This window comes from Mycobacterium sp. NGS18 (assembly GCF_059813185.1).
In genome coordinates this window covers 341,194-398,615 of sequence record NZ_JCALEC010000004.1, presented here as the reverse complement: position 1 = coordinate 398,615, position 57,422 = coordinate 341,194, and the positions used below count along the sequence as shown (strand labels likewise).

The window sequence follows — 57,422 nt, the reverse complement described above, 5'->3', positions numbered from 1 at the left end:
CGCGGCGCAGACGACGCGCTGCGCCGCGGCGACCGCAACAGTGCCGTTGTCGAGATCCGTGCGGCGCTGGCCGCGCTGGGTCTGGTGGACAGCCCCGACGCCGATCTGACCACCGGCAAACACGTCGCGCTGGATGTGTTCGACGACGACCTCGACCAGGCGGTGCGCGCCTTTCAGCAGCAGCGCGGACTGCTCGTCGACGGCATCATCGGCGAGGCCACCTACCGCGCACTCAAAGAGGCGTCCTACCGGCTGGGCGCGCGCATCCTCAATCACCAGTTCGGCGCACCGATGTACGGCGACGACGTGGCCACTTTGCAAGCGCGCCTGCAGGATCTGGGCTTCTACACCGGAATGGTCGACGGCTACTTCGGCATTCAGACCCACAATGCGCTGATGTCCTATCAGCGGGAGTACGGCCTGTACGCCGACGGTATCTGCGGCCCGGAAACGTTGCGCTCGTTGAACTTCCTGGCCTCGCGGGTGACCGGCGGCTCACCGCATGCGATCCGCGAAGAAGAGTTGGTGCGCCGCTCGGGACCGCGGTTGTCCGGCAAGCGCATCGTCATCGATCCGGGCCGTGGCGGCAGTGACCACGGGCTGATCACCCAGACACCGTCGGGCCCAATCAGCGAAGCAGACATCTTGTGGGACTTGGCAAGTCGTCTCGAGGGCCGGATGACGGCTATCGGGATGGAGACCTTTCTGTCCCGGCCGAACGGCCGCAGCCCGTCGGATGCCGAACGCGCGGCCACCGCGAACGCCGTCGGCGCCGACTTGATGATCAGCCTGCGCTGCGCGACCCACACCAGTCCGGCGGCCAACGGGGTGGCGTCATTTCACTTCGGGAACTCCCACGGGTCGGTGTCCACCATCGGCCGCAACCTCGCCGACTTCATTCAACGAGAAATCGTGGCGCGCAGCGGTTTACAGGACTGCCGCGCCCACGGCCGGACGTGGGACCTGCTGCGCCTGACCCGGATGCCCACCGTCGAGGTCGACGTCGGCTACATCACCAGCCCGCGTGATCGCGGCATGCTGGTCTCCCCGGCCACGCGCGACGCCATCGCCGAGGGGATGCTGGCCGCGGTCAAGCGGCTGTACCTGCTCGGCAAGAACGACCGGCCCACCGGCACATTCACGTTCGCGGAATTGCTGGCCCACGAGCTGTCGGTTGAGCGGACCGGCCGGCTCGGCGGCGGTTAGCGAGGCTCGACGAAGGAGAGCCGAAGCTGAACCGCCGCATCAAACCCGCCGGTTAGCGAGGCTCGACGAAGGAGAGCCGAAGCTGGACCGCCGCATGAAACCCGGTTCCGGACCCTAAATCGCAGACGCTGAGCCCGACGCCGCCGGGAAACCCGCCCCCACCGGCTGCTCCAGCTGCGAGGTTTCCAGCAGCCGCTCCAGCGCCGCCTCCACCTCCGCCTTCCAGCCCAGCCCCTTGTCGAGCTCCAGGCGCAGCCGGGGGAAGTACCGGTGCGGTGCCACCACGGTGAACCCGGCGTCGGTCAAGAAGTCCGCCCCGATGATGCAGTGCTCCACCGAGCAGTCACCGAGGGCGTCGAGTACCGGTGCGACATCGGGCTGCACGTTGACCGGATCCAGCAGCTCCCCGATCGCCGGGGTCCGCCCGAATGCCTCCAGGGCCCGGACGCCGCGGCGGACCAACTCGTCGACCGCACTGGCGATCAGTTCTCGCGGCAGGCCGTCGGCCAGCGGCGCCGGTTCGACACCCATGGAGGTCAGCAGCACCGCGTCGGCCGATACCGGTGCCGTCGGGAACCGGTGCGCCCGCGGCACCGCTCGGGGTGGGGCGTACAGCACGTAGCCGACACAGGGCGGATCCCCCGCGACAGGGGACGTTGGTGTGGCGACCTGGCCGCAGCACCCCCACTCCAGCATCACCATCGACAGCCAAGCTTCTTTCTCGAACTCCGGATCCGAGAGGTGATCGTCGCGGCCGAGGGTCGCCGGATCGACTTCCCAGAAGACGCACCGGCGCGCGTGCTTGGGAAGCTGCTCGAATCCCTCGAGCTTCAGCGGTGCGATTCGGACAGACACTGAACTCCCGGTCTCAACCCGTGCTGCCACCGGCGACAGCCCTTTAAGGATAGGAGGGTTGAGCCGCCGGATGCCACCATCGGCGCCGGCCGGCGTCCTCGTCGTCCGGAAATCCGAAAAGCGTTGCCGGTCAGCACGTTTCGCACCGATCCTGGCCGCAGGCAGGCCCTAGCGTCACAGTGACGTAATTGCCGCTTGTCATAGGTCGTGGCTGAACGCCGGTGTCAGGTGGCCGTGGAGTCCATCAGCGCGATGATGCGCTGCAGGTCGTCGACGGACCCGAACTCGACCACGATCTTGCCCTTACGCTTGCCGAGACTGACCGTCACGCGGGTGTCGAAGGCCGTCGACAGCCGCTCCGCGACGTCCTGGAGACCGGGCATCTGGATCGGCTTGCGCCGGGGCGCCACGGGAGTCGAGGTGCCCTCGCGGTTGGCCAGCGTGACCGCCTCCTCGGTCGCCCGCACCGACAGCCCCTCCGCGACGATGCGCGCCGCCAGCTCCTCCTGCGCCTCGGAGCCGCCCTCCAGGGACAGCAGCGCGCGAGCATGGCCGGCGGACAAGACCCCGGCGGCCACTCGGCGTTGGACCGCGATCGGCAGCCGCAGCAACCGGATCATGTTGGTCACCAGCGGCCGGGACCGACCGAGCCGGGTAGCCAGCTCGTCGTGGGTGACGCCGAACTCGTCGAGCAGCTGTTGGTAGGCCGCCGCCTCTTCCAGCGGGTTCAGCTGCACCCGGTGGATGTTTTCCAGCAGCGCATCGCGCAGCAGATTGTCGTCCTCGGTCTCCCGCACGATCGCCGGGATCGTCTCCAGGCCGGCCTGTTGGGAGGCCCGCCAGCGCCGCTCCCCCATCACCAACTGGTAGCGCGGCGCCCCGGGTGCGGCCCCCGGAAGCTCCCGGACCACGATCGGCTGCATCAGCCCGAACTCGCGGATCGAGTGCACCAGCTCGGCCAGCGCCTCATCATCGAAGACCTGACGGGGCTGGCGCGGGTTCGGCTCGATGGCGGCCGGACTGATCTCCCGGTAGACCGCGCCCACATCGGCGGCGGAATCCACCGGCGGGACACTGCCCCGGCTTCCGCCGAGCACCACGTCTGCCGCGGCATCGCCCATCCGCGGCCCGATGCCGGCTCCACGCTCAGCGGTGGACCCCGAGCCCTCGCCGGGCCCGGTCGGGATGAGCGATGCCAGGCCGCGGCCCAAGCCGCCCTTCTTACGCGACGGTCCGGTCATGTGCGTCGTTCCTTCTCACTCACGGCGGTCATCAACGCCGCCCCTCCTGGGCGCTGGCCGCGTCCCGCTCGACGAGTTCGCGGCTAGCGTCCAAGTAGCTCATCGCGCCGCGCGAACCCGGGTCGTAGTCGATGATCGTCATGCTGTAGCCCGGGGCCTCCGACACCTTGACGCTGCGCGGGATCACCGTCCGCAGCACGCGGTCACCGAAGTACCGCCGGACTTCGTCGGCGACTTGGTCGGCGAGCTTGGTGCGCCCGTCGTACATCGTCAGCAGCACCGTCGTCACCTCCAGGCGCGGGTTGAGGTGAGCCTTCACCATCTCGATGTTGCGCATCAGCTGGGACACGCCCTCCAGCGCGTAGTACTCGCACTGGATCGGGATCATCACCTCCGGCGCGGCGACCAACGCGTTCACGGTGAGCAAGCCGAGCGACGGCGGACAGTCGATGAAGACGTAATCGAAGTCGGAGTCGTCGAGCTCGGCCAGCGCGTTGCGCAGCCGGTTCTCCCGCGCGACCATGCTCACCAATTCGATCTCGGCGCCGGCCAGGTCGATGGTGGCCGGGATGCAGAACAGACGCTCATTGTGCGGGCTCTGTTGGAGCGCGGCGTGCACCGGCATCTCCCCGATCAACACTTCGTACGACGATGGGGTGCCGGATTGGCGATCGGCGATCCCCAGCGCGGTGCTGGCGTTGCCTTGGGGGTCGAGGTCGATCACCAAGGTCTTGATGCCCTGGACCGCGAGCGCCGCCGCGAGGTTGACCGCGGTGGTGGTCTTGCCGACACCGCCCTTCTGGTTGGCGACAGTGAACACCCGGCGTCGCTTCGGGCGCGGCAGGCGGTTGTGGGTGTGCAGGACCTGCATGGCGCGTTCGGCCGCTGCACCGATCGGGGTGTCGAACTCCGAGGATGTTTCACGTGAAACCGAACGGGTCGATGTTTCACGTGAAACTGCGCCGCGGGACCGGTCGGCATGCTTCGCCGACGCCGGTGGGGAGGCGGCCGGGCCGGCTGGTCTGCTCATGTTGGCCTCCTGGTGGTCCGTCGCGCCGGGCCTGCCGCGCGACGCGGGCGCGCCGTCTTGGGCTCTGCCCGCAGTGCCAGCACCACGGTCGCGGGCGGGGTTAAATAGTTCACGCCACATCTCACCACCCTTACGTCGGTCGCGCCTAGTCGGATCATCACACGCCGGTGCTCATCGACCTCGGCCTGTGCCCGCTCACCCTTCATCGCCACCATTCGGCCGCCCGCCCGCAGCAGCGGCAGGCTCCATCGGCTGATCTTGTCGAGGCTGGCGACCGCCCGGGAGACGACGACATCGCGCTCCCCTGCCTCGGCGAGCACCGACGGATCTTCGGCGCGCCCGCGGATCACCGTCACATCGTCAAGGCCCAACTCTTCGACAGCCTCGCGAAGAAACTCGCTGCGGCGAAGCAGCGGCTCCACGAGCACCAGGTGCAGATCCGGCCGAGCGAGGGCCAGCGGTATCCCGGGTAGGCCGGCGCCGCTGCCGATATCGGCAACCCGCTCGGCCGGGTCCAGCAGTTCGCCGACTGCCGCGCAGTTGAGCAGATGCCGCTCCCAGAGCCGGTCGACCTCCCGTGGCCCCAGCAGGCCGCGCTCCACGCCGGGACCCGCCAAGAGTTCCGCGTAGCGCCGAGTGGTCGGGAGCCGATCGCCGAAGACGTCGGCTGCCGCCTGTGGCGGCGCGGGCGCCGGTGCTCCCTCGACATGTTTCACGTGAAACATTCCTCCGGCTGTAGAACGGGCCGCCGTGAGGAATTACCTTGATGTAATTCCGCGCGGTGAATCCGGTTAGTCCCGCCGAACCACGACGCGGCGCGACGGCTCGACGCCCTGGCTCTCGCTGTGCACGCCGGCGACGGCGGCCACCGCATCGTGGACGATCTTACGTTCGAAGGGGCTCATCGGGGCCAGTTCCTCATCGGCACCGCTCTCCAGTACCCGGCGGGCCACCTCGTCGCCCAGCGCGGTGAGATCGTCCCTACGCCGGCGCCGCCAGCCAGCGATGTCCAGCATCAGGCGGCTGCGCTCACCGGTCTTCTGGTGCACCGCCAACCGCGTCAGCTCCTGCAGGGCGTCGAGCACCTCGCCCTTGCGGCCGACCAGCTTGGTGAGGTCGTTGCCGCCGTCAATGCTGACGACCGCGCGCCGGCCTTCGACGTCCAGGTCGATGTCACCGTCGAAGTCCAACAGGTCGAGCAACTCCTCCAGATAGTCGCCTGCGATCTCCCCCTCGGCGACCAGTCGCTCTTCGAGGTCGGCCGCCGGCGTAGTAGCGCCCTGGCCCTCCGGCTGCTCCGCAGCTTCCCGCTCGCTGGTCTCTGCGTCGTTCATCTCAGTCATGTCGGTCATGTTGTCTCCCTCTGTGCCCGGCAGCTGACGCGCCGGTTGGCTTGGTGGCGGTGGGTCACCGCTTGCGTTTCTTCGGCTTCGCCCCGGCGCCGGAACGGCCTCCTCGGGGCGCGGGCCGGCCCGGGTTCCGCTTGGCCGACTCGGCCTTCGGGGGCTGGTCCGCTTCGGGCGCAGATGCGTCGGTCACCGGCGCCTCGGTTTCGTCGGTCTCGGAGACGTCGGCGTCCGCGGTCGCCGTGCGGCTGGCTCGCTTGGGCTTGGCGCCGGGCGCCGGTGCGTTGGCCGATCGCCGGCGCAGCGCCTCCTCCTTCTTCGCCTCCTCCTCCTTGGCGATCAGGCCGAAGACGTAGTGCTGCTGGGCGAAGGTCCAGATGTTGTTGGAGAACCAGTACAAGATGATCGCCAGCGGCAGGAACGGTCCGCCGACGACCACGCCGAGCGGGAACACATACAGCGCCAGCTTGTTCATCATCGCGGTCTGCGGGTTGGCCGCCGCCTCCGGGCTCTGGCGTGCCACTGACGCCCGGCTGTTGAAGTAGGTCGCGATACCGGCCGCGATCATGATCGGTACGCCGACCGCGATCACCGAGAACCGGTTGAATTCGGCGAAGGCGTCCAGCCCGGTCCGCTGGATCATCGTCGCGCCCAGCGGCGCACCGAACAGGTTGGCGTCCAGGAAGTTACCCACATCGGCGGCGCTGAAGAAGTAGTTGCCCAGTTGCCGGTTCAGGTCCGGCGACAGCCCCAGTTGACCGATCCCGGAGCTGGTGCGGTTGAACGAACGCAACACATGGAACAGGCCCAGGAACACCGGGATCTGCGCCAGCATCGGCAGGCAGCCCAGGATCGGGTTGAAGCCGTGCTCACGCTGCAGCTTCTGCATCTCCAGGGCCATCCGCTGACGGTCCTTGCCGTACTTCTTCTGCAGCGCCTTGATCTGGGGCTGCAGCTCCTGCATCTGCCGGGTGGTCCGGATCTGCTTGACGAACGGCTTGTAGAGCAGGGCCCGCAGCGTGAAGACCAGGAACGTCACCGACAACGCCCAGGTGAAGAAGCTCGCCGGGCCGAGTAGAAGGCCAAATGCCTTGTACCACAACCACATAATGCCCGACACCGGGTAGTACACGTAGTCCAGACTCCGGGGATCAAAGGACACGTCGTTTACCCTCCGCTCGGTTGTCCGAGGCGTTCCCGGACGGACAATCGCATCCAGCGCCACCCTGGGACCGCTCGGGTATCGGGTCCCAGCCGCCCTGATGCCACGGCCCACACTTTGCCAGGCGCACCGCTGCCAGCCAGGCGCCCCGGATCAGTCCATATTCACTTAAGGCATCCACCGCGTACTGGCTGCAGGTCGGCATGAAGCGGCAACTGGGCAGACGCAACGGCGAGATCATGTGCCGGTAGAGCTGGATGACGAAGATCAGCCCGCGAACCGGAGCCGCCGCGACAGCGTGGGTCACCGCGCCGCACCTCCGGGTCTCTGGACCGCGCGCAGCCCGGCCCGCAACTGGGCGCGCAGGGTCTCCGACTTCGCGCGGTTACTGCCGGGCAGCGCCCGGATCACCACCTGCTGGCCGGCACACAGATCTCCGAGCACCTCGCGGGCCACGTGACGCAGCCGACGAGCCACCCGGTGCCGATCGACCGCCGAGCCTACCGACTTGGCGATGATCAGGCCGACTTGTGGCGGCGTCGCCGCGGAAACAGCTGGGGTGTCGGTTCGCCGGTCACAGATCACCCGGCTGTACACGATGACGTCGGGCTGTACCGCCCTTCGGCCTTGTTTGACCGTCGCACCGAAATCCGCCGACCGTCTCATCCGGAACTGAGCCGGGAGCACCGCGGTGCTGCCTGTGCTCAAGCAGTCAGCGAGCGCCGGCCCTTGCGACGCCGGCCCGTGACGATCGCGCGACCAGCGCGCGTACGCATCCGCAGCCGAAACCCATGCACCCGGGCCCGACGGCGGTTGTTGGGCTGGAAGGTCCGCTTGCCCTTGGCCACGGCACACTCTCCTTGTTGCGTCTTGCGCCGCGTCCGCGGGAGACACACCGGAAGCCCGTTGTGCCTGCCGCACGCGACGCACTCGGTAAGCTCGGTGAACTTCTGCGTCTTGCTCGTAACCGGCGCGGTCTCCGGCCAGGAGCCGGTCGCTGCCGTATCGCCGACGTTCGGGCGACTGTTCGAGGGTACTGATGCAGGTTCGCCGGGTCAAACCCCGGCTCCCGAACCCCGCACGCCGCGCTGCAGGCGCCCTCAGACCCGGCCCACCATTCACACTGGTCACACCCGCCACGGACGTTCCGGCGATGCTCGTTTTTGCCGGATTCATCTCCCAGAAAGGAGTAGTCGCCCGAGCGGAAACCTGTTAACTTGCTTGCCAGCGCCGTTTCTCGACTGGAGCGCATCTCGGCCGTAATCGAAGAGGACGAAGCGGCCTGCGCCTCGGGTATCGCCTGACTGTCTGGAGTGGCCGTTGCCGAGCAACTGGCCCGGAGGGCCTCGACGGGGTACACGCACCTCATCCACACCTGTGGATAACTGTGTGGATAGCATGTCACCGCACGAGATCCGTGCAGCACGACTTCGAGCCAGGGGGATGAGTCATTGACCGATGACCCCGGGTCGGCGTTCCTGACCTTGTGGGACGAGGTGGTCGCGGAACTCAACGGCGAAGCCCCCGCGCCCGACGTCTCTGCCCCGGTCTTGACGCCCCAGCAGAAGGCCTGGCTCAATCTGGTACACCCGTTGGCGATCGTCGAGGGCTTCGCGCTGCTCGCGGTTCCGAGCAGCTTCGTGCAGAACGAGATCGAACGGCACCTGCGCACCCAGATCACCGCTGCCCTGAGCCGTCGGCTCGGGCATGACATCGAACTCGGTGTGCGCATCGCCCCGGCACCGGCCGACGGGGCCTCCCCCTCCCTCGATGGCGCGGCCCCGGCCCGCGCCGGCGAGGACGAAGACGACGACACCACCGACGTCGAATACGACTGGCCCAACTACTTCACCGAGCGGCCCAGTGACGATTCGGCGACCGCCGACGGCGCGAGCCTAAACCGGCGCTACACCTTTGACACGTTCGTCATCGGCACGTCCAACCGGTTCGCCCACGCCGCCGCACTGGCCATCGCCGAGGCTCCGGCCCGCGCGTACAACCCGTTGTTCATCTGGGGTGAATCCGGTCTGGGCAAAACCCACCTGTTGCACGCGGCCGGCAACTACACCCAGCGACTCTTTCCCGGGATGCGCGTCAAGTACGTCTCCACCGAAGAGTTCACCAACGACTTCATCAACTCGCTGCGCGACGACCGCAAGGTCGCCTTCAAACGCAGCTACCGCGACATCGATGTCCTGCTCGTTGACGACATCCAGTTCATCGAAGGCAAAGAAGGTATCCAGGAGGAGTTCTTCCATACCTTCAACACCCTGCACAACGCCAACAAGCAGATCGTGATCACCTCCGATCGGGCGCCCAAACAACTTGCCACGCTGGAAGACCGACTCCGGACCCGGTTCGAGTGGGGTCTGATCACCGACGTGCAGCCGCCCGACTTGGAGACCCGCATCGCGATTCTGCGCAAGAAGGCGCAGATGGAACGTCTCGACGTGCCCGGTGACGTACTGGAGTTGATCGCTACCAGCATCGAGCGCAACATCCGCGAACTCGAGGGCGCGCTGATCCGGGTCACCGCGTTCGCCTCGCTCAACAAGACCCCGATCGATCGGGCGCTGGCCGAGATCGTGCTGCGCGATTTGATCGCCGACGCCAGCACCATGCAGATCAGCGCCGCGATCATCATGGCGGTGATCGCCGAGTACTTCGACACCTCCATCGAGGAACTACGCGGGCCCGGCAAGACCCGCCCGCTGGCTCAGTCCCGCCAGATCGCCATGTATCTGTGTCGCGAGCTGACGGACCTGTCCCTGCCCAAGATCGGGCAGGCATTCGGGCGCGACCACACCACGGTGATGTACGCCGAACGCAAGATCCGCGGCGAGATGGCCGAGCGTCGCGAGGTCTTCGATCAGGTTAAAGAGCTCACCACCCGGATCCGGCAGCGCGCGAAGCGCTGATTCCGCCGTCCGGCAGCGGGCGTGTTGCAAAAAACTTCCGGCCCACTCGTATCACCCGTTACGCCCGTCGGCTGTGGATACCACTGCGGACAACCTGTCGATGATCCGATGACGAACCGGCCGGGAATACACAGCTGCGGTTCCATCCACAGCCGCCCCGGCCGGCCCCGGCGTGTTATGCACGGTTGCTCCCCAGCCTCATCGCCGTGTTCAGCAGCGACGATGCGTCGCTGTGCCCAGCATGCACAGGCCTTACTACTAATACTGGGATCTCTTCGTCGTTTCTCTTTCAAAACAGGCCGTTGGGGATTTGCGTCGCGCGGGGCTGTTCACAACCGCTCGGCGTCAGCCACGCGCAGGCCTCTTCCCGGCCCACCGGTGTCATCGATTAACTTTCACGAAGGGCTTCGAGGCTCTACGGTTGGTGACCTACCGCCCTTGCGCTGTGCGAGGGCGTTGCACGGCCGCAGGTGGGGATGTTCACCGGTCGCCGCGGGGTAGAGCTCGATATCGGGGTGACGAGAGGACGCTATGGACGCGGCGACCACGAACGCGGGTCTGACCGACTTGAGATTTCGCCTTGACCGGGACGACTTCGCCGACGCGGTGGCGTGGGTCGCGAAATCCTTGCCGGCTCGGCCCACCGTGCCGTTGCTGGCCGGGGTGCTGCTGACCGGATCCGACAACGGGTTGACCGTCTCCGGGTTCGACTACGAAGTTTCTTCGGAGGTCCAGCTGGCGGCTGAAATCGCTTCTCCCGGAAGTGTTTTGGTCTCCGGCCGGCTGCTGTCGGATATCACTCGGGCACTTCCCGCCAAGCCGGTTGAGGTGCAGGTGGAGGCCACCCGGGCGTCATTGACGTGCGGTAATGCCCGGTTCTCGCTGCCGACGATGACCGTTGAGGACTACCCCACGCTGCCGACGTTGCCCGACGAGACCGGGGTGTTGCCCGCCGACCTGTTCGCCGAGGCGATCGGCCAGGTGGCGGTAGCCGCCGGCCGGGATGACACCTTGCCGATGTTGACCGGCATTCGCGTCGAAATCTCCGGCAATACAGTGGTTTTGGCTGCCACCGACCGCTTCCGGCTGGCAGTGCGCGAATTGACCTGGTCATCGGCGCCGGGCACCGAAGCCGCCGTGCTGGTGCCGGCCAAGACCCTCGCCGAAGCCGCCAAAGCCAGCAGCGATGGCACCGAAGTGCATCTGTCGTTGGGTGCAGGACCGGCGGTCGGCAGCGAAGGCCTGCTGGGTATCACCAGCGGCGGCAAGCGCAGCACCACCCGGCTGTTGGACGCAGAATTCCCGAAATTCCGCCAACTGCTGCCCAGCGAGCACCTTGCGGTCGCCACCATCGGTGTGGCCGAGCTGACCGAGGCGATCAAACGTGTTGCGCTGGTCGCCGATCGCGGTGCGCAGGTCCGCATGGAGCTGTCCGAAGGCACCCTGCGGTTGTCCGCCGGCGCCGAGGATGTCGGCCGGGCCGAGGAGGACCTCCCGGTGGACTTCGTCGGTGAGCCGCTGACCATCGCGTTCAACCCGACATATCTGACCGACGGTCTGGGATCGCTGCACAGCGAGAAGGTCTCGATGGGATTCACCGATCCCAAGAAGCCCGCCGTGCTGCGACCGGCCGGTGATGGCGATCCGGTGCACAGCGGTACCGGCCCGTTCCCGGCCGTGGTGTCGGATTACGTCTATCTGTTGATGCCGGTTCGCCTGCCCGGCTGACCGGCGCGGCCGCCACAACGGGAGGGGTGGTTTCGCGGTGTATGTCCGCCACCTGGGCCTGCGCGAGTTCCGGTCCTGGGCGCACGTTGACCTCGAACTGGAACCGGGTGCGACGGTACTGGTCGGACCCAACGGTTATGGTAAAACCAATCTCGTTGAGGCCCTGTGGTATTCGTCGACTTTGGGCTCGCACCGAGTGGCCACCGACGCCCCGCTGATCCGATCGGGCGCCGATCGAGCGGTGGTGTCGACGATCGTCGTCAACGAAGGCCGCGAACTGGCCGTCGATGTGGAGATCGCCGCCGGACGCGCCAACAAGGTCCGGCTGAACCGGGCTCCGGTGCGTCACGCCCGGGAGGTTGTCGGCGTGCTGCGTGCGGTGTTGTTCGCCCCGGAGGACCTGGCGCTGGTCCGCGGCGACCCCGGTGAGCGTCGCCGCTACCTCGACGAACTGGCCAGTGTGCGCCGCCCGCGGGTCGCGGCGGTGCGTGCCGATTACGACAAGGTGCTGCGGCAGCGCACGGCGCTGCTCAAAAGTGCACCCGGCGCGCTGCACCGCGGTGACCGGTCGGTATTGGACACTCTCGACGTCTGGGACGCTCAACTTGCCGCGCACGGCGCAGATCTCATGGCCGCCCGGATCGACCTGGTCAATCAGCTCGCACCCGAGGTTGAGAAGGCCTATCAACTACTTGCGCCCGGAACCCGCAACGCGGCGGTGGCCTACCGGCCCAAAGTGGAGATTTCCGCTGAGGATGCCGACGAAGGCCCGGTCCAGCTCCAGGAAGTGCTGCTGGCGGAATTGGCGCGCCGCAGGCGCGCAGAGCTGGAACGCGGCGTGTGTCTGGTCGGTCCGCACCGCGACGAGCTGGAGCTGCGGCTGGGTGACCGGCCGGTGAAAGGCTTTGCCAGCCATGGTGAATCGTGGTCGATGGCGCTGGCGCTGCGGTTGGCGGCGTATCAACTGTTGCGCAGCGAGGGCGCCGAACCGGTGTTGCTGCTCGACGACGTGTTCGCCGAGTTGGACGCTGCTCGCCGCCGCGCGCTCGCCGACGTGGCCGCATCAGCCGAACAGGTGCTGATCACCGCCGCCGTGGCCGAGGACGTGCCGGCGGATTGGCAGGCCCGCCAGATCCACATCGCGGTCACCGAGGGCGATCACGGCAGGGTGTCGGAGCTGATCGGGGGTGGCTCGTGAGCGATTCGGACATCGAACCGCCGGCGCACCTGGCCGGGATGGCCGGCATGGATCTGGTCCGGCGGACCTTGGCCGAGGCCCGCGAGGCCGCGCGCAGCCAGGGCAAAGACGTCGGGCAGGGGCGCCGGGCGCCGCTGCGCCGGCGAACTCCCGGTAGCGGCGGCGGCCGCCGTAGCTGGTCGGGGCCGGGACCCGACCGCCGCGACCCGCAGACGCTGGGCGCCGCCACCCGCGACCTCGCGCAGGCACGGGGCTGGTCGGCGCAGGTCGCCGAGGGCACCGTCCTGGGCCGCTGGCGTGCGGTGGTCGGCGAGGACATCGCCTCGCATGCCACACCGACCCGGCTCTCCGAGGGGGTGCTGAGCGTGTCGGCGGAATCGACGGCCTGGGCCACCCAGCTGCGGCTGGTGCAGGCACAATTGCTGGCGAAAATCGCCGCCGCGGTCGGCGATGGGGTGGTGACGACGCTGAAGATCACCGGCCCGACCGCTCCGTCGTGGCGCAAAGGTCCCCTGCACGTCTCGGGGCGCGGGCCGCGCGACACCTACGGCTAGCCCGGGCGGAGCCGCCGGGTGATCAGCGGCTCAGCGGCGCTACGAGCCCGAAAATTGCTCCGGCCAGCGGCCGGACACGCCATTGAGTGCGATATCCGCGTCACGGCGCAATCAGATGGGTGGAAACGCCACAAGAAAATGCCCGCCGTCGGCTCGTCACGGTAGACTGTTGCGGTATCCCCCGCGCATCCTGTGCTGTGGTGCGCCGACTGCTTGCTCGCGACTCTGAGGAGAGCTCCCCGACCGTGGCTGCCCAAAACAAATATGGTGCCGATTCGATCAAGGTTCTCGAAGGCCTCGAAGCCGTCCGTAAACGACCCGGGATGTACATCGGTTCCACCGGTGAACGCGGGCTCCACCACCTGATCTGGGAGGTCGTCGACAACGCCGTCGATGAGGCGATGGCCGGCTTCGCCAGCAAGGTGGCGGTGCGCATCCTCGAGGACGGCGGCGTGGAGGTCACCGACGACGGCCGCGGGATCCCGGTGGCCATGCATTCCACCGGCGTGCCCACCGTGGACGTCGTGATGACCGTGCTGCACGCCGGCGGCAAATTCGAGGAAGGCGCCTACAGCGTCTCCGGCGGTCTGCACGGCGTCGGCGTCTCAGTGGTCAACGCGCTGTCCACCAGGCTGGAAGCCGACATCCGCCGCGACGGCTACGAGTGGTTCCAGACCTACGACAAATCCGAGCCCGGCACCCTGAAAAAGGGTGACAAGACGAAGGCTTCCGGCACCACCATCCGATTCTGGGCCGACCCGGACGTGTTCGAGACCACCAACTACGACTTCGAGACCGTCGCGCGGCGGCTGCAGGAGATGGCTTTCCTCAACAAGGGCCTGACCATCGAGCTCACCGACGAGCGGGTGCGCACCGAAGAGGTCGTCGACGAGGTGGTCAGCGACACCGCCGAGGCGCCGAAGTCCGCCGAGGACCAGGCGGCCGAAGCCCAGGCGCCGCACAAGGTCAAGCACCGCGTCTTCCACTACCCGGGCGGCTTGCGCGATTTCGTGAAGCACATCAACCGGACCAAGACGCCGATCCACCCGACCATCATCGACTTCGACGGCAAGGGAACCGGTCACGAGGTCGAGATCGCGATGCAGTGGAACGGCGGCTATTCCGAATCGGTGCACACCTTCGCCAACACCATCAACACCGCCGAGGGCGGCACCCATGAAGAGGGCTTCCGCTCGGCGCTGACCAGCGTGGTGAACAAGTACGCCAAAGACAAGAAGTTGCTCAAGGACAAGGACCCCAACCTCACCGGCGACGACATCCGCGAGGGGCTGGCGGCGGTCATCTCGGTCAAGGTGGCCCAACCGCAGTTCGAGGGCCAGACCAAGACGAAACTGGGCAACACGGAGGTGAAGTCGTTCGTGCAGAAGGTCTGCAACGAACAGCTCAGCCACTGGTTTGAAGCCAACCCGGCCGAAGCCAAGACGATCATCAACAAGGCGGTGTCGTCGGCGCAGGCCCGGATGGCGGCGCGCAAGGCGCGAGAACTGGTGCGGCGCAAGAGCGCCACCGATCTGGGCGGGTTGCCCGGCAAGCTGGCCGACTGCCGCTCCAATGACCCGACCAAGTGCGAACTGTATGTGGTGGAAGGGGATTCGGCCGGCGGCTCGGCCAAGAGCGGCCGCGACTCGATGTTCCAGGCCATCCTGCCGCTGCGCGGCAAGATCATCAACGTCGAAAAGGCCCGCATCGACCGGGTGCTGAAGAACAACGAGGTCCAGGCGATCATCACCGCGCTGGGCACCGGCATCCACGACGAGTTCGACATCAGCAAGCTGCGCTATCACAAGATCGTGTTGATGGCCGACGCCGACGTCGACGGCCAGCACATCGCGACCCTGCTACTGACGTTGCTGTTCCGCTTCATGCGGCCGCTGGTCGAGCACGGCCACGTCTTTTTGGCCCAGCCGCCGCTGTACAAACTCAAGTGGCAGCGGGGTTCTGAGGCCGAGTTCGCCTACTCGGACCGGGAACGCGACGGTCTGCTGGAGGCAGGCAGAGCAGCCGGCAAGAAGATCAACGTCGATGACGGTATCCAGCGGTACAAGGGTCTCGGCGAGATGAACGCCAAGGAGTTGTGGGAGACCACAATGGACCCAACGGTGCGAGTGCTGCGCCAGATCACCCTCGATGACGCCGCGGCGGCCGACGAACTCTTCTCGATCCTGATGGGCGAGGACGTCGAGGCCCGGCGCAGCTTCATCACGCGCAACGCCAAAGACGTTCGTTTCTTGGACGTTTAGCGATCTTGACCTTTCCGACAGCGGACTGAACGAGGAATAGATGACAGACACCACGCTGCCACCCGGAGACGACTCGGTGGACCGGATCGAGCCGGTCGACATCCAGCAGGAGATGCAGCGCAGCTACATCGACTACGCGATGAGCGTGATCGTGGGCCGGGCACTGCCCGAGGTGCGCGACGGCCTCAAGCCGGTGCACCGCCGGGTGCTCTACGCGATGTTCGACTCCGGGTTCCGCCCGGACCGCGGCCACACCAAGTCGGCTCGCTCGGTCGCCGAGACGATGGGTAACTACCACCCGCACGGCGACTCCTCGATCTACGACACCTTGGTGCGGATGGCCCAGCCGTGGTCGCTGCGCTACCCCTTGGTCGACGGCCAGGGCAACTTCGGATCACCGGGCAACGATCCGCCAGCCGCGATGCGGTACACCGAGGCGCGACTGACCCCGCTGGCCATGGAGATGCTGCGCGAAATCGACGAGGAGACAGTCGATTTCATCCCCAACTACGACGGTCGGGTGCAGGAGCCGACGGTGCTGCCCAGCCGGTTCCCGAACCTGCTGGCCAACGGCTCCGGCGGCATCGCGGTCGGCATGGCGACCAACATCCCACCGCACAACCTGCGCGAGCTGGCCGAAGCGGTGTTCTGGTGCCTGGAGAACTACGACGCCGATGAAGAGGCCACCCTGGAAGCGATGATGGAGCGGGTCAAGGGCCCGGACTTCCCCACCTCCGGACTGATCGTCGGATCGCAGGGCATCAGCGACGCCTACCGGACCGGCCGAGGGTCCATCCGGATGCGCGGCGTGGTCGAGATCGAAGAGGACTCGCGCGGGCGCTCGCTGCTGGTGATCACCGAGCTGCCCTACCAGGTGAACCACGACAACTTCATCACGTCGATCGCCGAGCAGGTGCGCGATGGAAAGTTGGTCGGAATAGCCAACATCGAGGATCAGAGCAGCGACCGGGAGGGCCTGCGCATCGTCGTCGAGATCAAACGCGACGCGGTGGCGAAGGTGGTGCTGAACAACCTTTACAAGCACACCCAGCTGCAGACCAGCTTCGGCGCCAACATGCTCTCGATCGTCGACGGGGTGCCGCGCACCCTGCGGCTGGATCAGATGATCCGGTACTACGTCGCGCACCAACTCGATGTGATCGTGCGGCGCACCACCTACCGGCTGCGCAAGGCCAACGAACGGGCGCACATCCTGCGCGGTCTGGTCAAGGCGCTCGACGCCCTCGACGAGGTCATCGCGCTGATCCGTCGCTCGGAGACCGTCGACATCGCACGTCAGGGCCTGATCGAGCTGCTCGACATCGATGAGATTCAGGCGCAAGCGATTCTGGACATGCAGCTGCGGCGGCTGGCCGCGCTGGAGCGACAGAAGATCATCGACGACCTGGCCAAGATCGAGGCCGAGATCGCCGACCTGGAAGACATTCTGGCCAAGCCCGAACGGCAGCGCGGGATCGTGCGCGACGAGCTCGCCGAGATCGTCGAGAAGTACGGCGACGACCGGCGCAGCCGGATCATCGCCGCCGACGGCGACGTGGCCGACGAGGATCTGATCGCCCGCGAGGACGTCGTCGTCACGATCACCGAGACCGGTTACGCCAAGCGCACCAAGACCGATCTGTACCGCAGCCAGAAACGCGGCGGCAAGGGTGTGCAGGGCGCCGGCCTCAAGCAGGACGACATCGTCGCGCACTTCTTCGTCTGCTCCACCCACGACTGGATCCTGTTCTTCACCACGCAGGGCCGGGTGTATCGGGCCAAGGCCTACGACCTGCCGGAGGCGTTGCGCACCGCACGCGGCCAGCACGTCGCCAACCTGCTGGCCTTCCAGCCCGAGGAGCGCATCGCCCAGGTCATCCAGATCAGGGGCTACGAGGACGCGCCGTATCTGGTGCTGGCCACCCGCAACGGGTTGGTCAAGAAGTCCAAGCTGACCGACTTCGACTCGAACCGGTCCGGCGGCATCGTCGCGATCAACCTGCGCGAGGGCGACGAGCTGGTCGGCGCGATGCTGTGTTCGGCCGAGGACGACCTGCTGCTGGTGTCGGCCCTGGGGCAGTCCATCCGATTCTCGGCGACCGATGAGGCGCTGCGTCCGATGGGCCGCGCGACGTCGGGCGTCCAGGGCATGCGCTTCAACGCCGAGGACTACCTGTTGTCGCTCAACGTGGTCCGCGAGGGCACCTATCTGCTGGTGGCCACCGCCGGCGGGTACGCCAAGCGGACCGCGATCGAGGAGTACACCGCACAGGGCCGCGGCGGCAAGGGCATCCTGACCGTCCAGTACGACAAACGCCGCGGCCGGTTGGTCGGGGCGCTGATCGTCGACGACGACAGTGAGCTCTACGCGATCACCTCCGGCGGCGGAGTGATCCGCACCGCGGCGCGGCAGGTCCGCAAGGCCGGCCGGCAGACCAAGGGGGTCCGGTTGATGAACTTGGGCGAGGGCGACACACTGATAGCGATCGCGCGGAACGCCGACGAAGAGCCGGCCGACGAGGAGTCGGGTAGCTGAACCGACGAGAATCCCAGCCGCCGGGCGGCTCGGATACACAGCGAAGGAGCCGTGGGTGAGCGCACCTAATGAGCCGGGGCATCCGGGCAACGGCCCGGGTAACACCGAGCCCCCGGGCAGCGGTTCGGCCGACGCTGCAAGCCAGCGGCCCGGGGGACGCTCGGGCCGGGTCGCCGAGAGCGGCGACGCGCCGCCCTGGCAGCGCGGAGGCCAGACCCGCCAGCCCGCCCCGGCCCGGGCCGGCGAACCGGCGCGGCCGGCCGAGCCCAACGCGACGGCCCGCTCCGCCGGCGTCGATGAGCGGCTGCGCCGCTTCGTCTCCGGCACGGCCGCGCCCGGCGCTGCGCAGCCGGCACCGGCCAAGCCCGCCAAACCCGCGGCCAAGCCGGCTCAGCAACCGGCCAAGCCGGCCCAGGCCGCCTCACCCGGGCCGTCCGAGGACGCCTACGGCAGCGAGTTGCCGGATCTGTCCGAACCGGCCCAGCGGCGTCCGGCGGCCCGGCGCCCGCAGGTGTCGGCCGGACCGCGCGGCCCGGTGCGGGCCAGCATGCAGATCCGGCGCATCGACCCGTGGAGCGCGCTGAAGGTGTCGCTGCTGTTGTCCACGGCGCTGTTCTTCGTCTGGATGATCGCCGTCGCCGTGCTGTACGTCCTGCTGGGAGCGATGGGTGTCTGGAGCAAGCTGAACAGCAACGTCGGTGATTTGTTGACCAATAACAGTGCCGCGGAACTGGTTTCGGGCAGTTCGATTTTCGGCGGCGCCGCCCTGATCGGGCTGGTGAACGTCGTCGTGCTTACCGCGATGGCCACCCTCGGTGTGGTCATCTACAACCTGAGCACCGACGTGGTCGGCGGTGTCGAGGTAACCCTGGCCGACCGGGATTGACCGGCATTTTGGTCGGGGGGCCTCGGGTGCGGTAATCTCGGCGCTCGGTCGTAGTCGACTACGGGCCTATAGCTCAGGCGGTTAGAGCGCTTCGCTGATAACGAAGAGGTCGGAGGTTCGAGTCCTCCTAGGCCCACGAGTCCCATCAGGGGCCTTAGCTCAGTTGGTAGAGCGCTGCCTTTGCAAGGCAGATGTCAGGAGTTCGAATCTCCTAGGCTCCACACTTTTGTCAAATCTTGTGCTGCGTGTCCACGCTCGGCGGTCGCGGCGAGGATTCTTCCGGCCGATCCGACCGGCGGATCAGCACCACCACCCCACCGGCCAACAGCGCTGCACCGGCCACGCCGGCGATCACCCAGGATCGGCGAATCCGGTGACGCCGCGGCTCGCCGTACGCGAGCACCTCCGGCAGCCCGGCGACCACCTCGCCGGCGGCGACCAATTCGCGGGCGGCGGCATCGGCAGCGTCGGCGACATGGTCGGCCAGCCGGCTCTCCCGGTAGCGCCGGCGCAGTTCCACCGCGCCGCGTTGCACCGCGGCCCCACTGAGCCCGACGGCGCCCCGTGCCACGTCGACCGGCCCGCCCGCGGTGTGTGCCAGGCCCCGGGTCAGGCGTTCACGGTGGGTCAGGTGGTTCTGGGTCGACAGGCGCATGGCTGCAACGCTACCCGTGACGCAGCCCACCACGCCGGGAATGGCACACTGTGATCCCATGACCTCCAGCCCCATCGCCACCGCCACCGCCACGCTGCACACCAACCGCGGCGACATCAAGATCGCGCTGTTCGGCAACCACGCCCCCAAGACCGTCGCCAACTTCGTCGGGCTGGCCCAGGGCACCAAGGAGTACTCGACCACCAACGCCTCCGGCGGCTCGTCGGGCCCGTTCTACGACGGCGCGGTGTTCCACCGGGTGATCGGCGGCTTCATGATCCAGGGCGGCGACCCGACCGGCACCGGTCGCGGCGGCCCGGGGTACAAGTTCGAGGACGAGTTCCACCCGGAGCTGGTCTTCGACAAGCCCTACCTGCTGGCGATGGCCAACGCCGGCCCGGGTACCAACGGCTCGCAGTTCTTCATCACCGTGGGCCAGACCCCGCACCTGAACCGTAAGCACACCATCTTCGGTGAGGTCGTCGACCCCGACTCGCAGGGTGTCGTGGACGCCATCGCCACCACCGCGACCGACCGCGCCGACCGGCCCACCGAGCCCGTCGTCATCGAGTCGATCACCGTCTCCTGACGAACACCTCTCAACGGCGGCCGGTGTAACCGGCCGCCGTCAGGGCATCGAAAACGTCGCGGGGATCGGTTCCCAAATCCCACCGGGACAGGATCAGCAGGTCGTCGTCGGTCTCGATCTCGAGCAGCCGATGCGTGCGCCCGATCCGCTGGAACTCGGTGACGCGGACCCGCGTGAGGCTGCCGGGGGCCAGAATCCGGGTGCGCCACCAGCCGCGCACCGCCAGCCCCGCCGGGGTGAGCGCCAGCTTGGGCCGGGCCTGCCAGGAGAAACCGGCAAACACCATCAGGCCGACCCCGGCAATGCCGGCCAGAAGCCGTCCCGGCAGGTCTGTGGCGAGCGTCACAGCGCTGATAGCTAACACCGAGCCGGCAAGCGCGCAACCAGCGATTCCGCCGGCAGGAGGCGACCACTGTGTTTGCTGGCGACGGTCTTCAGTCAATGCGACCTGCGGTTTTGAGGTTATCTACAGGGGTTGTCCACAGTGGGGATAAATCACATCGATGTGATTGAGCAACCGCTTGGTTGCCACGCTGGCATCGCCGACCGCGCCACATATCCGAAATCGCAGGCCAGAGCAGCTCAGCGCCAGCGCATCGTGAGCAACAGCCCGGTGATCATGAAAGCAAACGCGATCGCGTAGTTCCACGGGCCGAGCTCACTCATCCACGTGAGTGCCGCAGGGGTGTCCAACCCGGTGGCCGCCAGCTGGTACACCATCAGCCACACCAGCCCGAACAGCATCAGCCCCAGAAACAGGGCGACGAACCACATGCTCGACGGTCCGCCCTTGACCTTGACCGGCGTGCGGCTCACCGCCGAGGGAGTGAAGCTGGTCTTCTTGCGAACCTTCGACTTGGGCATCAGTACCTCGGGACAGTGCGGCGGTGAAGCTGCGAGTATGGGTCGGTACGAGATTAACCCAGCCGGGCAATCAGCCGAGAATTGGAGAGCCGATGGAGGTCGCGTCTCCCGGCCGCCGCTCCCCCTGGCGGGTCGGTGTTCCCCTGGTGTGTCTGCTGGCCGGTCTGCTGCTGGCGGCCACCCACGGCGTCTCCGGCGGCAAGGAGATCCGCCGCGGCGACGCACCGCGGCTGGTCGACCTGGTCCGTTCCACCCAATCCACGGTGGAGGAACTCACCGACAAACGCGACGCGTTGGCGACCGCGGTGGGGTCGGTGCACGGCCGCGGAGCCGGCGCGGCGCTCTCGGCGATGCGCAACCGCACCGCGCAGATGGCCGAGGCGGCCGGCCTGGAGGCGGTGTATGGGCCGGGCCTGGTCGTGACCCTCACCGATGCCCAGCGCGACGCCAACGGCCGGTTCCCCCGCGACGCCTCCCCCGACGACCTGGTGGTGCACCAGCAGGACATCTCCGCGGTGCTCAACGCGGTGTGGAGCGCCGGCGCCGAGGCCGTCCAGATGCAGGACCAGCGGATCACCGCGGAGTCGGCGCCGCGGTGCGTCGGCAACACCTTGCTGCTGGGCGGCCGGACCTACAGCCCGCCCTATGTCATCACCGCGATCGGCGACCCGGCCGCGATGCAGGCCGCGCTGGCCGACGCTCCCCTGGTCACGCTGTACAAGCAGTATGTGATCCGGTTCGGCCTGGGCTACAGCGAACAGGTCGATGAGGATCTGCAGGTGGTCGAGAGCCCCGGGCCGGCCCGGATGCGCTACGCCGTCCCGGCCGGCCCGGTCGACTACTGAAGTCCCGGTACCCTGTGAGCGTGCGGATCCTGGTCGTCGACAATTACGACAGCTTTGTGTTCAACCTGGTGCAGTACCTGGGCCAGTTGGGCGTGCAGGCTGACGTGTGGCGCAACGACGACGCCCGCCTGGCCGACCCGGCCGCCCTGGACGACGTGGTGACCGGCTTCGACGGAGTGCTGCTCAGCCCGGGGCCGGGCACCCCCGAACGCGCCGGCGCGTCCATCGCCCTGGTCGGCGCGTGCGCCGCGGCGCGGATCCCCCTGCTGGGCGTGTGCCTGGGCCACCAGGCCATCGGCGTCGCCTTCGGCGCCACGGTGGGCCGGGCGCCGGAGCTGCTGCACGGCAAGACCAGCACCGTCTTCCACACCGACAGCGGGGTGCTGACGGGCCTGCCGGATCCGTTCACCGCCACCCGGTATCACTCGTTGACGATCCTGCCCGAGACGCTGACCGCCGCCCTGGAGGTCACGGCGCGCACCCGCGGCGGGGTGATCATGGGGGTCCGGCACACCGAGCTGCCCATCCACGGGGTGCAGTTCCACCCGGAGTCCATCCTCACCCAGGGCGGCCACCGGATGCTGGCCAACTGGTTGGGGTACTGCGGCTACGCGTGCGAGGACACCTTGGTGCGCCGGTTGGAGGACGAGATCGCCGCCACGGTGCAGACCGCGGTGACACCGGTTCCCGCGATCAGCTGACCGCCTATTGGCCGAAGCGCAGGGTGATGTTGCCGTCGGTGTTGGCGCCCTGGCCCGCCGCCGGGCTCTGGTAGAGCACTCGGTTGTGGCCGGAGCCGCCGGCGTCGACGTCGGCGCCCTTGATCAGCATCCCGGTCCAGCCCAACGCGCGTAGCTGCGGTTCGGCGTCGGTCCAGAACATCCCGGTCACATCCGGCATGACGAACTGATTGCCCCGGGACACCCGCAGTTCGATCACCCCGTCGACCGGCACCGTCTCCCCCGTCGGCGGGCTGGTGGCGATCACCTCGCCGGCCGGGCGCGGGCTGTCCACCGTCACCTCGGTGATCTTGGTGAAGCCGTAGACGGTCAGGTTCTTCTGCGCGAGCTCCACCGTCTGGCCGGTGACGTCGGGAACGGGCTTGGTGGCCGGGCCGCTGCCGATCACGATCACGATCTCATTGGTGATGGCCGTGGTCTGGTTGGCCGGCGGGTTGGTGCCGACCACCTTGTCCTTGAGCTCCGGGGTCGACGGCGAGTCGACCTGCTTGAACCGGCCGAACCCGGCGGCGGTGAGCTTCTTGACCGCTTCGGCGTAGCTCAACGACGCCACGTCGGGCACTTGGCGCTGCTCGGGACCGTAAGACACGTTCACGGTGATCTTGTCGCCCTTGTTCGCCGGGGCGCCGGCCGGCGGATCGGTGCTGATCACATGATCCGGCGGGACGTCGGAGTCAGCACGCTGATCGGTGCGGGTCTTGAAGCCCTTGTTCTGCAGTTCGGCGATCGCATCGACCGACGCCCGACCGCGTACGTCGGGAACCTGGATCTGATGGGTGCGGCCCCCGAAACTGTTGATCGACACCGTGACGATGACGGTCAGTACCGCCAGCACGATCGCGGCGATCAACCACCGGCCCACCGAACCCGGCCGCTCGTGGCCGAAGTCGAGTTCCTGGCGCGGCAGCGGGTCGGTCTGCCCCGCGCCGCCATCCCCCGCCCGGGCCGGCATCAGTGCGGCGCGGTCGGCGTCGGTGAGCACCCGAGGCGCCTCGGGCTTCTCCCCGTTGTGCACCCGAACCAGGTCGGCGCGCATCTCGGCGGCCGTCTGGTAGCGGTTGTCCGGGTTCTTCGCCAGCGCTTTGAGCACCACGGCGTCGAGGTCGGCGGGCAGGCCCGGCAGGCGCTGCGACGGCGGTACCGGGTCTTCGCGGACGTGTTGGTAGGCCACCGCAACCGGTGAATCACCAACGAAAGGTGCGTCGCCGGTGAGGATTTCGTACAGCACGCAGCCCAGCGAGTACACGTCGGAGCGGGCGTCGACGCCCTCGCCGCGGGCCTGCTCGGGGGACAGATACTGGGCGGTGCCGATCACCGCCGCGGTCTGGGTGACGCTGTTGCCGGCGTCGGCGACCGCGCGGGCGATGCCGAAGTCCATCACCTTCACCGCGTTGTGCTTGTCGATCATGATGTTGGCCGGCTTGACGTCGCGGTGAATGATGCCGTGCTGGTGGGAAAAGTTCAGCGCCTGGCAGGCGTCGGCGATCACCTCGATGGCGCGGGTGGGCGGCATCGGGCCGTCGTTGTGCACGATGTCGCGCAGCGTGACGCCCTCGACGAGCTCCATCACGATGTAGGGCAGCGGACCGGCCGGGGTCTCCGCTTCGCCGGTGTCATAAACCGCGACGATCGCCGGGTGATTCAGGGCAGCGGCGTTCTGCGCCTCGCGCCGGAAGCGCAGATAGAAGCTCGGGTCGCGGGCCAGGTCGGCGCGCAGCACCTTGACGGCCACGTCGCGGTGCAGCCGGGTGTCGACCGCCCGGTGCACCTCCGACATGCCGCCGAAGCCGAGGATCTCGCCGAGCTCATAGCGGTCGGAGAGCCGCTGCGGGGTGGTCATCGTGCCGTCCTGGTCCAGGACCAGCCGGAGGAATGCGCGGGGGGCGGCTCAGAGCTCGACGACTCGACGCTCGACGATTCGACCGGCGGGCCACCGGTGTCGGTGACGGTGGCCGGCGCCAGCGAGCCGCCCGGACTCTTGGCGTTCACCACGATCAGCACCGCGATGATGATCGCCAGCGTGCCCAGTACCCCGGCCGCCCACAGGAGCGCGCGCTGCCCGGCGGTGAAGGTGCGCCGCGGCGCGGGCGGACGGTGGTTGCCGGTGCCGGGCCGGGCCCGTCGTGCCGCGGTGGCCCGCGCCGACACCGGCGGCGCCACCCGGGTCGCGGCCGTCGACGGGATCGCCGATGGCGCGGCACGCCCAGGCGGCAGCGATTGGCTGGGCCGGGGCGGTCGCCGGCCCGAGCGCACCGCGGCGACCGCGTCGGAGAACGGGCCGCCACTGCGATAGCGCATACCGGGGTTCTTGGCCAGCGTGATCTCGATGAGCTCCCGCACGTTGGGCGGCAGCTCGGCCGGGAGCGGCGGGGGCGGCTCCTTGATGTGCTTCATGGCGACGGTCAGTGCGCCGTCACCGGTGAACGGACGGCGCCCGGACAGCACTTCGTAGCCGACCACGCCCAGAGAGTAGACATCGCTGGCCGCGGTGGCGTCCTGGCCCAGGGCCTGCTCGGGGGCGATGTACTGGGCGGTGCCCATCACCATGCCGGTCTGGGTGACCGGTGCGGCGTCGACGGCCTTGGCGATGCCGAAGTCGGTGATCTTCACCTGGCCGGTGGGCGTGATCATGATGTTGCCCGGTTTGACGTCGCGGTGCACCAGCCCGGTGCTGTGTGCCACCTGCAGCGCCCGGCCGGTCTGTTCCAGCATGTCCAGGGCGTGCCGCAGCGACAGCCGCCCGGTCCGTTTGAGTACGGAGTTCAGCGGCTCGCCGTTGACCAGCTCCATCACCAGGAAGGCGGTGCGGCCCTCGCCGTCAAGCTCGGTCTCGCCGTAGTCGTGCACGCTGGCGATGCCCGGGTGGTTGAGCATGGCGGTGTTGCGCGCCTCGGCGCGGAACCGTTCGATGAACTCCGGGTCGGAGGAGAACTCGGGTTTGAGCACCTTGACCGCGACCCGGCGACCCAGCCGGTTGTCGACGGCCTCCCACACCTGACCCATGCCGCCGGTGGCGATGAGCCGCTGCAACCGGTAGCGCCCGGCCAGCGCCGCTCCAACCTGCGGACTCATGATCGCCCCTGAAGTGCTGCTTCGATGACGGCTCGACCGATCGGTGCCGCCAGCGCGCCGCCGGTCGCGGCCAAACGGTCGCCGCCGTCCTCCACGACGACGGCGACGGCCACCTTCGGGGCGCTGGCCGGGGCGAAGGCGATGTACCACGCGTGCGGCGGAGTGTTCCGCGGATCGGGACCGTGCTCAGCGGTGCCCGTCTTCGACGCGATCTGTACGCCCGGGATGGCCCCTTGCTGCTGGGTCACTTTTTCGGCGTCGATCATCAGTTCCGTTAGCTTAGCCGCGACCTGCGAGGACACTGCACGGCGTAGTTCGCGCGGTTGCGTCGTCGCGATGCCGGCCAGATCCGGCCCCTCCAGCCCCTCCACCAGGTAGGGCTGCATGGTCAGCCCACCGTTGGCGATGCTCGCGGCGATCACCGCGTTCTTCAGCGGCGTCACCGCGACATCCTTCTGTCCGATGCTGGTCATTCCCAGTGCGGCGGCGTCGCGGATCGGGCCGACGGTGGACTCGGCCACCTGCAGCGGGATGGCTTCGGGCGTGATGTCCAGACCGAAGCCCTGGGCGGCAGTGCGCAGCGCCTCGGCGCCGGTGCGGATACCGAGCTGGACGAAGGCGGTGTTGCAGGATCGGGCGAACGCCACCCGCAGCGAGACGGTCGCCGCGTTGCCTTCGCAGTTGTTGCCGCCGAAGTTCTCCAGCTTGACGGTGCTGTCGGGCAGCGCGATGCGGGCCGCGTTGGTCAGCTGCTCGTTCTCGCTGACGCCGGACTGCAGCGCGGCCGCGGTGGTGATCACCTTGAACGTCGAGCCCGGCGGATAGGTCTCACTGATGGCGCGGTTGGTCAGCGGGGAACTGGGGTCGTCGCGCAGCCGCTGCCAGGCCCGGCCCTGCTGCTCCGAATCATGCGAGGACAACTGGTTGGGGTCATACGAGGGCGCCGACACCAGCGCCAGGACCTTGCCGGTGGACGGCTCCAGGGCCACCACCGCGCCGCGGCAGCCACCGGAACAGCCCTTCTGCATCGCCTCCCAGCCGGCCTGCTGCACCCGCGGGCGGATGGTGGTCTCCACGGTGCCGCCGCGGGGACTGCGGCCGGTGAAGAAGTCGGCCAGCCGAAGCCCGAACAGCCGCGGATCCGAGCCATTGAGCACGGTGTCCTCGGCGCGCTCCAGGCCGCTGCTGGAGTAGCGCAGCGAGTAGAACCCGGTGACCGGCGCATACACCGCCGGGTCGGGGTAGATGCGCTGGTATTTGATCCGGTCGTCGGTGGCCACCGAGTAGGCCAGCAGTTGGCCCGAGGCGGTGATCTGGCCGCGCTGGCGGGAGTATTCGTCGAGCAGCACCCGCTGATTGCGGGGGTCGGCGCGCAGCCCGTCGGCAGCGAAGACCTGGGTCAGCGTGGCGTTACCCAATAGCAGCACGATCAGCGCCATCAGGGTCATCGTGACGCGGCGCAGCGAGGTGTTCATACGCGCTCGATCACCGCCGTGCCGGTATCGCCGATCGCGGCGGTGCGCTGCGGCCGGGTGCTCAGCGGGCGGCGGGCGGCGTGTGAGACGCGCAGCAGGAGCGCCAGCAGCACATAGTTGGCCAGCAGCGACGACCCGCCGTAGGACAGCCACGGCGTGGTGAGCCCGGTCAGCGGAATCAGCTTCGTGACGCCGCCGACCACGATGAACAGCTGGATGCCCAGGGTGGCCGCCAAGCCGGCCGCCAACAGCTTGCCGAAACTGTCGCGCACCGCGATCGCCGTGCGCATGCCGCGCACGATCACAATCGTGTAGAGGATCAGCACGCCGGCCAGCCCGACCAGACCCAGTTCCTCGCCGAACGCGGCGATGATGAAGTCCGTCGACGCCGCGGGCACGTAGCCGGGCTGACCGTTGCCCAGCCCGGTGCCGAAGATGCCGCCGGTGGCGAAGCTGAACAGCGACTGCACCATCTGATAGCCGACGCCCTCGGGGTCGGCGAACGGGTCGAGCCAGGTCTGTACCCGCACCCGGACGTGGCTGAACATGAAGTACGCGGCGATGCTGCCGGCGGCGAACAGCAGCATCCCGATCACCATCCAGCTGAACCGGCGGGTGGCCAGGTACACCATCACCAAAAACGACGCGTATAGCAGCAGCGATGTGCCCAGGTCCTTCTCGAACGCCATCACGCCGACCGAGATCACCCAGGCGGCCAGCAGCGGCGCCAGGTCGCGCGGGCGGGGCAGGTTCATCCCGAGCACGTGTTTGCCGGCGCTGGTGAACAGCTGGCGTTTGGAGACCAGGACCGCGGCGAAGAAGATCAGCAGCAGGATCTTGGAGAACTCGGCGGGCTGAATCGAGAAGCCGGGCAAGCGGATCCAGATCTTGGCGCCCTGTCGTTCCGACAGCGAGGCCGGCAACAGGCCCGGGATCACCAGCAACACCAGGCCCGCCAGCCCGCAGACGTAACCGCTGCCGGCGAGCTGACGGTGGTCCTTGAGCAGCTCGAGCACCAGGGCAAAGACGATTACGCCGACCAGCGTCCACAGCATCTGGGAGGTGGCGCCCGGGCGCGTGCCGGCGCCGTCGAGCACAGCGCCCAGATCGATGCGGTGGATCATCACCAGCCCGAGGCCGTTGAGCAGGGCCACCACCGGCAGCAGCAGCGGGTCGGCGTACCGCGCCGAGTGCCGGATGACCAGGTGCGCGAAGACGAACAGCACCAGAAACGCCGTCCCGTAGCCGAGCAGGTCCCAGCGCAGGCCCTTCTCGTGGCCGGCCTCGACGATCAGCATCGCCACCGCGATGATCATGGTCGCGAAGCACAGCAGCAGGAGTTCGGCGTTGCGTCGATCGGGCAGCGCCGGGGTCAGCGCCACCGGCGGCTGCGGCGCTGTGGTCATGAGGCCGCCCGGCAGTCGGTCCCCGGTTCGAGCGGGGCCGGCGGCAGGTTGGTCAGAGTGGGCAGGTGCGGCACCCCGGAGTTCGGGGCCGGCTGAGGCGGGCCGGGCCGTGGGCCGGCCGGGGCCGGGCCCGGATCCGGGGCGCGTGAGGGCGTCGCACCGCTGCCGTCGGCCTTCCCGCCGGTGCTCCGCGCCGGGCACAGCGGCAGCAGCGAGTCACGGGCCAGGTTGCGCAGTTGGGTGATCGCGTCGTCGAGGGTGCCGGCAGGCAGGCCGTTGCTGACCTGCTGACGTGCCGGCAGCCGCAGATCCTGCAACGTCATCAGCCGGCAGGCCAGCTTGTCGCCGGACTGGCTGAAGCTGATCTGCACCAGATCGCCGCGGCTGTCGAGGCAGCCGAGCAGGTAGGGCTCCTGCAGCGGCAGACCCAGGATCGAACCTTGCACGCCGCGCATGATCGCCACCGTTCCGCCGTAGGCGGTGACGTAATAGTTGGTGCGCACGATCGCCCGTCCGATCAGCAGCGCGGCGGCCAGCAGGGCCAGCAGCAGCACCGCGATGATGATCTTGCGGCGCCGGGACCGGGGCGGTGCGGTCAGGGTTTCGATCCGCGGCAGCACCCTTTTGGCGACGGTCTTGCGCGGCGAGATCGCCGAGGCCCGCCCGGCGGCGGTGTCCAGGGCGGTGGTGTGGTCGTCGTCGCTGTCGGAGACCGCCCCGGCCAGGATCGGCTGGGTCTGGCCGTAGTCGACGTCGACGACGTCGGCCACCACCACGGTCACGTTGTCCGGTCCCCCGCCGCGCAGCGCCAACTCGATCAGCCGCAGTGCGCTGTCGTTGACGTCGGGGATCTCCAGCGCCTCGTGGATGGTCTCGGTGCTGACCGGGTCGCTCAAACCGTCGGAGCACAGCAGGTAACGGTCGCCGACCTGCGCCTCGCGCATGATCAGCGTCGGCTCCACCTCGTGGCCGGTCAGGGCCCGCATGATCAAGGACCGCTGCGGGTGGCTGTGCGCCTCCTCCAAGGTGATCCGACCTTCGTCGACCAGGGTCTGAACGAAGGTGTCGTCCTTGGTGATCTGGCTCAGCTCGCCGTCGCGCAGCAGGTAGCCGCGCGAGTCGCCGATGTGGGCCAATCCCAGCCGGGGCGGGGCGAACAGGACCGCGGTCAGCGTGGTGCCCATGCCCTCGAGTTCGGGATGCTCCTCGACGTAGGCCGCGATCGCCGAATTGCCTTCCTGCACAGCTGATTCCAGCTTCGCCAGCAGGTCCCCGCCAGGCTCGTCGTCGTCAAGGTGGGCCAGCGCGGCGATCACCAGCTGGGAGGCGACCTCGCCGGCCGCGTGCCCGCCCATGCCGTCGGCCAGCGCCAGCAGACGCTGGCCGGCGTAGACGGAGTCCTCGTTGTTGGAGCGCACCAGGCCGCGGTCACTGCGGGCGGCATACCGCAGAACCAGGCTCACCGCCGGAGCTCGATCGCGGTCTTGCCGATGCGTATCGGCGTTCCTAGGGGCACCCGTACCGCTGTGGTCACCTTCACCCTGTCAAGGTAGGTGCCGTTGGTCGAGCCGAGGTCTTCGACATACCATTCGGACCCCCGTTGAGATAGTCGGGCGTGTCGGGTGGACGCGTAATCGTCGGTGAGCACCAGGGTCGAATCGTCGGCCCGGCCGATCAGAACCGGCTGATCACTGAGCGCGATGCGGGCCCCGGTCAGCGGTCCCTCGGTCACCACCAGGTGGCGGGCGCCGGTGCGTGGCTGCCGCGAAGGCAGCAGCACGCCCCGGATCGACAGGCCGCGGCGCACCATCACCGCGCCGGTCGGCGCGTAGATGTCGGTCCGCAGGATCCGCAGCACCGACCAGATGAACAGCCACAGCAACGTCAAAAAACCGGCTCGCGTCAGCTGCAGCACGAGTCCCTGCATCCGGCGTCCTCTCCGTCCTTGTGCCGTCCATGTGCGCTCACGGCGGAGCACTTCGGCAAAGTCACGATACTTGGACGTGGGTGGCCGTAGGGCAAAGCGGGAGGGCTTCGCTGCTACCCGGCGGCGTGGGCTCCGTTCCTCCTAGTGAACCCGGACGATGATCTCGGAGTGCCCGAGCCGGATCACGTCGCCGTCGGCCAGCTGCCATTCCTGGACGGGGGCGTTGTTCACCGTGGTGCCGTTGGTGGAGTTCAGGTCGGACAGTAGAGCCACCCGGCCGTCCCAGCGAATCTCGAGGTGACGTCGCGACACCCCGGTGTCCGGCAGCCGGAACTGGGCGTCCTGGCCGCGACCCACCACGTTGGTGCCCTCGTGCAGCTGGTAGGTCCGTCCGCTGCCGTCGTCGAGCTGCAAGGTGACCGAGGCCGGAGCCGAGTAGGCGCGCTGGCCGTAGCCGCCGCCCGGAGCGTCATAGCCGCCGGCGGCCGGCGGCTGGCCGTAGTCATATCCGCCTGGGCCACCCTGGGCGTCGCCGTAGCCGCCCTGCTGGCCGTAGTCATAGCCGGCCGGGGCGCCCTGCGATTCGCCGTAGCGGTAGTCGGGCTGGCCGTAGTCGGGCTGGCCGTAGTCCGGCTGTGCGTAGTCCTGCCGGCCGTAGGACGGCGCACCCTGGTCATAGCCGCCGCCCTGGTCCGGGTAGGAGGGGCGCTGCTCGGGCTGGGCCTCGGGGTAGGCGCCATGCTGGGAGTAGTCGTCGTGGCGGGCCGGGGGGCGCTCGTAGTCGCCGTAGCCGGGCTGGCCGCCGCCGCCCGGGTACGCCGGTGCCGGCGGAGGCTGCTGATGCGGGTAGCCCTGCTCATAACCGGAGGGCGCGCCATACCCGCTCGGCGGGCGCTGCTCGTAGGACTGCGGGTAGCCGCCCTGGCCGCCGGGATAGCCGCCCTGGTCCGGGTAACCGCCCTGCTCGGGGTAGCCGCCGTGCTCGGGGTAGCCGCCGTGCTCGGGGTAGCCGCCGTGCTCGGGGTGACCGCCTTGTTCGGGGTAGCCGCCCTGCTCGGGCCGACGTGGCGGGGCATAACCGCCCTGGCCGCCCGGGCCCTCGGGGTAGCCGCCGCCGCGCTGGTCCTGCTGGTAAGGCTCGGGTTCCGGGGCGTAGTGGCCACGAGGGTCCTGACCGCCCCGAGCGTCGTCGGCCGGGCGGCCGTAACGCGGGTCGTAATAGTCGTCGCCGGGACGGTCCTGTTGCCCGTGGGCGCCGCGGTAGCTCGGGTTATCGGTCATCGGTGGCACTCCTGATTCTGCGGTAAACGCATGATCTGATTCTGGCGGGCGGGATTCACTGACCGTGTGGTGGGGGCGGGCGTCCGGATTGACAGCTCCCCGCGTGCGGACCTGACCGGTACGCAGACTCGGTGACTGCTCGAACCGGACAACCACATCACCATACGTTTGCCACCCCTGTTCGCCGATATACCCCGCTAAATGCCGGGCGAAGGCCTTCGACGTCAAATCCTGGTCGGCGCCCACATTGTCGTAGTCGTCCACACCGAGGGTAATGACGTATTCGTTGGCTGCCAAAAGTTGATTTCCCGCCAACGCCCGCACCCCCGCGGCGGCCTCCCGGCGCAACGCGGCCTCGACCTCCTCGGGGACGACCTCCCCGCCGAAGACCCTGGCCATCGCATCCTCCACGGCGGATTCGAGCCGGCGCTCGATGCGCTGAACCAGCCCGCGCTGGCTGTCCATCCCCTGCCGCCTCACTCGCCGCCGTCAATTCGTCGTGCCGGGGACGCGTCGCCGCGGCGTGTCGCTGCGCTGCATCCGCCCTGGACATGGTATCGACCCGGTGTGCCGCCGCGGCACCCTTGTACGGCGGAGAATCGGATAAGACCAGGTCACGAAGGGGTCACGGCGCGCTGCGCTACGGTGGTCCCCGGGTTCCGAACCGGGTCGGAAGTGCCCTCCAGGAGCCGTGATAGGCTCCCCCGGTCGCTCGGGCGAGTGGCGGAATGGCAGACGCGCTGGCTTCAGGTGCCAGTGTCCTTCGGGACGTGGGGGTTCAAGTCCCCCTTCGCCCACAATTGTTGTTCGGCAGCACCCCGGCCTTTTTCGGCCGGGGTTTTCTGTTTGCTGGGGCTGGGTGCACCGACTTGCTGCACCCAGGTGCTCGGCGCTACTCAGCTCCCCCCGGCGGCTGCCGCAGCCCCGGCAGCACATACCGGCGCAGATGCCGCCGCACCGCTGCCGGGTCGTCGGGATCGATGTGATTGCCCGGGACGCTGCCCAGGGTGATCATCACCCGCGCCACCCACTCGCTGGCCTCCGGCAAGTCGGTGTCGGGATGAATGTCTCCGGCAGCGGCGGCAGCCTCCAGGAACGGGTACCAGAACCCGGCCAGATCCGGCACCAGCCCGCTCACCCCGGCACCGGCGCACGCCGCGAACTCCTCCGGTTCGGCGGTGCGCAGCCGCATCAGCAGGGTGCCCGGATCGTCATAGGCCCGGCGCCCGATCTGCATGCCGGCCACCAGCTGCTCCTCGAAGCTGCGCAGGGTGGACAGTTCGGCGCGGGACCGAGCCCAACTGGTCTCGACCAGGCGGATGATCGCGGCGCCGACGAGCGCGGGCTTGTCCGGGAATTTCCGGTACAGCCAGGCGCGCGACACCCCGGCGCGCTCGGCGACATCGATCATCGTGGTGGCCCGGATCCCCTTGTCGGCCAACAACTGCTCGGTCGCATCCAGCAGCCGAACGGTCGTCGACGACGCCGGGTGTGCGTTCACGGGTCCACCTCCTGGCCGGCAAGCCTAACAAGACAGTAGACAGATTCGCGGATCTGTGTACTATTGCCACTCATCGCATAGACACTTGTGCTGAGCATGTCTACTCCCCCGATGCCGGAGGTTCCCCCTTGTCCGCACCCCGCACCGCGATCATCGGGGCCGGCATCAGCGGCCTGACCGCCGGAAAGATGTTGTCCGACTACGCAATCGACTACACCTGTTTCGAATCCTCGGACCGGATCGGCGGCAACTGGGCCTTCGGCAATCCGAACGGCCATTCCAGCGCCTACCGCTCGCTGCACATCGACACCTCCAAGCACCAGCTGTCCTTCAAAGACTTCCCGATGCCGGCCCACTACCCGGACTTCCTGCACCACACGCTGGTCAAGGAGTACCTGGAGTCCTACGCGCAGGCCTTCGAGCTCAAACGCAACATCGAGTTCAACACCGAGGTCGCCCATGCGCAGCGGCTGCCCGGCGGCGGCTGGGAGCTGGAACTGGCCGGTGGTCAGCGGCGCCGCTTCGATCTGCTGGTGGTCGCCAACGGCCACCACTGGGACCCGCGCCTGCCGGACTTCCCCGGCGAATTCACCGGCGACACCCTGCATGCGCACCACTACATCGACCCCAAGACACCGCTGGAGTTCACCGGCAAGCGCATCCTGGTCGTCGGCTTGGGCAACAGCGCCGCCGACATCGCCGTCGAACTGTCGCAGCGGGCCCTGGACAACGAGCTGACCCTCTCGACGCGCTCCGGCGCCTGGATCGTGCCGAAGTACCTCGCCGGCAAACCCGCCGACAAGTACTACCGCACCAGCCCCTATCTGCCGTACTCCTGGCAGCGCAAGTTCGCCCAGTGGGCCCAGCCGTTCATCGCCGGCCAGCCCGAGGACGTCGGACTGCCGACGCCCAACCACAAGTTCTTCGAGGCGCATCCCACCCAATCGGTGGAGCTGCCGTTGCGGCTGGGGTCCGGCGACGTCATCGCCAAGCCCGACATCAGCCGATTAGACGGCGACACCGTGCATTTCACCGACGGCACCCGCGGTGAATTCGACGTCATCATCTACGCCACCGGCTACAACATCACCTTCCCGTTCTTCGACCCGGAGTTCATCAGCGCACCGGACAACCGGATCGACCTGTACAAGCGGATGTTCTACCCCGGCATCGACGACCTGGTGTTCGCCGGATTCGCCCAAGCCACCCCGACCCTGTTCCCATTCGTGGAGGCCCAGGCCCGCCTGATCGGCGCCTACGCCGCCGGCCGCTACCGGCTGCCGTCGGTCACCGAGATGCACCGGGTGATCGACGCCGACATGCGCAAGTACACCGGCCACATGCTGGATCGGCCGCGGCACACTCAGCAACTCGACTACTTCCTCTACGAACACGACATCCGCACCGCCGAGATCCCCCGCGGGACAAAGCGGGCCGCCGAACTCGGCGCGCCGGGCTGGGCCGGAGTGCACCAGACGGGAGCATCCGCGTGAGCACGGTCCGTTTCGACAGCGACGGCACCACCTGTGTCGCTCAGTTCTTCCCGGCGGCCGGCGGCACCGGCGATTCCGACGGCGCACCGGTGGTGGTGCTCGGACACGGCTTCGGCGGCACCGTCGACTCCGGATTGGTCCCCTTCGCCGAACGGTTGAGCGCCGCCGGCTTCGCCGCGTTCGCCTTCGACTACCGCTATTTCGGGGCATCGGAGGGCCGACCGCGGCAACGGATTTCGATCAGGGAACAAATCGCCGACTTCCGTGCCGCCTGCACCGCGGCGGCGGCGCAGCCGGGCGTCGACGCACGGCGGCTGGTGGTGTGGGGCGTCTCGCTGGCCGGCGGCCATGTCTTCGAGGTCGCGGCCACCACGCCCGGTGTCGCGGCCGCAGTCGCGCTCACCCCGCTGGTCAGCGGTCCGGCTGCCGCCGTCGCGGCGCTGCCGCAGCACCGGCCGTCGACCATGCTGCGTTCGACGGTGACCGGGTGGCGCAGCGCGCTGGCTCAGCGGGCGGGCCGCGGGCCCGCGACGATCCCCCTGGTGGGCCGACCCGGCGAGCTGGCCACTCTCACGGCCGACGGCTACTACGAGGCCTACCTCGCAATGGCCGGGCCTACCTGGCGCAACGAGGTCGACGCCCAGGTCGGCATGCAGTTGGGCGGCTACCGCCCGGCCGCCAAGCACGCCAAGTCGATCCGCTGCCCGATGCTGGTGCAGATCGCCGACTTCGACCGCGGCGCTCCCCCGCAGGCCGCGGCGAAGGCGGCGTTCGCCGCGCGCGCCGAAGTCCGCCACTATCCGTGCGATCACTTCGACGTCTTCGCCGGCGGCACCTGGTTCGACCACGTCGTCGACCACCAGATCGCGTTCTTGGCCAGGCATCTGGGGGCACCGACCGCTAGCGTCACGGGTTAGGAGGGCGCCATGGCCGAGACGATGCAGGAATTGCTTGCCGAACGCGCGGATGCCGACGGGCCGGCGGTGCTTTACAACGACGCCCGCGGCGGCCAGATCCGCTGGACCTGGCGCGAGTACATCGCCCGCGCGTCCCGGCATGCCGCCGCGGTGCTCGCCCGCGCCGATACCGCCCGGCCGATGCACGTCGGTGCGCTGTTGGGCAATACCCCGGCGATGCTCACCGCGGTGGCCGGCGCCGCGCTCGGCGGCTATGTGCTCTGCGGGGTCAACGACACCCGCCGCGGATCGGCGCTGGCCGCCGACCTGCGCACCGCCGACGTGCAGATCCTGCTGGTCGACGCCGACCACCGCGCCCTGCTGCACGGCTTGGACCTGACCGGTGTCGTCGTCATCGATGTCGACGACCCCGGCTGGCAACAGACCTGCGACGGCGCCGGCGAACTGACCCCGCACCGGCGGGTCCAGGCAGCGGATCCGTTCATGATGATCTTCACCTCTGGTACCAGCGGCGACCCGAAAGCCGTCCTGGTCAACCACCTGATGGTGCTGGTCGCCGGACAGGCTCTGACCGAACGGTTCGGACTCGCACCCGAGGACGTCGCCTACCTGTCCATGCCGCTGTTTCACTCCAACGCGATCGCCGCCGGCTTCGGGCCCGCGGTGGCCGCCGGCGCAGCGATGGCGCCGGCGAAGTTCTCCGCCTCACGCTTTCTGGCCGATATTCGTTGCTACGGCGCCACTTACATGAATTATGTCGGTAAGCCGCTCGCCTACGTGTTGGCCCACCCCGAACAACCCGACGACGCAGAAAACCCGCTGCGGGTCGCCTTCGGCAACGAAGCCTCCGAGCGCGACATCGGCGAATTCGCCCGGCGGTTCGGCGTCCAGGTGGTCGACGCGTTCGGCTCGACCGAGAACGCCGTCACCATCACCCGCGACGAGGGCACCCCGCCCGGTTCGGTGGGCCGGGGATTTCCCGGCGTGGCGATCTACCGCAGCGACCCGGTCGCCGAGTGCCCGCCTGCGGTCTTCGACGAACACGGGAGGCTGGCCAACCCCGACGAGGCGATCGGAGAACTGGTCAACACCACTGGCGCCGGCTTCTTCTCGGGCTACTACAACAATGAACAGGCCACCACCGAGCGGATGCGCGGTGGCATGTACTGGTCGGGCGACCTGGCCTACGCCGACGCCGACGGCTGGATCTATCTGGCCGGCCGCACCGCTGACTGGATGCGGGTCGACGGTGAGAATCTCGCGGCAGCGCCGATCGAACGCATCCTGATGCGGCACCCCGACATCAACCAGGCCGCGGTATACGCGGTGCCCGACGCCTACGTCGGCGACCAGGTGATGGCCGCGCTGGTACTGCGCGACGGCGCGGAGCTGACCGACACCGACTTCTCCGATTTTCTTGCTGCCCAAGAGGATCTGTCACCCAAAGCCTGGCCCCGCTATGTCCGGGTAGCCGCGGCACTGCCCGCCACGGCGACCAACAAGGTCCTCAAACGCGTACTGGTGGCCGAGGGCACCGAGGTCGGCGCGGACACCTTATGGGTACGCCCGGATCGGCAACGCGCCTACGGCACGACGGCAGGAGGCAGGCGATGACCCAACCGGTCGCCCTGATCGTGGGCGGTGCCTCCGGAATCGGCCTGGCCACCGCGCACGCCCTGGCCGCGCGCGGCGATCACGTGGTGATCGCCGACCTCAATGCCGAAGCAGCACAACAACGGGCGGCTGAATTCGGCGACTCGGCCAGCGCCGTGGCCGCCGACGTGACCGACGAAGACAGCGTCGCCGCGGCCTTCGCGGCCGCCGGCGCGGCCGGACCGCTGCGCACCGTGGTCAGCTGCGCGGGAATGTCGGTCATCGGCGCAATCCCCGACATCGAGCTGGCCGGCTGGCAGGCCACCATCGACGTCTGTCTGACCGGCACCATGTTGGTGATCAAGCACGCCGCGCGCAACCTAGACGACGGCGGCAGCATCGTCGCGATCTCCTCGTTGAACGGCCGGCAGCCCGGGACCGCGATGGCCGCCTACTGCAGCGCCAAGGCCGGGGTCAACATGCTGGTCGAAGTGGCCGCCCTGGAGTTGGCCGCCCGCGGCATCCGGGTGAACGCGGTCTCCCCCGGCCTGGTCGACACTCCCCTGGTCGCCGGGCTGGCGATGGTGCCGGGCCTGACCGACGAATACCTGGAGAACACCCCGCTCGGGCGGGCCGGTGTCCCCGACGACATCGCCGACGCCGTGGAGTTCTTGACCTCACCGCGTGCGGCGTGGATCACCGGGTCCGCCTTCGACATCAACGGCGGCGCACACCTCAAGCGCTACCCCGACGTGCTCGGCAAAGTGCAAGCGCTAACTGAAGGATGAACGTATGCGCAGTGTGGTAATCGACGCACCCGGATCGATCCGGGTCGACACCCGCCCCGACGCGGTGCTGCCCGGCGCCGACGGGGCCGTGGTCGCGGTGACAGCGACCGCGATCTGCGGCTCGGATCTGCACTTCTACGAGGCCGACTTTCCCATCGTCGACCCGGTGCCGCTGGGCCACGAAGCGATCGGCACCGTCGTCGAGACCGGTCCCGAGGTGGCTTCGGTGCGCGTCGGCGACCGGGTGATGGTGTCGTCGGTGGCCGGTTGCGGGCACTGCGGCGGGTGTGCCACCCGCGACCCGATCCGCTGCCACTCCGGCCCGCTGATCTTCGGATCGGGTGCCCTGGGCGGGGCGCAATCGGAGCTACTTGCCGTGCCGGGGGCGGACTTTCAGCTCGCCCGCATCCCCGACGGGCTGTGCGACGAGGAAGCCCTGCTGCTCACCGACAACCTCGCCACCGGGTGGGCGGCAGCGTTGCGCGCCGACATTCCGGTCGGCGGGACGGTGGCCGTGATCGGGCTGGGGGCGGTCGGGCTGTGCGCGGCGCGAAGCGCGCTATTCCTCGGCGCGGCAACGGTTCTCGGTATCGACCCGGTGGCGCGGCGCCGCGAGCGGGTGGTGGCCATGGGGATCACTCCGGCGGAGCCGTCGGCGACGATCGCGGCGATGGAGCTGACCGGTGGACGCGGAGTGGACGCGGTCATCGATGCCGTCGGTTCGGATGTGACGATGTCGGATGCGCTCACCGCGGTGCGGGCCGGGGGAACGGTGTCGGTGGTGGGAGTGCATGACCTGCAGCCGTTTCCGTTCCCGGCGTTGCCGGCGCTGGTGCGCAGCATCACGTTGCGGATGACCACCGCCCCGGTGCAGCAGACCTGGCCGCAACTGATTCCGCTGCTGCAGTCCGGCCGGCTCTCGGTCGACGGGATCTTCACCACCGAGATGCCGCTGGATGCCGCGGCCGACGCCTACCGGGCTGTCGCCGCCCGATCCGGCGATGTGGTGAAAGTGCTGCTCACGCCGTAGCGATCGGCCCCGTAGCTGTCGCTGGTGTCCAGGGCGAGGATGTGGCTGACCAAACGGTCTTCCTCAGGCCGCTGTAGCCGCCGGGTTGATTCGGCGGTCCAGCTTCGCCTCTCCTTCGTCGAGGCTCGCTAGCCGCCGCCTGCCCGCCGTGGCCGCAGCCGCACCGGGGGCAGGGGCGGTGCCGGCAGCCGGTCCAGCCGGCCTTGGTAGCCGACGACCGCGCCGAAGCGCTCGTCGTTGTCCTGCCACTGCCGTCGATACTCGACGATTTCCTCGTGGCTGCGGCCGATGAAGTTCCACCACAGCACCAGTTCTTCGCCGAACGGCACTCCGCCCAGCAGCAGCACCCGGGCGGGGGAGTCGCCGGTGTTGCGCAGCGGCAGCGCGGTGCGGCCCGGGCCCTGATAGCCCACTTCGCCGAGACCCAGCGCGGCCCCGCCCAGAACCACGGCGCCGCGGTCACACAGCACGCCATGCTCGAAGGCCGCATCGATGTCAAGCGCGAGTTCGCTGCCGGGATCCAGATCGACTTGGGCGCCGAGCAGGGGAGTGAAGGACGGGACGGGGGAGCGGTGGCCGGCCAGCTCGCCGAGAAACACCAGCGCTGTGCCGCCGGGCAGCGACACCGGTTCCGGGGCGAAGTGGTTGAAGGCGCGAGCGGTATGGCGCGCGGCGTCCGGTAGCGCCACCCACAGCTGCACGCCGCGCAGGATCGGCGCGGTCTCCGATTCGACGGAGACCTCGGAGTGGCAGATGCCCGCCCCCGCGGTCATCAGGTTCAGCTCGCCGGGCCGTACCAGGGCGTGCACGCCGGCGCTGTCGCGGTGTTCGACCCGTCCGCTGAACAGCCAGGTCGCCGTCTGCAGACCGGTGTGCGGGTGCGACGGCACGTCCATGCCGCCATCGCGGCCGAGGTCTTGCGGCCCGTAGTGGTCGATGAAGCACCAAGCGCCGATCAGCGAGCGCTCCCGCTGCGGCAATGTGCGGCGCACCCGCATGGCCCGCGGCCCGCCCAGGGGCACCTCGCGCGGGCGCAGCACCTCGATGCCATCGGCAGGCCCTGCGGCACAGGCGAATTCGGGCGAACGGATCTCCAGGTTGCTCAACCGCCCACCTCCGCACCGGGTACCAAGCCGCGCCGGTGACACTACCGGTCATGCCGCGGACGGGGAGCCGATCCGACCGGAGGGCAGGTGAAACACCGCAGCTGTCACCGGCAGCTGCTCTCGTTCGTGGTTGGCCAGCAACGCCTGGTTCTCGGGCAGCTCGCGGGTGTTGATCTCACCGGCGGCGATGGCCCGTAGGACCGCGTGGGCGCGGGCGAGTTCCGCGCGCTTGCGGTATTGGCCGCCGGGGAGTTTCACGCCCGCCCACACCCCGTACTCCTCGCTGCGTTCGACGGCGAGGGCGGCGCACCGGCGCTGCTGGGCCAGCGGGCAGCGGCGCAGGCAGAGCAGCCGCGCCTCGGTCGAGGACTGTTCATAGGCGCGGGCCTTGGCGGCCCCGTCGGCCCCGTCGGCGTCGGGGTAGCCGAACCACAGTTCTGGGTTCACGGAGCAGGGGAGTGGCATCGGGAGGACCTCCTGGGTGAGAACCGATCGGATAACGTAGATGGAAACGTATACAAACCGAGCCGGGAATCGCAACAGAAAGGGGATAAAAACATATATGTAACTAGCGAGGGGCCAGCCTGTGTAGTATCCGGACATGGTCGGGGCGCGACGGTGAGCCGCGAGTCAGCGGGCGCGGCCATTCGGGCGCTGCGCGAGGCACGGGACTGGTCGCTGGCCGACCTCGCCGCGGCCACCGGCGTCAGCATCATGGGCTTGAGCTACCTGGAGCGCGGCGCCCGCAAACCCCACAAAGGCACAGTTCAGAAGGTTGAGAACGGCCTCGGTCTGCCGCCGGGTACTTATTCTCGGCTCCTGGTAGCCGACGATGCCGACGCCGAACTGGCTCAGCTGATGCCCGCGAGCGGCCCGGGAGTATCGCCGGCGCGGCCCGCCGGCGCCGTCGTCGTCGACCGCCACAGCGACGCCGAAGTGCTCGAGGGCTACGCCGAGGCGCAGCTCGATGCGTTGCGTTCGGTGATCGCGAGATTGCCGTCGGAAGCGTCAGACGAATACGAGACGTATATTCTTTCCGTGATCACGCAGTGCGTGAAGGCGGAGATGTTGGCGGCCAGCTCCTGGCGGGTCGCCGTCAACGCGGGCGGGGACCACGCCGCCCGCCTGATGGCCCACCTGCAGGCGCTGGAGGCCACCCGGGCCGACCTGCTGCAGCGCATGCCCGCCAGCTTGACCGCTCGATTCGACGATGCGTGCGCGCGGTCGTCATTGCCCGAGCCGGTGATCGCCGCATTGCTCGGTGTCAGCGTCGAGGAGATGTGGGACATCCGCAACAGGGGAGTGATCCCGGCCGGGGCGCTGGCCCGGGTGCGCGCGTTCGCCGACGGGGCCTCGGACGCGGCCTCAGCGAGTTCAGAGGCTGCCGACGGAGGGAGGCAACGATGACCGACGGTGAGGTGGAGGTGCTGACCCGCGCCTACCGGTTGTTCGCGGCCCGGCCGCAGCCGGCGTCCTTGGATGCCGGGCTCGATCGTTACGTCGACCTGCTCGACCGGACCACGCATCCGGGTACCGGACCGGGCCACGAACGTTACCGGCAGGCGGTGCTCGCCCAGCGGGATCGGTTGCTGGCAAACACCCACACCGATGCCGCCGCAACGGCCGTGCTTGCCGCCGCGGTCGCCGACCATGCCCGGGCCGGCCAGCAGACCAAGGGCGTCGTCACGGCGGCCCGCGCCGACGCTGCCGTCGTGCATGACACCCCGCTGGCACAGCGGGAGGCGATGCGCCGGCGAGCGGCTCGGTTGCGAGCCCAGCGAACCCACGTGCTGGCGGCCCGGCACCGTGCCCAGATACATCGAGTGGGGTTGCGACGACTCCGCTACCGGTCCCGGCGCCGGGCGCCGAGCTTGGATCGGCTGCGGCTACCCAATACTCGCGCCGGACTGGCGGTTCGCGCGGCGCTGTCCAGGCTCGGGAAGCCCTACGTCTGGGGCGCCACCGGCCCGGACAGATTCGACTGCTCGGGGCTGACTCAGTGGGCCTATCACCAGGCCGGAGTGCCGCTTTCGCGCACCACCTACACCCAGATTCACGACGGAATCCCAGTGCCGCGTTCCCAAATTCGCCCCGGCGACCTGGTATTCCCCAGCACCGGCCACGTCCAGCTTGCGATCGGCGGCAACATGGTGGTCGAAGCCCCGCACGCCGGGGCCACCGTCCAGATCAGCCCGCTGGGTGCCCAGGTGGCGATCCGGCGCCCGGTACCGTGATCGGCCTGTTCACAGCTGGCCGGCGAGTGAATTGTCGGCGGGTCAGGACATCGGTACAGTCACCGGCCATGACGTGGTCAGCACCTGAACAGCGTTACAGCGCACCGGCGTTGGGCTGAGGGCATGACGTCCCTGCCCCTGCCGGAAGCGGGTTACGACCGCATCGTGAACGGTCCGCGATCAGTTCAGCCGAGCCCGGATGAGGAGCAGCAAGGTCGTGCGGCGCAAGCGATGAAGTCTGCTGAAGCCGCACTGGCGCATCAGTTGTCGTCGGCTGCGGAGTTCGACCGGCAGATCATCGAAGCGCTGCGGCACGCACACAAGACCACCGATGAGGGCCGCCTCCGCCTGGACAATCTGGAGGCGGAGATCGTAGGTGCCGCACAAGGCTGGGATCTGGGCACCGCTGCGGGGGCGCGCGAGTTTCAGCGGTTCCTGATCGCCAAACTCGCCGAGATCGTCAGAGTGGTCGAAGAGGCCAACGACGACGACACCTCCAAACGGGCGTTGGCCGCCGCGTTGACCGCTCTGTATGCCACACCGGCCGATCGTGACACCGCCGCACCGGCCCAAAAGCAGTCCGAACCTCCCGACGATCCGGCGTCTCCATCGCTCGCGGCGACAGACGGTGAGGAGGCCTACCTCGATCCGCTGCCGGACGACGAGCCGGAGGCAAGTTATTCGCTGTCGCCCCAGCGGCCGCCGGAGGCACCCGCCCTGCCGATGGTCCCCGGTCTCGGCGGCGAGGGCCCGGGGTTCGGTGCGATGCCGGCCGCCATGCCGGCCGGGTTTCCATCGGCAGGCCTGCTGCCCGGACCGGAGGGCGGCGATGCAGCCGCCGGCGACGAGTCAGAACCAGCGGAGACGACTCCGGCAGACGCCGTCTTCGACGACGACAAGGCCGAGGCGGACGCGCCGCCGGAGACCGGGGACGACAAGAGTCTGGTCACCGTGACGTTGCCCGACGGCGCGACGACCACCGTCACCGATCCGCGACTCGCTGCAGCGATGCAGGCCGCCGCCGATGGGACGCCGGTAGCGGAGGCGTTCCGCCGCCAAGGGATTGACATTCCCCCGCCAGGCATTCCGGTGACGGCGCCGGTCGACCAGGCCAGCCTGCGGCCCGGTGACATCGGCGTCTTCACCGACCGTCATGCGGTGGCCGTCGGCGACGGCAAGGCATTGCTCGACGGACAGGTTCACCTCGCCGGCAATCTGCGCGGTCCGGGATTCCTGGGCTGGCAGCATCTGCGAATCGCGGAGTCCGCCCCGACGGGTGAACCGGCTCCGACCCGGCCGGCGGGACTTCTGCGAGGTCCCATGAGCTTGAAAATTCGCGTTTCACCGGTCATCGTCGACTAGCCAGGGAGGTAACAGATGTCAGAGAAGATCCACGTCGACCAGGACGTTCTGACCAACGCTGCCGGAAACCACCAGCAGGCGTCGGATTACCTGGCCACCGCGGCGGCATCCCACGAGGCAATTCAGACCACGTTGACTGCGCTCGGGCCGATCTACGGCGATTTTCGTCGCGCGGCCGGCGCGTTGCTCGACGCCCGCAAGAACTGCTACGACGATCAGTCGAGCGAACATGCGGAGATGTCAAACAATCTGAACCTGGCCGTGGCAACGTGGAACAAGCATGAAGACGACGCGGCCAAAGCCTTCCGGCACCTCCCCGATGGGCGCTGATGACTGAACCGAATCCGGCGTTCGACACCACCCATCCCAGCGGTGACGTGATGTTCCGGTCCTGTCGCGGCGGCTATTTGCACAGTGTGGTGCTGAGCGAGGCGGCCATGTCAGCCGACGCGCAACGGCTGGCGGAGGCGGTCGTCTTGGCGGCGGACGTGTCGTTTCTCAAGGCCGCGTTGGAGATCCGCGGCGAGATCGTCAGCACCGGCCACGTTCCCTCGGCGGCGGTGCCGACCCACGAAGACCTCCGAGTGGCCACCGAGCGCCTGCTGAGCCACCAGCTGCACGCAGGCCACCAGTCCGGTGACGGCGTCAGGCGCTAAACCACCCAGCGCCCGGCGGCGTCGGCCCGGGGCGTGAAGTCAGCGGGAGGATCAATCAACGTGTCGCCGAACAGGTTTCGAGCACGGGCCAGTAGGGCGAGCACTTCGCTCAGCTGCGCTGCACACCCGGTTGCGGGGGACCCGACGTCGGCCATGGTTTGCACGCTACCGACCTGCTGTGGGGCTGACAATTCACGGCGCGCAGCGGGTGTGGATGACCGGCTGAGGCTGTGGCGCGGCGGGTTCGGCGGAGGCGAAATTCCGGCGGGGCCCCAAAGACGGCAACGGTAGGCTTGCGCGGTGGCAATCTTCGGTCGACGGTCGGCGCGCCAGCGCCTCCGGAACGCGGCCCGGGAATCACTCGCGATCCCGGCCTTCAGCGCTCCGGTCGACTGTAGTGCCTGGGTGCTCGGCGGCCTGTGGCCGGCAGAACTGGCGACGATCACCCCAGCGACGGCCCCACTCGCGGACTACCTGAACGCGGATCTGCGGCGCATCGCGAATTCGGCGAACGAGAAGCTGCATGCGATCGGCCGATCCGGTCTTGCCGGGCAGGCGCGACAGACCGCGGAGGCCAGGGTCATCAACGTCGCCAGGGCGTTCGCGGTCCTGCGGGTGGAGTCGACGGTGCGGCAGCTCCACAAGGAAGCCCTGGAGATCCGCACCGAATATGTCAGTCTGAATGCGGCCCCGGTTCCTGTCGAGGTCCGCGAGCAGACTCCGCCCGCTCCTCCGAGTCCGCCCAGCCCGCCCGAACCCGAGCAGGTCCGTCCGCCCGAGCCTTCCCTGGCCAGCGGCAACCGGCGCAGGGGAAGGGCCCGCCATCGGCTTCCCGAGCCGGTCATCGCCGAGCCGCCCCAGAATCCCGCGCCGCCGCCACCGGTCGAAGTGGCTCCGTCGCCGGCCCCGGTTGAAGTGGCCCCGCCGCCACCGCCGGTTCCTGCGGTCGGCGAGGTGTTCGACGCGGTGGATCAGGATCGGCCCGACCTGCCGTTCGGGGCGGGTCCGCTGGTCATCGACAGCGTCGAGGAGGAATCGCCGACCACCGCATTCCCGGCGGAACCGGTCGTACCGCTGGCCGAGGGGCAGGAGGACCTGACCGCCGTCATTCCCGCGGCCCCCGAACCGGCACCGGCCCCCGAACCGCCTCCGGCCCCCGAACCGCCTCCGGTCCCCGAACCGCGTCCGGTCCCCGAACCGGCACCGGCCCCGGCGTCAGCAACGCCACCGCACCGGGCCGGGTCGCCGCCCGCCGAACCCGCCCCGCCGCCCCCCGCCCAACCTGCGGTCGCCGAGTCCAGCGAACAGCGCTTGCAACGCCTGCTGGCCTTCGTGGCCCGTCAGGAACCCGCGCTGCGCTGGGCCATCGGCACCTTCGCCGACGGAAGAACGCTGCTGGTAACCGATATCGCCGGCGGGTGGATCCCGTCCGGGATCGAGCTACCGGCCGGCGTGCAGCTGCTGGAGCCGGGCCGGCGGACCGGGACGGCCACCACGATGCTGGGCACCCCCACCGAGTCGGCCTCCTACCATCCCGGCGATCGCCTCGGCTGGGCGAGTGACTTCGGTGAGACGGACGCTTCGGTGCAGCCCCGCGAGCTGGCGCCCATCGAGGATCTCGGCTGGCAGCTCAGCGAGGCCACCCACTGGCGTGATGGGCTGCCCCGGATGGCCAACACCCTGGCGAAGGCCGGGTCCGCCGGAACCGGTGTGGTCGACGCCGAAATCGACTTGCTGCGGGTACATCTGGACACCATGCGCTACCAACTGCTGGCGCAGTATCCCGACACCGACACCGCCGTGGTGCTGAACTGCATGCTGCTGGCCGCCACCGAAGGCGTTGCGACCGGTGACGCGGTGTCGGCGAACTACCACTACAGCTGGTTCCGGACCCTCAGTGCGCCGCCAGCCGGCCAGTGGGATCCGCAGACCTGATCGCGATGATGAATTGACGCTACTCACACCGGCTCGACATACTTAGCCAATGTCGGGGCCGGACAGCCGCGCGGAACTCAGCGACAAGGACCTCGTTGAGGCCGTCCTGCGGGATCTTCGTGAGGCTGCCGAGAAGTGGGAAGCCCTGGTCGCCGAGGCCGAGAACACCACCTACAGCGTCGATCTCGGAGATGTCCGCGCTGTCGCGAACTCCGACGGTCGACTGCTGGAATTGACGCTGCACCCCTGCGTGGTGAGCGATTACACCTACAGCGAACTGGCGGATCGGCTCAATGTCGTCTTCACCGCGCTGCGTGAAGAGGCCGAGTCCGACTTCGCCGCCAGATACGGCAGCAGCCCGGTCTGAGCGCGGCTTACCAGCTGACCGCGGCCATCTCGCGTTTGGTGTCGCACACGGCACGCACGGCGGCGTCGATGTCGACGGCGGTAATAGTCTTGAGGTCGTCGACCGTGACCGGATGGCCGGCGCGCTTCTGGGCCGCCACCCGGGTGTCGCGGGCCAATTCGGCTTCCTCGATCACGTTGCGGGCGAATCGGCCGTTGTGCATGATGTTGATGCCGTGCTCGCCGCGCGGGCTGACGTAAGCGCGGATCCTGGTCACCATCTGCAGGAACCGCTGTCGCGCTTCTGGATTCAGCTCGGTGGCCCGGCTGGATCCGTACCGCTCACCGATCTCGACGATCTCCTCGGGCGAGTAGGACTCGAACCGGATCTTGCGGTTGAAGCGGCTTGCCAGGCCGGGGTTGACGGTAAGGAACTCGTCGACCTGGTCCTCGTAGCCGGCGGCCAGGAAGCAGAAGTCGAAGCGGTGCTTCTCCAGCGCGATCAGCAGCTGGTTGACGGCCTCCATGCCGATCATGTCCGGCGTCCCGTCCTGGTGGCGTTCCACCAACGAATAGAACTCGTCCATGAAGAGGATTCCGCCCAAAGCTTTTTCGATCAATTCGTTGGTCTTCGGACCTGACGAGCCGATGTGCTCACCGCAAAAGTCGGAGCGCCGCACCTCGGTGATCTCCGGATTGCGGACGATGCCCATGCCCGCGTAGATCTTGCCCAGCGCCTCGGCGGTGGTGGTCTTACCGGTGCCGGGCGGGCCGACCAGCAACATGTGGTTGGTCTGGCCCTCCACGGGCAGACCGTGTTCCAGACGCATCGCCCGGATTTCGAGCTGATCCTCCAGAGCCTTCACCGCCCGTTTCACCTCGGCCAGCCCGACCTGCTTCTCCAGCTCGGCGCGACCCTGCGCCAGCAGCTCGGCGCGGCGGTCCAGCGCATTGTCCTCGTCGAGTTCGGCCCGACTTTTCGCCGAGTCGGCATCCCAGCGATCGGCGCGGCTGTCGATGATCTGTTCCTCGGTGACCACCAGGCGCAGATTCGGCTCGGCGAGTGCGGCTTTGGCCGGCTCGGTCAGCACACCATTGATGGCGGCCTTGGACAACCAGACCTGGGCCTTGTCCTCCTCGCCGAGCTGACGGTGCACCATCCCGCGGACGTAGGCCAGATCCGCTGCCAGCAACGGGATCTCACCGGGGTTGATCGACGCGGTCAATACGCCCGCGGAGAACCGTTCCGAGGAGCGGGCCTGCCCGGCGATGTCGACGCGATCCAGCCAGTCCAACGCCACCCGGCCCTGCCCGAGATGCGCGGCCGCGTAAGCGGCGAGCGCGCAGACCGACGCGGTGACCGCAGGCATGACGATCGCCCGTTCGGGCAGTTCCTCGGCGGCGACGGTCAGCAGGTCCGGCCACCGCTGCGTGACGAACATCAGATAGGCACGGGCCAGCTGGTGCCACTGGTGGTTGATCCAGCTGTCCAGCAGACCCCGATCGGCCAGCAGCGTGTCGGCGCGCTCGTATTCGCCGGCCACCGTCAGGGCCGACGCCAACGCCAGTCCCACGTGCGAGCCGTCGGTGACGGTGATCGACAGGTACGGGCCCAAAGGAATCTGGGCGGCCAGGTGTCGGCCCAGCCGGGTGGTCTCCTTGTGCAGCCAGTCGCTGTTGGCGTAGAGCCGCTTGAGCGTGTCGAGAGCGGTGTCACCGCAAGCGATACGGCCCAGCCAGGCATCGGCCATGGAAGGATCGGCTTCGGTCGCCGCCACGAACTCAGCGCGCGCTTCGGGGGAGCCGTACCGTCCGTCCATGCTCGCCATGGCTCGGTCGAAGTGCCGACGGGCCGCCAGCAAGTCACTCAATGTCTGTCGTCCTCTGTCGCATGTACGAGTTGTCCGGCTTACTGCCGATCCGGCGCTGGCTCATCGTGACGGCATCGGCGCCAGCGCCTCCGGGCTGCAGTACCGGTTTTCCGCCCGGAACAACTCCACCGTAGCCAGCCACGATTTTCCGCCCGCGGCAACCCGTACCGCGGTCCGGTCGATCTGCTCGATACACACCTCGACGGCGTCCGGCGGCGGCGGGGGCGTACCGGGCGGCGCCACGGTGATGACGGTGGCCGGACGCGGTGACGGGGCGATCGGCCCGTCGACCACGCTGACCGTGCTGCGTGGCGTCGGCCTCGACTCGCCGACCACCGACACTTCGGGCATCCGGACGCTGGCCCAGCGCCCCTTGTCGCCGGTGTGCACACAAACCCGCTCGCCGGCCCCGGCGGCACGGATGATGATCCGTTTCGCGATCAGGTCCTCGGCGGCGATGAACACCCGGCTCAGCTCGCCGGAGTCGGTCAGCGGAACCATCAGCCGATCGCCATTGGCCAGCTTTCCGATCAGGACGCCCGACGGGCCGATCTCGACGGGCAGGGTGTCGGGCAGCGGCCCCGGCCGCAGTCCGCGCAGCCGCGGGCGGGGAGCGCACATGTTGGCCTCCACGGCAGCGGCCTGCTCGCCGTTGAGCCGCCGCAGCACCACTGCCGGAGGGGTCGGCGCCGGCTGCGGGGTCTGCAGAGTGACGGTGGCCGTACACGTCGCGTCGGGGAAAACCGTGATGTTCTGGACCACCTCGTCGACGGGCAGGGTCCACACCTGGGCCAGCAGCTGGGCGTTGATCTCGTGGGCCGGGTAGGCGTAGGTGGTCACCCAGCCACCTTCGGTGCGCAGCGTCTTCCACCGCTCGGCGTCGGCCAGCAGCAAAGCACCGCCGAGCCGCCGGTCCAGTTCCACCAGATCACTGGCGGTGGCGACCCGCGCGCGCAGGCCTTCGCACCGCAGCAAGCCGGCGATCCGCTGGGCGACGGCGACCGCGGTCGCGCCCAGGGTGGTGCGCCAACGCAGTGCGGCGGTGTTGTCGATGACCCGCAACCGCAGCAGCAGCCAGGTCTCGCGTTGACCGGCGTAGGGCGGGGTGCCGATCTCGGTGTCGTAGACCCGGGGATAGTCGCCGGTGGTGGCGCGGCGTGCTCCGATACTGATCACACTCATCGAATCCAGCGTCAGCCCGAGCGCGTGCCGCAGCATCGGCAGCAGGGCGGCGACGTCGATGACGTTGTCGGTCTCCACGTTCACCGATCCGGTGGCGACGGTAGCGGCATGTGCCCTGCCCAGCAGGTGCACGGCCACCACCGCCACGCCGTCGGCGATGCGGACCCCGCCGCCGGCGCGGTTGTTGGCCACCGTGATCGGTTCGGCCCAGCCGGTCGCCGCTCGTCGCCGAAGTCGCAGCGCGGCCCACGACCATGCCGGCTGGCCCCACCAGGGCACCAGCACCAGCAGCACCGCGAGCGTCACAGCGACCGCGACACCGATCAGACCGCCCAGCGCCCAACCCGCCAACCCGCATAGTGCGATTGCCACAGCGCTGAGCAGCCGCCGGTTGCTCGAGGCGCTGAACCCGGTCAGCCGGACCCGGTCCTGACTCACTTGGGGGACCTTCGGATCCGCGCGGTGATGGCGGCCGTCAGCACCGCGACGGCGATCGCGCCGAGGAATCCGAGGGCGACGGTGCGGGCGCGATGATCCGGCGGTGGCGGCGGTGCCGCCGGGGTGATGACACGGCTCTGCGATCCCGGTGCCACCGGCTCACCCGGCGGCACGTTGAACGTCAGCGCCGCCACCGGGTCGACCAGCCCGTAGCCCACCCGGTTGTCGACGCCGGCGGGCGGGTTGTGCGCGGTCTGCACGATCCGGTTGATGACCTGGTGGGCGGTGAGCTGGGGATATTTGGCCCGCACCAAAGCAGCGACCCCACTGACATAGGCCGCGGAGAAACTGGTTCCCCAGAACGGCATGTTCTTCTCGCCGACCCGGACCGGCGGATAGGCGTTGACCGGTCCGCCGCCCTGCGGGGACAGCCCCATGACGTGGGTGGCGGGCGCGGCCACTCCCACCCAGGGCCCGGACATGCTCTTGTCGATCGGCGCCCCGGTGGCGTCCACCCCGCCGACGGACAAGACGTAGTCGGAGAACCACGACGGGCTGGAGATCACCTTGACCTGGTTCCAGTCCCGGGGATCGCCGGGGTTGAGCGGGTCGAACATCGGGTTGTTGGCGCAGCCGGCTTCGCCGACGTTGCCGGCGGCGGTGACGATCACCGCGTCCTTGACGGTCGACGCGTACCACAGCGCGGCCCCCAGGGCCCGCTGGTCGAGCGCGGCCGCCACCTGCACGCACGAGGTCACCGAGATGTTGATGACCTTGGCGCCCATGTCGGCCGCGTGAACGACGGCGCGGGCCAGCGTGGCCAGCGTGCCGGCCTTGATCCGCTCGTCGTCGTAGCCGAACCGCTGCGGATTGACCGGCTCAAAGGCCCGGGAGGACTGGCGGATCGAGATGATCGTCGCGTGCGGAGCGACCCCGACGACGCCGTCCGGGGCGCCCGGCGGGGGCGGCGGGACGGCGGGTTCGTCCTCGGTCTGCGGGTCCGGCGGTCCCGAGGCCGGTGCCATGGCGCCCTCTTCCGGCGGGGGTGGCGGTGGCGGAGGCGGAGGGGGCGCGGTCTGGGTGATGGTCACCGGAACCGGTGCCGGGGGAGGCGCCGGTGGCCCGGGAATGTCAGCGGGCGGCGGTGGTTCGCCGATGCTCGGCGGCGGGCCGGCCGGTGGCGGGAAGGCGGGAACCTCGGGCATCGGGCGGGGCATCGGCAGTACGCCCAGCGGGGCCGCCGCGATGATCGAGGCGGCGATCGTGCCGTGGGCATCGCAGTCCTGCAAGCCGTGCAGGCCCTCGGCCCCACCCATGATGTAGTCGCCGCCGGCAACCGCCGGCAACCGCGGGTTCGGTGTGACCCCGGTATCGATGACCGCCACCGGTACGCCGTGGCCGGTCGAGTACTGCCAGGCCGCGGCGATGCCGAGCATGTCGAATCCGGGCGCGAGCTGCGCCACGTCGGGGTTGCTGACCGTGATCGGGACGCTGCAGGAGTTCGAGCGCCGCATCGGCTGATCGGGACCGGGCGGGCCGTCGGGCGGCGCCATCGCAGGATCGACCGACGGCGGCTCGATCGCCCGGGCCAAGGGCGGGACGTCGGCGAGGCCCGCCAGCAGCACCACGGCGGTCAGCGCGACGGCCCGGGTGCGCAGCCGACTCAGTTGCGCACCCACACGAACAGTCCTCCCAGCCATGCGCCGAGCACCCCCACCACGATGAACGCCAGCACTTCCAGCCATTCGACGGCCAACCGGATCCACGGGACGAACTTCGTCTCGGGAACCAGCAAGCCCGCGGCCAGGCCCAGCCCGGCGAAGACCGCCACGGCCGCGGCCGGCCAAAGGAAACCGCCCGCGCTGTAACCGGGGGCCGCCAGTGCGTATTTGGTGATCCCGACGAGCACCGCAGCGCATGCGCCGCCGACCAACGCGATCGCCTGCACCCGGCCGGCGAACCCGCGTCCCTGGGTGATGAACAACCCGGCCACCAGCCCGCACAATGCCACCGCGCCGCGCTGGTGGGTCGAGCCTGGCGCCAGCACCATCCACACCGCGATCGGCAGCGCCACCGCGATCGCCACGCACATACCGACCTGTACCGCGTTGATCAGCCGCGCCGACGCCGCGATCGCTGCCCCCCGCGCCGAGATGTCGACCAGGTCGTCCTCGTCGTCCTCGCCGTCCTCGGGGGCGACCGGGGAGACGGTGTCGATCGGCATATTGGCGCGGCGGGCGAACAGATCCCGCCCGGTGATCGAGCCGAAGTACGGTGGCCGCACCCGGGCCACCCACAGGGCGATCGTCGGGGACATGCGCACCAGCATCAGCAGGCCGAGCAGCATGCAGATGCCGATCACCGGGGCGGACACCGGATGCCACATTCGCGCCGCGGCAACCGCCCCGCCGATTCCGCTGGCGGTGACGACCGCGGTGGCCACCGCGGTCTGCGACCGCAGCAGGACGCTGAGCGCGATCGCGCCCATGGCCAGGACCGTCACGCCGATCAGCAGATGCGGCGCCCCCAACGGCCCGGGCGCCGCGCACAGCGCCGCACCGGACAGCGCGATCACCGCCAACCAACCGAATCCGCTGAACAGATCGGCACGCGCGGGCCAGTTCCGGCGGACCACCGTGGCACCGATCGTCAGCAGTCCGCCCAGGCCGGCCAAAACCACTGCTGGCGGCCAACTGTCGCTGAACGTGCGGGCGCGCACCGCCAGCGCGAAGAGCACAACGACCGCCATCGCCAACAGGCCGATCGCGGTGTGCGCCGCGGTCACCGCCGTGATCGGGGCGAACATCCGATCAACCTTGACGTTGAGCAATCGGGTGACAGTCTGTTCGTCGGCCTTGTGTCCGCATTCGGCGCACTGGATCTCGGGTTGGGTGCCCAGTCGGCGGGCCGTGGCAGCCAACGCACTCGACAGCGACTCGTATTGCGGTTCAAACGAGTCACCGCCGACCACCGGCACCAGAACCAGGGTGTCGCCGTCCTGTACGCCGAGGTCATCGAGGCTGCGGGTGATGTCCAGCCGCACCCCGTTGACCTTATGGAGTTCGTAACTCCCGGGCGGAAGGGCGACGCCATCAAAGCCGTGGTGCTTCAAATCCTCATCGAGTAGTTCGACCATTCCCTCGAAGAATTCCTCGACCGGAATTCCGGCCGGGAAGACCTGCGATACGAGGTGTTTGTCGTAGGCGAGACTGACCGCGCAGCGGGCCGGAAATGCGACTTTAGCCGGTGTCGGGGTGGTCACCGCGACTACCTTTCGGTGTCCGGCACGAATTTATCGGCCAAACCGGCAGTTATTTCAAATAGTCGCAGGCGCGTCTTTTTCTTGACCTCATGGTGGACATCGATGATGCCGCCCTTGGCCAGATGGGCGTCATAAGGCATGACTTCAACGGTGGCACCGGTTTTGCTGAACCGCTCGGTCAGATAGGCGACGGCGGCGCTGTCCTCGATGGGAGAGGAGTGGTTCAGGATCACCGTCGCCCGCGACACCAGCTCGTGATAGCCCTGGGCGGCCAGATAGTCGACTGCGCGCAGCACGGGCCGAGACCGGTCGGCGGTGATCCCGGAGACGAAGACCAGCGTGTCGGTGTTCTCCAGCACCGGCTTCATCACCGGGTGCTCCAAGTCGGCCGCGGTGTCGACGATGATCACGTTGTGGGTCCGGCGCAGCCGGGACAACACCCCACTGAACATGGCGGGCACGAGCGGTCGGAGCTGATCCGAGGTGCGGTTGCCGGCCAGCACGTCCAAGCCGACGGCATTTTGCCCGAGGTGTTCCCGGATATCGGAATATCCCTGCACATCGGTGTCGCTCAGAACGGCCGAGTAGTCGCCCGGCGGGTGCTCATCGATGCGATCCGACAGCGTCCCGAACCCCGGGACTGCGTCAATGGCGATCACATTTTCGGGCCGGCATTCGCGGAAGACACTGCCGATGGAGGCGGCCATCGTCGTCACGCCGGTACCGCCTTTTCCGGACACCAGTGTGACGACGTACTGCCGGCGGATGTGCCGCCGAATTCTATTCCGCAGGTCACGGTAATGACGTTCGCGCGGGGATTCGCCCGGATTGATCACCTTAGCCGACGCCAAATACACCAGTTTGCGCCAGCCCGAGCCGGGCGGAATCTTGCGTGGTGTCGCCAGGTCCGAAATGCGCATGGAGTCCGATACGGAATCCCGGTAGCGGTGGCCGGTCGCCGGATCCCGCCGCCCGGATGCGCCTTCGTCAGGCATATTGGGGCTATTCCATGGGCTCGTCACGTGCGTGATGTTAACACGGTGGCGGATACCTTGTTTACGGCCTTTCTAACGACTGGCAGTAATACTCGATAATGGTGACCAGGCAAATTCACTGTTACACAACCCGTCGGTGTGAATGCCAGTCCACACCGGCCGGCAGTCGGCGGATAAGCCGCAGGATCGCATTGGCGACATCAGCGCGCGATCCGGGGGAGACGATCTGGTAGCGCCGCCCACCGTTGTCGACGTTCTCCACACAAACCCGGCCGGCGGGGGTGTCGGAGATCAGGACCGCGGTGTCACCGATGGCCATCCGGGCCAATTCCTCAGGCCCGGCGCCGGGCTGGATCGCGACGATACTGGCCTGACCGGACACCTCCGGGTCGGCGGCCATCAGCACGAGCTGCTGCTGGTCGATGTCGAGCCGCTGAGCCGCCAGGTACTTGCGCAGGCTGTCGGAGTCCCGCACCCGTTCGAGCAGCTCGTTGGTGTCCAAGGTGACCGGCCGCAGCGGCGCGGCTTCGGTCACACCGCACAGCCGCTCGATCTGACCGACGACCAGATCGCCGGCGGCCGCCTGATCGGTGGCACTGCCGGCCGGGTACAGCCGTACTTCCCGGTCGTGGCGTTCCAGCACCACCCACCAGGAGGCGAACCGATTGATCGAGACCCGCGTCATGTGCTGGGCGTCGCCATAGGGTCGGCCGGGGAAATTCAGCTGCAGCATCAACGCGATGTCGCGGCGCATGATCACCGTCAGCCATTCCCGGATCATCGGATCCGCCTCGCCCTGGCCGTCGACTGCGCCGATCGCGGTCAATTCCTCCGCGATCGGATGCTGCAGGGCCCGTTCGGCGGTATCCAGCCGCGGCAGCAGTGGCCGCAGGCCCAACTCCGGGCAGAGCGTTTCGATCCCGGTCACAGCCTGCAGCACCCACAGACCGTCGAGGGTCGTTGTCAACATGTCACTGCCGCCTCATCCCTGAGCCCCCAGTCCGAAACGCGAAGTGGGGTATCTGCGCCTGTCGCGCAGACACCCCACTTCGTCATCGCTGCATGATCACCACCCGCGATGGGCACCTGCGATCACCGGTGCCCGCGGCGGTGGTCAGAAGAGGCTGTTGATCGTCTGGTCGGTCTGCATGGCCCCCTCCAGCACGGAGCCGATGGTCGAACCGTGCTGGCCGATGGTCTCGATCAGGCCCTGCAGACCCGAGAGCATCTGCGCCTGCGCTTCAAAGAAACCGGTGGCGCCGTGACCGGCGAAGTACTCGGTCAGCATCTGGGTGAGCTGGTGCGAGTCAGAGTGGATCTGGTCGAGGGTTCCGGCGCTGCTGATCACACTGTGGGCTTGGTCGGAAACGGGACCGGGGTTATAGGTAATGCCGTCAGCCATGGGGATCGGTGTCCTTTCGAGTACGGGGGGTCAAGGAGGGCTAGGCGGACTGTCCGCCGAACAGCGAGTGGAAAGCGTGCTCCGAGTGGGACTCGTGGGATTCCATCAGGGCAGCGGCCTGGTTGAGGCCCTCGGTCAGGCGCGTGCCGCCGATGAGGACTTTCTGCATGTCTTCGTGGATCTGGGCGGCGGTGGCATACGAGGCCTTGGAGCCCGCGCCGTCCCACGTCCCGGCGCCCAAGATGTTCTCGTGGTCGGCCAGGTACTGGTTGGCGATCGCTTGAGCGTGCTCGATGTGCTGGCTCAACTTCGATGCGGTGTTCCGCATCAGTTCGGGCGTGACGACAATGGCTGCCATCGTTTCCTCCTTGGTTGTAGAACAACCCCCCGGGATCGGCGGGATCTGCCTTGCGGTAGTGTATTGACTTCTCTGGAATGTGTCGATTCACCCTATGGGCGGCGAATGCCCAGCTCACACCCGGTCATCGACCACTCGCACCGTGTTGGCGCGGTCGGAGGAGCGGTCGCCCTGACCCCGTCCGCCCGCCCCGGCGGCATGACCGATCGGCATCCCGCCCATCCCGCCGGCACTGGCGGTCGTCACCCGTTGCGACTCGACGGAACCCAAGGCCCCACTGGGCCGCAAGCCCACCGGCCGGCCGCCGCCGGATTCGAACGCGCTGACGGGCCGGGTGAACGCCGACACCGGTGCACCTGAGCCGCCGAAGCCGCCACCGCCGACCCCGGCGCCCGGCGTCGCTGTCGCGCTGGTTAACATCGCCGTCGCCGGAACCCCGCCTGCCCCAGCGGAATTGAGCGCACCGCCGAGCATGCCCGGGTTCATGAACATGCCCATCATCGACTGCATCGGGCCCATCATGGTCTGCGGCACCTGGGTGAGCATCTGGGGCGCCTGCATGAGCGTCGAGCCGATCTGCTGCACCGGGCCCAGCATGGAGCTCATCTGGCTTCCCATACCCTGGGCCGCCGACGCGCCCTGTCCGGCCGCGTTGCTCGCCGTCGAGGTGCCCGTGTAGGCGGCGCGCATGGCGCCGCCGGCTGCCACCTGTGATGTCGCTTCGCCGACAGCGCTGGCCGCCGCCGCCGGGGCAGCCGGCGAGGCGCCCATTCCGGCCACCGGCGCGGGAACGGTCAGGCTGGACGTGAGGGCGGTCAGCGTCGCGCCGTACGAGGCACCCACCGCCGCGTTGTTCGGCCAGAACAGCCCGAAATACTCGAACTCGAGGGAGGTGATGCGCGGCGTCAATGCCCCGAGCACCCACGGGTTGATCCCGTAGTCGGTGGCCGTCTCGATCCGGTTCTCCTCGCACTCCTGCATCGTGCGCATGGTTCCGTAGGCCAACTGATAAGCCTCGACGGCCGCGGCCACGATGGGCGCCTTGACGTCCACCCAGCCCGCCAGCCCGTGCAGAGCGACGTTCAGCATTGTCGCGTTGAGCGCTGAGCCGGCCGAGCCGGCGCCGATCCAGCCGACCGACGTCATCGCGGTGTTGATCGCCGACGCGATTCCCGACGC

The 57,422-nt window shown here is 68.6% G+C and carries 54 protein-coding genes and 3 tRNA genes (2 of these 57 only partly in view); 26 read left to right on the top strand and 31 right to left on the bottom strand.

The genetic code is table 11. The features are described from left to right. A protein-coding gene (locus AC5Y31_RS11055) for an N-acetylmuramoyl-L-alanine amidase (RefSeq protein ID WP_065023811.1) crosses the window boundary here: on the top strand, positions 1–1,206 show its 3' portion. Its footprint begins 15 nt before the window's first position; 1,206 of the gene's 1,221 nt are visible here — the last part of the coding sequence; its start codon lies beyond the left edge, outside the window; the stop codon is at positions 1,204–1,206. A 114-nt stretch (positions 1,207–1,320) separates the two neighbouring features. Here AC5Y31_RS11055 and AC5Y31_RS11050 read toward each other — a convergent pair whose 3' ends face one another. The 9 genes from AC5Y31_RS11050 to rpmH all read right to left on the bottom strand — a co-directional run bounded on the left by AC5Y31_RS11050 (position 1,321) and on the right by rpmH (position 7,688). Continuing rightward, positions 1,321–2,061, bottom strand: a complete 741-nt coding sequence (locus tag AC5Y31_RS11050; protein ID WP_499980279.1) for an acetyltransferase — start codon at positions 2,059–2,061, stop codon at positions 1,321–1,323. A 224-nt stretch (positions 2,062–2,285) separates the two neighbouring features. Continuing rightward, positions 2,286–3,302 (bottom strand): ParB/RepB/Spo0J family partition protein, encoded by a 1,017-nt coding sequence (locus AC5Y31_RS11045; protein WP_499980278.1) that lies wholly within the window; start codon positions 3,300–3,302, stop codon positions 2,286–2,288. A 31-nt stretch (positions 3,303–3,333) separates the two neighbouring features. Then, the gene (locus AC5Y31_RS11040; RefSeq protein WP_082966350.1) at positions 3,334–4,332 is read right to left on the bottom strand and encodes a ParA family protein; all 999 of its coding nucleotides are present in this window, start codon (positions 4,330–4,332) and stop codon (positions 3,334–3,336) included. After that, positions 4,329–5,057: a 16S rRNA (guanine(527)-N(7))-methyltransferase RsmG gene (gene rsmG / locus AC5Y31_RS11035; protein ID WP_499980275.1), complete on the bottom strand. Its 729-nt coding sequence runs from the start codon at positions 5,055–5,057 to the stop codon at positions 4,329–4,331. The genes AC5Y31_RS11040 and rsmG overlap by 4 nt, the downstream gene beginning before the upstream one ends. A gap of 66 nt (positions 5,058–5,123) precedes the next feature. Then, positions 5,124–5,666 (bottom strand): R3H domain-containing nucleic acid-binding protein, encoded by a 543-nt coding sequence (locus AC5Y31_RS11030; protein WP_301636099.1) that lies wholly within the window; start codon positions 5,664–5,666, stop codon positions 5,124–5,126. Positions 5,667–5,739: 73 nt separating this feature from the next. Continuing rightward, positions 5,740–6,786, bottom strand: a complete 1,047-nt coding sequence (yidC, locus tag AC5Y31_RS11025; protein ID WP_065023845.1) for a membrane protein insertase YidC — start codon at positions 6,784–6,786, stop codon at positions 5,740–5,742. A gap of 43 nt (positions 6,787–6,829) precedes the next feature. Beyond that, complete coding sequence (gene yidD / locus AC5Y31_RS11020) at positions 6,830–7,147, bottom strand: membrane protein insertion efficiency factor YidD (protein ID WP_082966347.1); 318 nt, start codon at positions 7,145–7,147, stop codon at positions 6,830–6,832. Further along, positions 7,144–7,527 (bottom strand): ribonuclease P protein component, encoded by a 384-nt coding sequence (gene rnpA, locus AC5Y31_RS11015; RefSeq protein ID WP_499980364.1) that lies wholly within the window; start codon positions 7,525–7,527, stop codon positions 7,144–7,146. Before rnpA ends, yidD begins: the two co-directional genes overlap by 4 nt. A 17-nt stretch (positions 7,528–7,544) precedes the next feature. After that, positions 7,545–7,688, bottom strand: a complete 144-nt coding sequence (gene rpmH, locus AC5Y31_RS11010; RefSeq protein WP_005142265.1) for a 50S ribosomal protein L34 — start codon at positions 7,686–7,688, stop codon at positions 7,545–7,547. A gap of 603 nt (positions 7,689–8,291) precedes the next feature. On the opposite strand from rpmH, the gene dnaA reads away from it, so the two are divergent. The 9 genes from dnaA to AC5Y31_RS10965 all read left to right on the top strand — a co-directional run bounded on the left by dnaA (position 8,292) and on the right by AC5Y31_RS10965 (position 19,142). Next, the gene (gene dnaA / locus AC5Y31_RS11005; protein WP_499980271.1) at positions 8,292–9,758 is read left to right on the top strand and encodes a chromosomal replication initiator protein DnaA; all 1,467 of its coding nucleotides are present in this window, start codon (positions 8,292–8,294) and stop codon (positions 9,756–9,758) included. 531 nt (positions 9,759–10,289) lie between these two features. Next, positions 10,290–11,486 (top strand): DNA polymerase III subunit beta, encoded by a 1,197-nt coding sequence (gene dnaN / locus AC5Y31_RS11000; RefSeq protein WP_065023806.1) that lies wholly within the window; start codon positions 10,290–10,292, stop codon positions 11,484–11,486. A 37-nt stretch (positions 11,487–11,523) separates the two neighbouring features. Beyond that, positions 11,524–12,684 (top strand): DNA replication/repair protein RecF, encoded by a 1,161-nt coding sequence (gene recF / locus AC5Y31_RS10995; RefSeq protein ID WP_499980270.1) that lies wholly within the window; start codon positions 11,524–11,526, stop codon positions 12,682–12,684. Further along, positions 12,681–13,238: a DUF721 family protein gene (locus AC5Y31_RS10990; protein ID WP_499980268.1), complete on the top strand. Its 558-nt coding sequence runs from the start codon at positions 12,681–12,683 to the stop codon at positions 13,236–13,238. Before recF ends, AC5Y31_RS10990 begins: the two co-directional genes overlap by 4 nt. Before the next feature lie 245 nt (positions 13,239–13,483). Continuing rightward, a complete protein-coding gene (gene gyrB, locus AC5Y31_RS10985; RefSeq protein ID WP_499980267.1) occupies positions 13,484–15,499 on the top strand; it encodes a DNA topoisomerase (ATP-hydrolyzing) subunit B in 2,016 nt (671 codons plus the stop codon). A gap of 40 nt (positions 15,500–15,539) precedes the next feature. Further along, positions 15,540–18,035 carry a DNA gyrase subunit A gene (gene gyrA, locus AC5Y31_RS10980; protein WP_499980265.1) on the top strand — a complete coding sequence of 832 codons (2,496 nt, stop codon included), beginning with the start codon at positions 15,540–15,542 and terminating at the stop codon, positions 18,033–18,035. Positions 18,036–18,090: 55 nt separating this feature from the next. Then, positions 18,091–18,921: a DUF3566 domain-containing protein gene (locus AC5Y31_RS10975; protein ID WP_499980264.1), complete on the top strand. Its 831-nt coding sequence runs from the start codon at positions 18,091–18,093 to the stop codon at positions 18,919–18,921. A gap of 62 nt (positions 18,922–18,983) precedes the next feature. After that, positions 18,984–19,057: transfer RNA gene (locus tag AC5Y31_RS10970), tRNA-Ile, on the top strand. A gap of 12 nt (positions 19,058–19,069) precedes the next feature. After that, a tRNA-Ala gene (locus AC5Y31_RS10965) sits at positions 19,070–19,142 on the top strand. An 8-nt stretch (positions 19,143–19,150) separates the two neighbouring features. Here AC5Y31_RS10965 and cwsA read toward each other — a convergent pair. Then, the gene (cwsA, locus tag AC5Y31_RS10960; protein WP_065023844.1) at positions 19,151–19,576 is read right to left on the bottom strand and encodes a cell wall synthesis protein CwsA; all 426 of its coding nucleotides are present in this window, start codon (positions 19,574–19,576) and stop codon (positions 19,151–19,153) included. 40 nt (positions 19,577–19,616) lie between these two features. Between cwsA and AC5Y31_RS10955 the strand changes: the two genes are divergently transcribed. Beyond that, a complete protein-coding gene (locus AC5Y31_RS10955) occupies positions 19,617–20,165 on the top strand; it encodes a peptidylprolyl isomerase (RefSeq protein WP_301636095.1) in 549 nt (182 codons plus the stop codon). A gap of 10 nt (positions 20,166–20,175) precedes the next feature. Here the strand turns inward: AC5Y31_RS10955 and AC5Y31_RS10950 are convergent, their stop codons facing one another. Beyond that, the gene (locus AC5Y31_RS10950; protein WP_065023799.1) at positions 20,176–20,607 is read right to left on the bottom strand and encodes a PH domain-containing protein; all 432 of its coding nucleotides are present in this window, start codon (positions 20,605–20,607) and stop codon (positions 20,176–20,178) included. 140 nt (positions 20,608–20,747) lie between these two features. Next, positions 20,748–21,029: a cell division protein CrgA gene (crgA, locus tag AC5Y31_RS10945; protein WP_065023798.1), complete on the bottom strand. Its 282-nt coding sequence runs from the start codon at positions 21,027–21,029 to the stop codon at positions 20,748–20,750. Between the two features lie 92 nt (positions 21,030–21,121). Between crgA and AC5Y31_RS10940 the strand changes: the two genes are divergently transcribed. Both AC5Y31_RS10940 and AC5Y31_RS10935 read left to right on the top strand, forming a co-directional pair. Further along, the gene (locus AC5Y31_RS10940) at positions 21,122–21,874 is read left to right on the top strand and encodes a DUF881 domain-containing protein (protein WP_065023797.1); all 753 of its coding nucleotides are present in this window, start codon (positions 21,122–21,124) and stop codon (positions 21,872–21,874) included. 20 nt (positions 21,875–21,894) lie between these two features. Beyond that, positions 21,895–22,575: an aminodeoxychorismate/anthranilate synthase component II gene (locus AC5Y31_RS10935; protein ID WP_499980261.1), complete on the top strand. Its 681-nt coding sequence runs from the start codon at positions 21,895–21,897 to the stop codon at positions 22,573–22,575. Between the two features lie 4 nt (positions 22,576–22,579). Here the strand turns inward: AC5Y31_RS10935 and pknB are convergent, their stop codons facing one another. From pknB to AC5Y31_RS10900, 7 genes are all read right to left on the bottom strand, one after another. Next, the gene (pknB, locus tag AC5Y31_RS10930) at positions 22,580–24,454 is read right to left on the bottom strand and encodes a Stk1 family PASTA domain-containing Ser/Thr kinase (RefSeq protein WP_065023796.1); all 1,875 of its coding nucleotides are present in this window, start codon (positions 24,452–24,454) and stop codon (positions 22,580–22,582) included. Further along, positions 24,451–25,686: a protein kinase domain-containing protein gene (locus tag AC5Y31_RS10925; RefSeq protein WP_065023795.1), complete on the bottom strand. Its 1,236-nt coding sequence runs from the start codon at positions 25,684–25,686 to the stop codon at positions 24,451–24,453. Before AC5Y31_RS10925 ends, pknB begins: the two co-directional genes overlap by 4 nt. Beyond that, complete coding sequence (pbpA, locus tag AC5Y31_RS10920) at positions 25,683–27,161, bottom strand: D,D-transpeptidase PbpA (RefSeq protein WP_301632429.1); 1,479 nt, start codon at positions 27,159–27,161, stop codon at positions 25,683–25,685. The genes AC5Y31_RS10925 and pbpA overlap by 4 nt, the downstream gene beginning before the upstream one ends. Further along, entirely contained in the window at positions 27,158–28,567 is a 1,410-nt protein-coding gene (locus AC5Y31_RS10915) for an FtsW/RodA/SpoVE family cell cycle protein (protein WP_499980259.1), read from the bottom strand. The genes pbpA and AC5Y31_RS10915 overlap by 4 nt, the downstream gene beginning before the upstream one ends. Then, positions 28,564–30,030, bottom strand: coding sequence for a PP2C family protein-serine/threonine phosphatase (locus tag AC5Y31_RS10910; RefSeq protein WP_499980257.1), 1,467 nt, complete (start codon positions 30,028–30,030; stop codon positions 28,564–28,566). Before AC5Y31_RS10910 ends, AC5Y31_RS10915 begins: the two co-directional genes overlap by 4 nt. Beyond that, a complete protein-coding gene (locus tag AC5Y31_RS10905; protein ID WP_301632423.1) occupies positions 30,027–30,494 on the bottom strand; it encodes an FHA domain-containing protein FhaB/FipA in 468 nt (155 codons plus the stop codon). Before AC5Y31_RS10905 ends, AC5Y31_RS10910 begins: the two co-directional genes overlap by 4 nt. Positions 30,495–30,635: 141 nt before the next feature. Then, positions 30,636–32,240 (bottom strand): FHA domain-containing protein, encoded by a 1,605-nt coding sequence (locus AC5Y31_RS10900; protein WP_499980255.1) that lies wholly within the window; start codon positions 32,238–32,240, stop codon positions 30,636–30,638. A 249-nt stretch (positions 32,241–32,489) separates the two neighbouring features. On the opposite strand from AC5Y31_RS10900, the gene AC5Y31_RS10895 reads away from it, so the two are divergent. Beyond that, positions 32,490–32,572 (top strand) — tRNA-Leu (locus tag AC5Y31_RS10895). A gap of 95 nt (positions 32,573–32,667) precedes the next feature. Here AC5Y31_RS10895 and AC5Y31_RS10890 read toward each other — a convergent pair. Next, positions 32,668–33,276 carry a TetR/AcrR family transcriptional regulator gene (locus AC5Y31_RS10890; RefSeq protein WP_499980254.1) on the bottom strand — a complete coding sequence of 203 codons (609 nt, stop codon included), beginning with the start codon at positions 33,274–33,276 and terminating at the stop codon, positions 32,668–32,670. A gap of 128 nt (positions 33,277–33,404) precedes the next feature. Between AC5Y31_RS10890 and AC5Y31_RS10885 the strand changes: the two genes are divergently transcribed. Genes AC5Y31_RS10885 through AC5Y31_RS10865 form a run of 5 tightly spaced genes read left to right on the top strand, consistent with a single transcriptional unit; the run spans position 33,405 to position 39,097 of the window. Next, positions 33,405–34,769 (top strand): flavin-containing monooxygenase, encoded by a 1,365-nt coding sequence (locus AC5Y31_RS10885; protein ID WP_499980252.1) that lies wholly within the window; start codon positions 33,405–33,407, stop codon positions 34,767–34,769. Beyond that, positions 34,766–35,686: an alpha/beta hydrolase gene (locus AC5Y31_RS10880; protein WP_499980251.1), complete on the top strand. Its 921-nt coding sequence runs from the start codon at positions 34,766–34,768 to the stop codon at positions 35,684–35,686. Before AC5Y31_RS10885 ends, AC5Y31_RS10880 begins: the two co-directional genes overlap by 4 nt. Positions 35,687–35,695: 9 nt before the next feature. Next, positions 35,696–37,300, top strand: a complete 1,605-nt coding sequence (gene fadD1 / locus AC5Y31_RS10875; RefSeq protein ID WP_499980250.1) for a fatty-acid--CoA ligase FadD1 — start codon at positions 35,696–35,698, stop codon at positions 37,298–37,300. Further along, positions 37,297–38,067 (top strand): SDR family NAD(P)-dependent oxidoreductase, encoded by a 771-nt coding sequence (locus tag AC5Y31_RS10870; protein ID WP_499980248.1) that lies wholly within the window; start codon positions 37,297–37,299, stop codon positions 38,065–38,067. Before fadD1 ends, AC5Y31_RS10870 begins: the two co-directional genes overlap by 4 nt. A 4-nt stretch (positions 38,068–38,071) precedes the next feature. After that, positions 38,072–39,097: a zinc-binding dehydrogenase gene (locus tag AC5Y31_RS10865; protein WP_499980245.1), complete on the top strand. Its 1,026-nt coding sequence runs from the start codon at positions 38,072–38,074 to the stop codon at positions 39,095–39,097. Positions 39,098–39,225: 128 nt separating this feature from the next. Here the strand turns inward: AC5Y31_RS10865 and AC5Y31_RS10860 are convergent, their stop codons facing one another. Together AC5Y31_RS10860 and AC5Y31_RS10855 are read right to left on the bottom strand one after the other, a co-directional pair. Continuing rightward, the gene (locus AC5Y31_RS10860) at positions 39,226–40,203 is read right to left on the bottom strand and encodes a pirin family protein (RefSeq protein WP_499980244.1); all 978 of its coding nucleotides are present in this window, start codon (positions 40,201–40,203) and stop codon (positions 39,226–39,228) included. Between the two features lie 48 nt (positions 40,204–40,251). Beyond that, complete coding sequence (locus AC5Y31_RS10855) at positions 40,252–40,668, bottom strand: WhiB family transcriptional regulator (RefSeq protein ID WP_499980242.1); 417 nt, start codon at positions 40,666–40,668, stop codon at positions 40,252–40,254. A gap of 153 nt (positions 40,669–40,821) precedes the next feature. Between AC5Y31_RS10855 and AC5Y31_RS10850 the strand changes: the two genes are divergently transcribed. The 7 genes from AC5Y31_RS10850 to AC5Y31_RS10820 all read left to right on the top strand — a co-directional run bounded on the left by AC5Y31_RS10850 (position 40,822) and on the right by AC5Y31_RS10820 (position 46,757). Continuing rightward, entirely contained in the window at positions 40,822–41,610 is a 789-nt protein-coding gene (locus AC5Y31_RS10850; protein WP_499980240.1) for a helix-turn-helix domain-containing protein, read from the top strand. Next, a complete protein-coding gene (locus AC5Y31_RS10845) occupies positions 41,607–42,437 on the top strand; it encodes a C40 family peptidase (RefSeq protein WP_499980239.1) in 831 nt (276 codons plus the stop codon). The genes AC5Y31_RS10850 and AC5Y31_RS10845 overlap by 4 nt, the downstream gene beginning before the upstream one ends. A 231-nt stretch (positions 42,438–42,668) precedes the next feature. Further along, positions 42,669–43,799: a DUF4226 domain-containing protein gene (locus AC5Y31_RS10840; protein ID WP_499980237.1), complete on the top strand. Its 1,131-nt coding sequence runs from the start codon at positions 42,669–42,671 to the stop codon at positions 43,797–43,799. A gap of 15 nt (positions 43,800–43,814) precedes the next feature. Continuing rightward, on the top strand, positions 43,815–44,129 hold the full coding sequence (locus AC5Y31_RS10835; protein WP_065023780.1) for a type VII secretion target: 315 nt from the start codon (positions 43,815–43,817) through the stop codon (positions 44,127–44,129). After that, complete coding sequence (locus AC5Y31_RS10830) at positions 44,129–44,455, top strand: DUF2694 family protein (RefSeq protein ID WP_065023779.1); 327 nt, start codon at positions 44,129–44,131, stop codon at positions 44,453–44,455. The genes AC5Y31_RS10835 and AC5Y31_RS10830 overlap by 1 nt, the downstream gene beginning before the upstream one ends. Positions 44,456–44,755: 300 nt before the next feature. Continuing rightward, complete coding sequence (locus AC5Y31_RS10825; protein WP_499980235.1) at positions 44,756–46,390, top strand: DUF5631 domain-containing protein; 1,635 nt, start codon at positions 44,756–44,758, stop codon at positions 46,388–46,390. 49 nt (positions 46,391–46,439) lie between these two features. Further along, on the top strand, positions 46,440–46,757 hold the full coding sequence (locus AC5Y31_RS10820; RefSeq protein WP_065023777.1) for a DUF2710 family protein: 318 nt from the start codon (positions 46,440–46,442) through the stop codon (positions 46,755–46,757). A gap of 7 nt (positions 46,758–46,764) precedes the next feature. Here the strand turns inward: AC5Y31_RS10820 and eccA are convergent, their stop codons facing one another. The 9 genes from eccA to AC5Y31_RS10775 form a co-directional block, all read right to left on the bottom strand. Next, positions 46,765–48,564 carry a type VII secretion AAA-ATPase EccA gene (gene eccA, locus AC5Y31_RS10815; RefSeq protein WP_499980363.1) on the bottom strand — a complete coding sequence of 600 codons (1,800 nt, stop codon included), beginning with the start codon at positions 48,562–48,564 and terminating at the stop codon, positions 46,765–46,767. A gap of 102 nt (positions 48,565–48,666) precedes the next feature. Further along, the gene (gene eccE / locus AC5Y31_RS10810; RefSeq protein WP_499980233.1) at positions 48,667–50,226 is read right to left on the bottom strand and encodes a type VII secretion protein EccE; all 1,560 of its coding nucleotides are present in this window, start codon (positions 50,224–50,226) and stop codon (positions 48,667–48,669) included. Then, entirely contained in the window at positions 50,223–51,926 is a 1,704-nt protein-coding gene (gene mycP, locus AC5Y31_RS10805) for a type VII secretion-associated serine protease mycosin (RefSeq protein WP_499980232.1), read from the bottom strand. Before mycP ends, eccE begins: the two co-directional genes overlap by 4 nt. Further along, the gene (eccD, locus tag AC5Y31_RS10800) at positions 51,890–53,488 is read right to left on the bottom strand and encodes a type VII secretion integral membrane protein EccD (protein ID WP_499980230.1); all 1,599 of its coding nucleotides are present in this window, start codon (positions 53,486–53,488) and stop codon (positions 51,890–51,892) included. Before eccD ends, mycP begins: the two co-directional genes overlap by 37 nt. 5 nt (positions 53,489–53,493) lie before the next feature. After that, positions 53,494–54,510 carry a MinD/ParA family ATP-binding protein gene (locus tag AC5Y31_RS10795; protein ID WP_109470700.1) on the bottom strand — a complete coding sequence of 339 codons (1,017 nt, stop codon included), beginning with the start codon at positions 54,508–54,510 and terminating at the stop codon, positions 53,494–53,496. Between the two features lie 94 nt (positions 54,511–54,604). Further along, positions 54,605–55,453 carry an ESX secretion-associated protein EspG gene (locus AC5Y31_RS10790; protein ID WP_499980228.1) on the bottom strand — a complete coding sequence of 283 codons (849 nt, stop codon included), beginning with the start codon at positions 55,451–55,453 and terminating at the stop codon, positions 54,605–54,607. Between the two features lie 144 nt (positions 55,454–55,597). Continuing rightward, on the bottom strand, positions 55,598–55,885 hold the full coding sequence (locus tag AC5Y31_RS10785; RefSeq protein ID WP_064854434.1) for a WXG100 family type VII secretion target: 288 nt from the start codon (positions 55,883–55,885) through the stop codon (positions 55,598–55,600). Between the two features lie 40 nt (positions 55,886–55,925). Continuing rightward, positions 55,926–56,243 (bottom strand): WXG100 family type VII secretion target, encoded by a 318-nt coding sequence (locus AC5Y31_RS10780; RefSeq protein ID WP_064854433.1) that lies wholly within the window; start codon positions 56,241–56,243, stop codon positions 55,926–55,928. A gap of 114 nt (positions 56,244–56,357) precedes the next feature. After that, positions 56,358–57,422: the 3' portion of a PPE family protein gene (locus AC5Y31_RS10775; protein ID WP_499980226.1), read on the bottom strand. The gene runs 126 nt beyond the window's last position; only the last 1,065 of its 1,191 coding nucleotides appear in the window; its start codon lies off the right edge, out of view; the stop codon is at positions 56,358–56,360.

Coding starts and splice junctions, on each gene's coding strand:
- AC5Y31_RS10855 (WP_499980242.1), bottom strand. CDS start 40,668: ATGCCACTCCCCTGCTCCGTGAACCCAGAACTGTGGTTCGGCTACCCC.
- AC5Y31_RS10785 (WP_064854434.1), bottom strand. CDS start 55,885: ATGGCTGACGGCATTACCTATAACCCCGGTCCCGTTTCCGACCAAGCC.
- pknB (WP_065023796.1), bottom strand. CDS start 24,454: ATGACCACCCCGCAGCGGCTCTCCGACCGCTATGAGCTCGGCGAGATC.
- AC5Y31_RS11030 (WP_301636099.1), bottom strand. CDS start 5,666: ATGAACGACGCAGAGACCAGCGAGCGGGAAGCTGCGGAGCAGCCGGAG.
- AC5Y31_RS10915 (WP_499980259.1), bottom strand. CDS start 28,567: ATGACCACAGCGCCGCAGCCGCCGGTGGCGCTGACCCCGGCGCTGCCC.
- eccA (WP_499980363.1), bottom strand. CDS start 48,564: ATGGCGAGCATGGACGGACGGTACGGCTCCCCCGAAGCGCGCGCTGAG.
- AC5Y31_RS10830 (WP_065023779.1), top strand. CDS start 44,129: ATGACTGAACCGAATCCGGCGTTCGACACCACCCATCCCAGCGGTGAC.
- dnaN (WP_065023806.1), top strand. CDS start 10,290: ATGGACGCGGCGACCACGAACGCGGGTCTGACCGACTTGAGATTTCGC.
- mycP (WP_499980232.1), bottom strand. CDS start 51,926: ATGGCTGGGAGGACTGTTCGTGTGGGTGCGCAACTGAGTCGGCTGCGC.
- AC5Y31_RS10865 (WP_499980245.1), top strand. CDS start 38,072: ATGCGCAGTGTGGTAATCGACGCACCCGGATCGATCCGGGTCGACACC.
- yidC (WP_065023845.1), bottom strand. CDS start 6,786: ATGTGGTTGTGGTACAAGGCATTTGGCCTTCTACTCGGCCCGGCGAGC.
- AC5Y31_RS10780 (WP_064854433.1), bottom strand. CDS start 56,243: ATGGCAGCCATTGTCGTCACGCCCGAACTGATGCGGAACACCGCATCG.
- AC5Y31_RS10870 (WP_499980248.1), top strand. CDS start 37,297: ATGACCCAACCGGTCGCCCTGATCGTGGGCGGTGCCTCCGGAATCGGC.
- AC5Y31_RS10905 (WP_301632423.1), bottom strand. CDS start 30,494: ATGCAGGGACTCGTGCTGCAGCTGACGCGAGCCGGTTTTTTGACGTTG.
- AC5Y31_RS10820 (WP_065023777.1), top strand. CDS start 46,440: ATGTCGGGGCCGGACAGCCGCGCGGAACTCAGCGACAAGGACCTCGTT.
- AC5Y31_RS10835 (WP_065023780.1), top strand. CDS start 43,815: ATGTCAGAGAAGATCCACGTCGACCAGGACGTTCTGACCAACGCTGCC.
- AC5Y31_RS10840 (WP_499980237.1), top strand. CDS start 42,669: ATGAAGTCTGCTGAAGCCGCACTGGCGCATCAGTTGTCGTCGGCTGCG.
- rsmG (WP_499980275.1), bottom strand. CDS start 5,057: ATGTTTCACGTGAAACATGTCGAGGGAGCACCGGCGCCCGCGCCGCCA.
- AC5Y31_RS10925 (WP_065023795.1), bottom strand. CDS start 25,686: ATGAGTCCGCAGGTTGGAGCGGCGCTGGCCGGGCGCTACCGGTTGCAG.
- crgA (WP_065023798.1), bottom strand. CDS start 21,029: ATGCCCAAGTCGAAGGTTCGCAAGAAGACCAGCTTCACTCCCTCGGCG.
- AC5Y31_RS10900 (WP_499980255.1), bottom strand. CDS start 32,240: ATGGACAGCCAGCGCGGGCTGGTTCAGCGCATCGAGCGCCGGCTCGAA.
- fadD1 (WP_499980250.1), top strand. CDS start 35,696: ATGGCCGAGACGATGCAGGAATTGCTTGCCGAACGCGCGGATGCCGAC.
- pbpA (WP_301632429.1), bottom strand. CDS start 27,161: ATGAACACCTCGCTGCGCCGCGTCACGATGACCCTGATGGCGCTGATC.
- AC5Y31_RS11045 (WP_499980278.1), bottom strand. CDS start 3,302: ATGACCGGACCGTCGCGTAAGAAGGGCGGCTTGGGCCGCGGCCTGGCA.
- AC5Y31_RS11040 (WP_082966350.1), bottom strand. CDS start 4,332: ATGAGCAGACCAGCCGGCCCGGCCGCCTCCCCACCGGCGTCGGCGAAG.
- AC5Y31_RS10790 (WP_499980228.1), bottom strand. CDS start 55,453: ATGTTGACAACGACCCTCGACGGTCTGTGGGTGCTGCAGGCTGTGACC.
- AC5Y31_RS10845 (WP_499980239.1), top strand. CDS start 41,607: ATGACCGACGGTGAGGTGGAGGTGCTGACCCGCGCCTACCGGTTGTTC.
- gyrA (WP_499980265.1), top strand. CDS start 15,540: ATGACAGACACCACGCTGCCACCCGGAGACGACTCGGTGGACCGGATC.
- AC5Y31_RS10955 (WP_301636095.1), top strand. CDS start 19,617: ATGGCACACTGTGATCCCATGACCTCCAGCCCCATCGCCACCGCCACC.
- cwsA (WP_065023844.1), bottom strand. CDS start 19,576: ATGCGCCTGTCGACCCAGAACCACCTGACCCACCGTGAACGCCTGACC.
- AC5Y31_RS10940 (WP_065023797.1), top strand. CDS start 21,122: ATGGAGGTCGCGTCTCCCGGCCGCCGCTCCCCCTGGCGGGTCGGTGTT.